At 65.1% G+C, this 44,631-nt stretch carries 35 protein-coding genes and 1 pseudogene; 18 read left to right on the top strand and 18 right to left on the bottom strand.

The window, feature by feature from the left end; genetic code table 11:
- Positions 1 to 180: 180 nt before the first annotated feature.
- The 3 genes from QRO95_RS13715 to QRO95_RS13705 are packed head-to-tail and all read right to left on the bottom strand — an operon-like array spanning position 181 to position 5,572.
- A complete protein-coding gene (locus QRO95_RS13715; RefSeq protein ID WP_285302809.1) occupies positions 181 to 1,896 on the bottom strand; it encodes an alpha-amylase family glycosyl hydrolase in 1,716 nt (571 codons plus the stop codon).
- Complete coding sequence (locus QRO95_RS13710; protein ID WP_107433653.1) at positions 1,896 to 3,383, bottom strand: MFS transporter; 1,488 nt, start codon at positions 3,381 to 3,383, stop codon at positions 1,896 to 1,898. The genes QRO95_RS13715 and QRO95_RS13710 overlap by 1 nt, the downstream gene beginning before the upstream one ends.
- Positions 3,380 to 5,572 (bottom strand): Six-hairpin glycosidase-like protein, encoded by a 2,193-nt coding sequence (locus QRO95_RS13705; RefSeq protein ID WP_285302808.1) that lies wholly within the window; start codon positions 5,570 to 5,572, stop codon positions 3,380 to 3,382. The genes QRO95_RS13710 and QRO95_RS13705 overlap by 4 nt, the downstream gene beginning before the upstream one ends.
- Before the next feature lie 237 nt (positions 5,573 to 5,809).
- Here QRO95_RS13705 and QRO95_RS13700 point away from each other — a divergent pair, with 237 nt between their 5' ends.
- Both QRO95_RS13700 and QRO95_RS13695 read left to right on the top strand, forming a co-directional pair.
- A complete protein-coding gene (locus QRO95_RS13700) occupies positions 5,810 to 7,861 on the top strand; it encodes a glycoside hydrolase family 97 protein (protein WP_285302807.1) in 2,052 nt (683 codons plus the stop codon).
- 251 nt (positions 7,862 to 8,112) lie between these two features.
- Complete coding sequence (locus tag QRO95_RS13695; protein WP_285302806.1) at positions 8,113 to 10,881, top strand: TonB-dependent receptor; 2,769 nt, start codon at positions 8,113 to 8,115, stop codon at positions 10,879 to 10,881.
- Positions 10,882 to 11,138: 257 nt separating this feature from the next.
- Here QRO95_RS13695 and QRO95_RS13690 read toward each other — a convergent pair whose 3' ends face one another.
- Entirely contained in the window at positions 11,139 to 12,752 is a 1,614-nt protein-coding gene (locus QRO95_RS13690) for an alpha-glucosidase (RefSeq protein ID WP_285302805.1), read from the bottom strand.
- 214 nt (positions 12,753 to 12,966) lie between these two features.
- On the opposite strand from QRO95_RS13690, the gene QRO95_RS13685 reads away from it, so the two are divergent.
- Positions 12,967 to 13,965, top strand: coding sequence for a polyprenyl synthetase family protein (locus QRO95_RS13685; RefSeq protein ID WP_049443874.1), 999 nt, complete (start codon positions 12,967 to 12,969; stop codon positions 13,963 to 13,965).
- Between the two features lie 168 nt (positions 13,966 to 14,133).
- Here QRO95_RS13685 and QRO95_RS13680 read toward each other — a convergent pair whose 3' ends face one another.
- Complete coding sequence (locus tag QRO95_RS13680) at positions 14,134 to 14,925, bottom strand: dienelactone hydrolase family protein (protein WP_285302804.1); 792 nt, start codon at positions 14,923 to 14,925, stop codon at positions 14,134 to 14,136.
- A gap of 133 nt (positions 14,926 to 15,058) precedes the next feature.
- Between QRO95_RS13680 and QRO95_RS13675 the strand changes: the two genes are divergently transcribed.
- On the top strand, positions 15,059 to 15,646 hold the full coding sequence (locus QRO95_RS13675) for an SMI1/KNR4 family protein (protein ID WP_285302803.1): 588 nt from the start codon (positions 15,059 to 15,061) through the stop codon (positions 15,644 to 15,646).
- Positions 15,647 to 15,706: 60 nt separating this feature from the next.
- On the opposite strand, the gene murD is transcribed toward QRO95_RS13675, so the two are convergent.
- The 3 genes from murD to QRO95_RS13660 all read right to left on the bottom strand — a co-directional run bounded on the left by murD (position 15,707) and on the right by QRO95_RS13660 (position 21,120).
- Positions 15,707 to 17,116: a UDP-N-acetylmuramoyl-L-alanine--D-glutamate ligase gene (gene murD / locus QRO95_RS13670; protein ID WP_285302802.1), complete on the bottom strand. Its 1,410-nt coding sequence runs from the start codon at positions 17,114 to 17,116 to the stop codon at positions 15,707 to 15,709.
- Positions 17,097 to 18,449: a UDP-N-acetyl-alpha-D-muramoyl-L-alanyl-L-glutamate epimerase gene (gene murL / locus QRO95_RS13665; RefSeq protein WP_049398826.1), complete on the bottom strand. Its 1,353-nt coding sequence runs from the start codon at positions 18,447 to 18,449 to the stop codon at positions 17,097 to 17,099. The genes murD and murL overlap by 20 nt, the downstream gene beginning before the upstream one ends.
- Before the next feature lie 76 nt (positions 18,450 to 18,525).
- The gene (locus QRO95_RS13660; RefSeq protein ID WP_100437481.1) at positions 18,526 to 21,120 is read right to left on the bottom strand and encodes a bifunctional aspartate kinase/diaminopimelate decarboxylase; all 2,595 of its coding nucleotides are present in this window, start codon (positions 21,118 to 21,120) and stop codon (positions 18,526 to 18,528) included.
- A 75-nt stretch (positions 21,121 to 21,195) separates the two neighbouring features.
- Between QRO95_RS13660 and QRO95_RS13655 the strand changes: the two genes are divergently transcribed.
- Both QRO95_RS13655 and QRO95_RS13650 read left to right on the top strand, forming a co-directional pair.
- On the top strand, positions 21,196 to 22,068 hold the full coding sequence (locus QRO95_RS13655) for a PhzF family phenazine biosynthesis protein (protein ID WP_285302801.1): 873 nt from the start codon (positions 21,196 to 21,198) through the stop codon (positions 22,066 to 22,068).
- A gap of 131 nt (positions 22,069 to 22,199) precedes the next feature.
- Positions 22,200 to 23,078, top strand: a complete 879-nt coding sequence (locus QRO95_RS13650) for a PhzF family phenazine biosynthesis protein (protein WP_032129231.1) — start codon at positions 22,200 to 22,202, stop codon at positions 23,076 to 23,078.
- A gap of 162 nt (positions 23,079 to 23,240) precedes the next feature.
- On the opposite strand, the gene QRO95_RS13645 is transcribed toward QRO95_RS13650, so the two are convergent.
- Entirely contained in the window at positions 23,241 to 23,672 is a 432-nt protein-coding gene (locus QRO95_RS13645) for an OsmC family protein (protein ID WP_005408443.1), read from the bottom strand.
- Positions 23,673 to 24,043: 371 nt separating this feature from the next.
- Here QRO95_RS13645 and QRO95_RS13640 point away from each other — a divergent pair, with 371 nt between their 5' ends.
- The 4 genes from QRO95_RS13640 (at position 24,044) to QRO95_RS13625 (ending at position 26,287) form a co-directional block, all read left to right on the top strand.
- Positions 24,044 to 24,442 (top strand): HU family DNA-binding protein, encoded by a 399-nt coding sequence (locus QRO95_RS13640; protein WP_010483539.1) that lies wholly within the window; start codon positions 24,044 to 24,046, stop codon positions 24,440 to 24,442.
- 254 nt (positions 24,443 to 24,696) lie between these two features.
- Positions 24,697 to 25,005, top strand: coding sequence for a DUF3861 family protein (locus tag QRO95_RS13635; RefSeq protein ID WP_032129232.1), 309 nt, complete (start codon positions 24,697 to 24,699; stop codon positions 25,003 to 25,005).
- A 55-nt stretch (positions 25,006 to 25,060) separates the two neighbouring features.
- Complete coding sequence (locus tag QRO95_RS13630; RefSeq protein ID WP_285302800.1) at positions 25,061 to 25,609, top strand: hypothetical protein; 549 nt, start codon at positions 25,061 to 25,063, stop codon at positions 25,607 to 25,609.
- 81 nt (positions 25,610 to 25,690) lie between these two features.
- Positions 25,691 to 26,287, top strand: coding sequence for a DUF1439 domain-containing protein (locus QRO95_RS13625; RefSeq protein WP_012510326.1), 597 nt, complete (start codon positions 25,691 to 25,693; stop codon positions 26,285 to 26,287).
- A 72-nt stretch (positions 26,288 to 26,359) separates the two neighbouring features.
- Here the strand turns inward: QRO95_RS13625 and QRO95_RS13620 are convergent, their stop codons facing one another.
- Positions 26,360 to 26,827: an SET domain-containing protein gene (locus QRO95_RS13620; protein ID WP_012479369.1), complete on the bottom strand. Its 468-nt coding sequence runs from the start codon at positions 26,825 to 26,827 to the stop codon at positions 26,360 to 26,362.
- Positions 26,828 to 27,036: 209 nt separating this feature from the next.
- Between QRO95_RS13620 and QRO95_RS13615 the strand changes: the two genes are divergently transcribed.
- From QRO95_RS13615 to QRO95_RS13595, 5 genes are all read left to right on the top strand, one after another.
- Positions 27,037 to 27,492 (top strand): SUF system Fe-S cluster assembly regulator, encoded by a 456-nt coding sequence (locus tag QRO95_RS13615; protein ID WP_005408436.1) that lies wholly within the window; start codon positions 27,037 to 27,039, stop codon positions 27,490 to 27,492.
- Between the two features lie 17 nt (positions 27,493 to 27,509).
- Positions 27,510 to 28,985, top strand: coding sequence for a Fe-S cluster assembly protein SufB (gene sufB / locus QRO95_RS13610; protein WP_285302799.1), 1,476 nt, complete (start codon positions 27,510 to 27,512; stop codon positions 28,983 to 28,985).
- A 74-nt stretch (positions 28,986 to 29,059) separates the two neighbouring features.
- Positions 29,060 to 29,824 (top strand): Fe-S cluster assembly ATPase SufC, encoded by a 765-nt coding sequence (sufC, locus tag QRO95_RS13605; RefSeq protein ID WP_285302798.1) that lies wholly within the window; start codon positions 29,060 to 29,062, stop codon positions 29,822 to 29,824.
- Positions 29,824 to 31,086 carry a Fe-S cluster assembly protein SufD gene (gene sufD / locus QRO95_RS13600; RefSeq protein WP_285302797.1) on the top strand — a complete coding sequence of 421 codons (1,263 nt, stop codon included), beginning with the start codon at positions 29,824 to 29,826 and terminating at the stop codon, positions 31,084 to 31,086. The genes sufC and sufD overlap by 1 nt, the downstream gene beginning before the upstream one ends.
- Positions 31,083 to 32,339, top strand: coding sequence for a cysteine desulfurase (locus QRO95_RS13595; protein WP_005408431.1), 1,257 nt, complete (start codon positions 31,083 to 31,085; stop codon positions 32,337 to 32,339). Before sufD ends, QRO95_RS13595 begins: the two co-directional genes overlap by 4 nt.
- A 177-nt stretch (positions 32,340 to 32,516) precedes the next feature.
- On the opposite strand, the gene QRO95_RS13590 is transcribed toward QRO95_RS13595, so the two are convergent.
- The 5 genes from QRO95_RS13590 to QRO95_RS13570 form a co-directional block, all read right to left on the bottom strand.
- Entirely contained in the window at positions 32,517 to 32,819 is a 303-nt protein-coding gene (locus tag QRO95_RS13590) for a hypothetical protein (protein WP_285302796.1), read from the bottom strand.
- 69 nt (positions 32,820 to 32,888) lie between these two features.
- Positions 32,889 to 33,422, bottom strand: coding sequence for a hypothetical protein (locus QRO95_RS13585; RefSeq protein ID WP_285302795.1), 534 nt, complete (start codon positions 33,420 to 33,422; stop codon positions 32,889 to 32,891).
- A 17-nt stretch (positions 33,423 to 33,439) separates the two neighbouring features.
- Positions 33,440 to 33,703, bottom strand: coding sequence for a hypothetical protein (locus QRO95_RS13580; RefSeq protein WP_285302794.1), 264 nt, complete (start codon positions 33,701 to 33,703; stop codon positions 33,440 to 33,442).
- A gap of 308 nt (positions 33,704 to 34,011) precedes the next feature.
- Positions 34,012 to 34,518 (bottom strand): hypothetical protein, encoded by a 507-nt coding sequence (locus QRO95_RS13575; RefSeq protein ID WP_285302793.1) that lies wholly within the window; start codon positions 34,516 to 34,518, stop codon positions 34,012 to 34,014.
- Positions 34,515 to 34,679, bottom strand: coding sequence for a hypothetical protein (locus QRO95_RS13570; RefSeq protein WP_285302792.1), 165 nt, complete (start codon positions 34,677 to 34,679; stop codon positions 34,515 to 34,517). The genes QRO95_RS13575 and QRO95_RS13570 overlap by 4 nt, the downstream gene beginning before the upstream one ends.
- A 1,314-nt stretch (positions 34,680 to 35,993) precedes the next feature.
- Here QRO95_RS13570 and QRO95_RS13560 point away from each other — a divergent pair.
- A pseudogene (locus QRO95_RS13560) lies at positions 35,994 to 36,238 on the top strand (aminotransferase class V-fold PLP-dependent enzyme); the annotation flags it as partial.
- A 187-nt stretch (positions 36,239 to 36,425) separates the two neighbouring features.
- Here the strand turns inward: QRO95_RS13560 and QRO95_RS13555 are convergent.
- From QRO95_RS13555 to QRO95_RS13545, 3 genes are read right to left on the bottom strand one after another with little or no spacing between them, the layout of a single operon-like run.
- Positions 36,426 to 36,794 carry a DUF4288 domain-containing protein gene (locus QRO95_RS13555; protein WP_121503986.1) on the bottom strand — a complete coding sequence of 123 codons (369 nt, stop codon included), beginning with the start codon at positions 36,792 to 36,794 and terminating at the stop codon, positions 36,426 to 36,428.
- An 8-nt stretch (positions 36,795 to 36,802) separates the two neighbouring features.
- On the bottom strand, positions 36,803 to 37,642 hold the full coding sequence (locus QRO95_RS13550) for an RHS repeat domain-containing protein (protein ID WP_285302791.1): 840 nt from the start codon (positions 37,640 to 37,642) through the stop codon (positions 36,803 to 36,805).
- Between the two features lie 3 nt (positions 37,643 to 37,645).
- Entirely contained in the window at positions 37,646 to 42,964 is a 5,319-nt protein-coding gene (locus QRO95_RS13545) for an RHS repeat domain-containing protein (protein WP_285302790.1), read from the bottom strand.
- 241 nt (positions 42,965 to 43,205) lie between these two features.
- Between QRO95_RS13545 and QRO95_RS13540 the strand changes: the two genes are divergently transcribed.
- Both QRO95_RS13540 and QRO95_RS13535 read left to right on the top strand, forming a co-directional pair.
- Positions 43,206 to 43,745 carry a GNAT family N-acetyltransferase gene (locus tag QRO95_RS13540; protein WP_285302789.1) on the top strand — a complete coding sequence of 180 codons (540 nt, stop codon included), beginning with the start codon at positions 43,206 to 43,208 and terminating at the stop codon, positions 43,743 to 43,745.
- Positions 43,742 to 44,074, top strand: coding sequence for a non-heme iron oxygenase ferredoxin subunit (locus QRO95_RS13535; RefSeq protein WP_032129243.1), 333 nt, complete (start codon positions 43,742 to 43,744; stop codon positions 44,072 to 44,074). The genes QRO95_RS13540 and QRO95_RS13535 overlap by 4 nt, the downstream gene beginning before the upstream one ends.
- Positions 44,075 to 44,631 lie beyond the last annotated feature (557 nt).

The following is a 44,631-nucleotide window of genomic DNA, read 5'->3' as shown; positions in this document are numbered from 1 at the left end:
GCTAGTATCCGCAGATGCATGCTTGACGGTCCCTCCACCCTGGCTCCTACATACCGCGTAGGAGCCGGAAGGAACATACAAGCTTGCTCGACTGCTCGAAAAGCGTGCCAACCAAGGTTGGCACCCACCAGAGCGGTAGGCAGGAGCCAGGAATCCGGGGTTGCCGGCCAGCGGCCGGCACTACCGTCCCAGACGCAGATCCCGCGCCTTCTGGTCGGCCATCGCCTTGTCCAGCTCGGCCTGCAATGCCGGTTGCTGCACGGCGGCGTCAAGCACGTACACCTTCACGCCGTGCGCGGGCACGTCGGCCTTCAGGGATGCATCCACCTGCAACGAACCGCCGTCCAGTGCATCGCGCCAGCGGCCCGCCTGCACGTAACGCGACACGGTGAGGGTCCTGGTCCGGTCGCCCTTGTTCAGCAGCACCAGCGCGGTCTGCACCACGTCGCCCTGCTGCAGCACGCGGAGGAACACCGCCTCATCGCCCTGCAGGCGTTCGTTCACCTGCAGGCCGCGCTGCAGGGCCGGGGTGGCTGCGCGCAGCCTGGCGATGCGCTGCAGCGGCGCGAAGATCGGGCTCTGCGGGGCAGCGTCCACGCGCGGCTGACCGAAGTAGGCACGATTGCCGGCATGCTCGGCGCGACCACGCATGAAGCCGGTTTCCGAGCCGTAATAGACCACCGGAATACCGCGCGCGGTGAACAGCCAGTTGTGCGCATCGATGAAGCCGTTGTCGCTGGCCTGCAGCCGCGGCATGTCGTGGTTGTCGTAGAAGCTCATCAGCTCGTACGGGTTGGCGTACGGCCCACCGCTCAGGTGCAGCGGCTCGGCCAGGGTCTCGAAGCCCTTTCCGGCGGTGCCGAAGGTCTGCTCCAGTGCGCCGCGCAGCGGGAAGTCGAGCACGCTGACATTGGCGTTGGCCGGCCAGGTGTGTTCGGCGATGCTCGCGGCGTTGTAGTCGAACGCTTCGCCGAACATGAACATGCCCGGATGCTCGGCGCGGATGCGCTTCACGAAGGCATGCCACCACGGGTGCGGCAGCCAGCCGATGGTATCGATGCGCAGCGCATCCACGCCCTGCGCGGTCCACTGCAGGTAAGCACCCACCAGATAATCCATCACCGCCGGATTGTCCTGGTTGAAGTCGGACAGCTCGGCAAGGTTGCCGTCGAAGATCGATCCGTTCTTGCCGTCGACCGGACCGATGTTGTTGTAGAACGCGTGCAGCGGGTTGTGCTTCGGATCCAGCTTCTGCGGTGGCAGGTTCTGGTGGTCGGCGATCAGCGTTCCGTCCTTGTCGAAGATCTGGCCGAACTGCGGCTGCCGCGTCGGCATGGTCCAGGCCGGCGAGCCGTGGTTGCCGACGATGTCCAGCACCACCTTCAGGCCTGCGCCATGCAGGCCCTTGGTCAACCCCGCGAAGTCCAGGTCCTTGCTGGGCAGGTGCTCATCGAGCTTGTAGAAGTTGATGCCCCAGTAGCCGTGGTAGCCGGTCTTGCCGCGATCGGTCAGCGTGCTGGTACAGCTGATCGCCTTGCTGCCGGTGAACGCCTCGTCCGGGTTGTCGATGATTGGCGTGATCCATACCGCGCCGAAGCCGAGGTTGCGGATGTACTGCGCATTGTCGAGCACGCCGCGGAAGTCGCCACCGAGGTAGCCGATATTGCCGTCCACCTTGTCCGGGCACGGCACCGGGATATCGAAGGTGCGGTGCTTGCCGCCCTGGTCGCGATGATCGTTGGACGGGTCGCCGTTGACGAAGCGGTCGGTGACCACGAAGTACACCGCATCGCTGGCGAACGGCTCGGTGGTGCCCACATAGTCCGGGCGTGGCGCGGCCGTCGCATGGCCGGCCAGCAGTACCAGAGAAACAGCAACAGACAGCGCACCACGCATCACACCACCTCCGGACGGGACGGAACCCGCAGCACGCACAGGCCGGCGACGAACAGGCTGCAGCCGCCCAGCACCAGCACATGCATCGGCTGGCCACCCAGCCAGGCGCGCAGGGCAAAGCCGAGCGCGCTGGCCGCAACCAGCTGCGGGATCACGATGAAGAAATTGAAGATGCCCATGTACACGCCCATCTTCGATGCGGGCACGCTGTCGGACAGCAGTGCGTATGGCAGCGAAAGAATGGACGCCCAGGCGAAGCCGACGCCGACCATCGACAGCAGCAGCCAGTGCGGGTCGCGGATGAACATCAGCGAGACCAGACCTGCACCGCCCAGCCAGAGGTTGACCAGGTGGCTCCAGCGCAGGCCAATCGCACGCACCATCGGCGGAATCAGTACCGCGGCCAGCGCAGCGAAGCCGTTGTAGGCACCAAACAGCACGCCCACCCAGTTGGCGCCCTCGTTGTAGGCCGCTGACTGCGGATCGGTCGAGCCGAAGTGGATACCCGCCACCGCGGCGGTGGTGTAAATCCACATCGCAAACAGCGCGAACCACGAGAAGAACTGCACCCACGCCAAACGACGCATGGTCACCGGCATCGCGCGCAGGTCACCGACGATGGCGGCCAGCATATGCGTGGCAGGCAACGCACGCGCGGCCGCCAGCAGCAGGCCGTAGCCGGCGCACAGTCCTGCCAGCACATACAGCATCCTGTCGCCCTGCCGCCAGGCGATCAACAGCGCCAGCACCACGCCGAGCCCCAGCCACAGCGCCACCTGCGTCCACGGTGCGGGGCCACTGATCGCAGCCCCTGCGTGGTGCGCCGGCGGCTCGGCATCGTCAAACCCGGCCAGCTCCGCCGGCGAGTACTCGCGGGTGCTGACCACCGTCCAGGTGATCGCCGCCAGCAGCACCACCGCGCCGAAGTAGAACGCATAGCGCACGGTATCGGGCACTTCTCCGGCAGCTGCGGTATTGGCAACACCGAAGTGGGCCAGGATGAACGGCAGGAAGCTGGCGACGATGGCGCCCACACCGATGAAGAAGCTCTGCATGGCATAGCCGGCCGGACGCTGGCGCGGCGCCAGCTGATCGCCGACGAAGGCGCGGAACGGTTCCATCGACACGTTGATCGAGGCGTCCAGCACCCACAAGGTACCGGCGGCGATCCACAGCGTCGGCGAATTCGGCATCACCAGCAGCGCCAGCGTGGTCAGCACCGCACCGATCATGAAGAACGGGCGGCGGCGGCCCCAGCGCGTCCAGGTGCGATCGGACAGGTAACCGATCACCGGCTGCACCAGCAGGCCAGTCAGTGGCGCCGCGATCCACAGCCCGGGCACCGCATCCATGTCCGCGCCCAGTGTCTCGAAGATGCGGCTGGCGTTGGCGTTCTGCAGGGCGAATCCGAACTGGATGCCGAGGAAGCCGAAACACATGTTCCAGATCTGCCAGAACGACAGCTGCGGTTTGGCGGGACGACTCATCGTGCACCCTCTTCCATCGCCACCGGCGCCACCTTCAGCGCCTGCACCTGGGCCTGGTTGAGCACGCCATCACGCCCGCCCTTGCCGCCCGTGTAGTGCGCGAAGTGCTGCAGCGCGCTCATGTTGAAGCCCTCTTCAAGCGCGACCGTGCACTGCCCCTTTGGCACCGTGAATGTCGCCGAGGTCGAGTCCTGCATCGCCACGCTGTGTGGCAGAGTGACCGTATGCCGCTGCAATGGCTGGCCCGGGCACTGCAGCACCAGCTGCTTGACCGCAGCGGTGACGCCGGTGTTGATCGGCCCGTTCGGGTTGCGGTACTGCAGGCGCAGGCGCACCTGCCCGGCCTTGACCGAGGTGAACTGCCAGCGTTTCTCGCCCTTCAGCACCTGCTGCGGACCGACGCAGAGCGTCGGGCTGTGCAGTGATTCCAATGCACCCTCGCGCCGGGTCAGGCTGAGGCAGTGCTGCAGGCCATCGTCGCTGATGTGCACCTGGCCATTGCTGGCGACGAGGGCCCTGCCGTCCTTCCACAGAACCTGCTCGGCTTGCACCGGAACGTTCCAGCCCGTGCCCATGCGCAGGGCCTGCGGTGCCGCCGGTGTTGCGGGCGCACGCGCGTTGGCATCCGCAGTCGTGGCAGAAAAACCGGTTGCGGCCGGGGCAGCGACCAGCTGCACCGTGGTAGTCGTGCCACGTGTGATGGTGCTGCCGGCCACCAGCAGGCCATCGCCCACGTTCTGCGGGCGCTCCAGCACATAGCGCCTGCCGTTGGCTTCCAGCGTGATGCGGGGGTGCGTGCCGAACAGCTCCGGCACCAGCACCGCCGGCAGTTTGGGCTGCATGCGGCCATCGTCCTGCACACCGAACACGCCTTCGACCACCATCGACAGATACCCGGCCACCGACCACAGCTGGCGTTCGGAGTTGACCACCGGGCCGCTCAGCGCACCTTCCTCGACATGCACGGCCTGGCTGACCAGTTCGTAGTTTTCCATGTTGGAACCGGCCAGCGCAGCGCCCTGCATCAGCGAACGGATCTCAGCGGCGATGCGCGGCGCATCGTCCAGCTGCCGCGCCGCACGCAGAAAGTACGCGCTGACAAACGGCCAGATCGCGCGGTTGTGGTAGATCGGCTGCTGCGACTCCTGCGGCCACACCACCGGACTGCCGGCCGGCCCCATCGGGTAGGCGGCCAGCGCACGGCGCGCACGCTCGGCCGGCAGCACCTCGGCGAGGATGCCCAGCGACAGCCCGAGCAGATCGACCTTGGCGTACGGCACCGGGTGCGCGGCTTCGCCGATGTAGCTCATGTACTGGCCCATGTCCTCGCGCCAGAAGCGTGCATCGATCTGCTGCGCCAGCGCATCGGCCCACACCTTGTACTCGGCCGCGCGGGCGTCGCCGTGCTGGCCGGCCAGGCGTTCGGCCAGGCGCAGTGCCTGGTAGTGCAGCACGTTGGTGGACAGTGCGTAGGAATCACCGATGAAGCGCACGTCCTCGCGGGTCCAGTCCGGATAGGTCTGCTCGCGCCAGTCCAGGAACGAGGTCTCACCACGGTACAGGCCCACCTGCGCGTCGAACACCATCGCGCGGTCCTGCGCCAGCGTGCCCTGCAGCGCCTGCCAGACCTGGTCGGCAAACGCGCGATCGTCCAGCAGGTGGCGTGCCGCCAGGAACCACACCACCCGGTCGCTGCTGATCGGCCAGCTGCCGCCGGAACCGGTGTCCTGCGCGACGAACAGGCCGGGCGTATGGCCATCGCGCGCTGCCGAGAGCTTGAACTGCAGCGACTGCCGGGTGCGCTGCGGGTCCAGCCGCGCCAGCGCCAGGTCGGCGGCGAAGCTGACATCGCGGGTCCACACGTAGGGCCAGCGCGCGCCGGTCTGGAAGCACTCGCATGGCACCGGCCGGCCTTCGTCGAACGCGGGATCGCGGATCGCATCCACGCGGTCCTGGTCCATCTCCTGCTGGGCCAGCGCGAACAGTGCATCGAACATCACGCTGCCGGTCTGGCTGCGCATCGGCATGGGCGCGATACGCACCTCAGCCTTCGGCGCATGCAGCACGTAGCTGCCCTTGGCAGCGGCTTCGGCGCGCGCATGGCGGCCGTCGAATTGCAGGTCGGCCGCCTGCGCGGTCGATCCCAGCGCTGCCCCCAGGGCAGCGGTCAGGCAAATGATCTTCAGCATCGAAGCGGCGGACCGGCTTGCGCCCGTCGGCCTCCCTCCCTCTCTGCACGCGTTGTAGGTCCGCACCGTCGTTGCCGGCGGGCGGGCGCGGCCCCTCCCTCAAGGTGCCTTGGCCCCATGGTAGACGCGGTGCTGTCGGCTGCGTCCAGCTGCATACGTATTCATGGCACCACACGGTAGCGCGCCTGCCGTGCTGGCTTATGGTCCGGGTCTGCCAACGGCGCCTTGGGAGGGGAAATGCCGATGTCACCCACTGCTGTACGCGCGGTGTTCGCGCACCTGCTCGGTCTGGCTCTGCTGGGCCTGGCCACGCTGGCGCAGGCCGCGCCGCAGGTGGCCAGCGTCGAATCACCGGGAAAGGTGCTCAAGGTCAGCCTGGTGCTGGACGGTGGCACCGCGCGCTATCGCGTCGAGCGTTTCGGCGAGACCGTGGTGGAAGATTCGAAGCTGGGCTTTGCCTTGCGCGATGGGCGCCTGGACCGGGATTTCGCCCTGCTCGGCCAACAGCAACGCAGCGTCGATGACAACTGGGAACAGCCCTGGGGCGAACGCCGGCTCACCCGCAACCACTTCAACGAACTGACCGTGCAGCTGGCCGAGACCACCGGCAGCAAGCGCCGGCTGGATGTGGTGTTCCGCGTGTACGACGATGGCCTCGGCTTCCGCTACGTATTCCCCGAGCAGCCGAACCTGCGCGAAGCCATCATCGATGACGAGCTGACCGAGTTCGCCATCGCTCAGGATTCCACCGCGTGGTGGATCCCTGCCGGCGAACCGATCCACTACGAGTACCTGTACCAGCGCACGCCGCTGCGCGAGGTTCCGCTGGTGCATACGCCGATGACCCTGCGCAGCCGCGATGGCCTGCACGTGGCGATCCACGAGGCCGCGCTGGTGGACTATGCCGGCATGTGGCTGCGGCGAACCGAGGGCCAGCGCCTGCGCGCGCAGCTGTCGCCCTCGGCCGAAGGCTGGAAGGTGCGCCGTGCCCTGCCCTTCGCCACGCCGTGGCGCACGCTGCAGATTGCCGACCGTGCCGGCGGCCTGGTCGAATCGGACCTGATCCTCAACCTCAACGAACCCAATGCGCTGGGTGATGTGAGCTGGGTGAAGCCGGCCAAGTACCTGGGGGTGTGGTGGTCGATGCACCTGGACAACGAGAGCTGGGCGACCGGGCCGAAGCATGCGGCCACCACCGCCAAGACGAAGAAGGTGATCGACTTCGCCGCCGCGCACGGCTTCCGTGGCGTGCTGGTGGAAGGCTGGAATCCGGGCTGGGACGGCATGTGGGTGGGCAATGGCTACGACTTCGATTTCACCCGTGCCACGCCCGATTTCGACATTGAAGCGCTGTCGGCGTATGGCCTGAACAAGGGCGTGCACCTGATCGGCCACCATGAAACCGGCTGCGCCATCGAGCACTACGAGGAGCAGCTGGACGCTGCGCTGGACCTGTACGCGCGGCTGGGCGTGGACCAGTTCAAGACCGGCTACGTCTGTGACGACGGCCAGGTCGACCGCCGCAATCCCTCGGGCGGCCCGCGGTGGCGCGAGTGGCACGACGGTCAGTTCATGGCCCGCCACCATCTGACGGTGGTGCAGGAAGCAGCGCGCCGCCATCTGTCGGTGAACCCGCATGAGCCGATCAAGGACACCGGCCTGCGCCGCACCTATCCCAACTGGATCTCGCGCGAAGGCGCACGTGGCATGGAGTACAACGCCTGGGGCCAGCCGCCGAACCCGCCGGAACATGAGGTCAACCTGGTGTTCACCCGCATGCTGGCCGGGCCGATGGATTACACCCCCGGCATCCTCAGCCTGAAGGGCCGCCACGGCCAGGCCATTCCCAGCACGCTGGCACGCCAGCTGGCGCTGTACGTGGTGCTGTACAGCCCGATCCAGATGGCCGCCGACCTGCCCGAGCACTACCTGCAGCATCGCCAGGCATTCCGCTTCATCGAAGACGTCGCGGTGGACTGGGAGCAGAGCCGCGTGCTCGATGGCGAAGTGGGCGACTACGTGACGATCGTGCGCCGCGACCGCAACAGCCGCGACTGGTTCCTCGGCAGCATCACCGACGAGCACGGCCGTGTGCTGCCGGTGTCGCTGGGCTTCCTGGAACCGGGCGTGCGCTACCGCGCCGAGATCTACCGCGATGGCGAGGGCGCGGATTTCCGCAGCAATCCCTTCGCATTCGCGCGCGAAACCCGAGAGGTGACCAGCGCCGACGCACTGACGCTGGTGCTTGCGCCGGGTGGCGGGCAGGCCATCCGTTTCACGCCGCTTTGAATGCCCCGGTAGTGCCGGCCGCTGGCCGGCAACCCGGTGATCGTGATTGCCGGCCAGCGGCCGGCACTACCGCACGAGGTACCTGAAAGCGATTACACCCCTGCAAACGCCATTGAATACGTATGCAGGGTGATTCCCGCGAAGAACGCGCTGCCTACCATAGCGGCGACGACAGCGGCCACCGCGTCGCACGTCCACGGTCACTCCGGGACGTTCACGAATCGATCTGCAACATTGCCTGGGAGGGGAAAATGTTGAACCACAAGCGCAGCGCGCTGAGCATCGCGCTGGCCGTTGTCCTGGCGCCGACGCTGGCGTCGGCACAGTCCACGCAGAGCACCACCACGCCGGCCGCCACCGCCGCCACCAACCTGGATACGGTGCAGGTCACCGGCATCCGCCGCGGCATCGAGAACGCAATCGCGATCAAGCAGGACGCCACCTCGGTGGTCGAAGCGATCTCCGCCGAAGACATCGGCAAACTGCCCGACGTCAGCATCGCCGAATCCATCTCGCGCCTGCCCGGCCTGGCTGCCCAGCGCGTGGCCGGCCGTGCGCAGGTGATCAGTGTGCGTGGCCTGTCGCCCGACTTCGCCACCACCCTGCTCAATGGCCGTGAAGTGGTCAGCACCGGCGACAACCGCGGCGTCGAATTCGACCAGTACCCGTCCGAGCTGGTCAACGGCGTGACCGTGTACAAGACCCCGGACGCGGCGCTGGTCGGGCAGGGCCTGTCGGGCACCATCGACATGCAGACCGCACGCCCGCTCAGCTTCGGCGAGCGCGTGATCGCGGTCAGCGGCCGCTACCAGAAGAGCTCCCTGGGCCGCGCTGCCAACATCGACCCGTATGGCAACCGTTTCAGCGCCAGCTACATCGACCAGTTCTTCGACAACACCCTGGGCATCGCCATTGGTTATGCGCACAGCGACATGCCGATCCAGGAGAACCAGGTCGGCCTGTACGAGCCCTGGACCACCGAACACACCGACAAGGGCGAGCGTCGCGGAATCGCACCTGGCACCTACTTCACCGATGGCATCAAGGCCCTGCGTCGCACCGGCAACAACAAGCGCGACGGCGTGATGGCAACGATCCAGTTCCGCCCCAGCAACAGCTGGACCAGCACCTTCGATGCGTTCCACACCGAAGCCGAGCAGATCGACACCGCCAACCAGTTCGAGCTGAGCCTCAGCGGCAACGGCGAGGACAGCAACAACCCCAACGCGATCCTGCCGGTGTTCAGCAATGTCGGCCGCAATGCCGATGGCAGCTTCACCGGCGGCACGATCAACAATGCATACCCGCTGGTGCGCGGCATGTACAACAAGCGCAAGGACAAGATCGATGCGTTCGGCTGGAACAACGAGTTCAACGTCGGTGGCGTGAAGCTGGTCGCCGACCTGAACTACTCCAAGGCGACCCGCCGCGAGATCAACCTGGAAAACAACCTGCAGCTGGTGCCGCGCCCGCAGTTCGACACGATCGGGCTGGTGGTGAACAACAACAGCTTCTCGCAGATCACGCCGGGGCGCGACTATTCCAATCCGGACAGCCTGTTCCTGACCAACACGATCTATGGTTCCGGCTACGGCAAGGTGCCAGAGGTCGAAGACCGCTTGAAGGGCGCCAAGCTGGCGGCGACGCTGCCGGTTCCCGAGGCCATGTCCAGCTGGTTCTCGGATGTGGACGTGGGCGTGAACTATGCCGACCGTCGCAAGCAGAAGGCCCAGGCCGAAGGCAACATCCTGCTCGGCGCCCAAGGCGAATCCACCATCGCACCGGACCTGCAGTACCGCCCGGTCAACCTCGGTTTCGCCGGCATCGGCTACATCCCGTCGTGGAATGTGCCGGCAGCCGTCGGTCGTTACATGACCTTCAACCCGGTCGACAACCTGGACTACCTGATTCCCAAGTCGTGGACGGTCGAGGAGAAGATCACCACGGCGTGGGCACGCCTGAACATCAATACCGACATCGGCGTGGTCGGCGTGCGCGGCAACATCGGCGTGCAGATGCAGCACACCGACCAGAGCTCGGACTCGCGCTACTGGGACAGCTCGCAGCCGGCGGGCAGCAACATCCAGCCCTTCTCTGCCGGCAAGACCTACAAGGATTGGCTGCCGAGCTTGAACCTGGTGTTCATGTTCCCGCACCAGCAGACGCTGCGCTTCGCCGCCGCCAAGCAGGTCGCGCGCCCGCGCGTGGACCAGATGCGTGCCGGCCTGGAATTCGGCGTGGATACCAACAACGGCCGCCCCGGTGGCAGCGGTGGCAATCCGCTGCTGGATCCGTGGCGCGCCACCGCGCTGGATCTGTCCTATGAGAAGTACTTCGGCGAGAAGGCCTACGTGGCTGCGGCGATCTTCTACAAGGACCTGAAGAGCTACGTCTACACGCAGTCGATGGACAACTACGACTTCAGCGGCCTGCTCGGCAACTACGTGCCACCGCCGGGCATGACCGCACCGGTGCTGACCACCGGCACCTTCTCCACGCCGCAGAACGGCAAGGGCGGCACGTTGAAGGGGCTGGAGCTGACCGGGTCGTTCCCGCTGGAGATGCTGACCGACAGCCTGCGCGGCTTCGGCGTGCAGGCCAGCGCGACCTTCAACAAGAGCGACATCACCATCCTGGATCCGGAGAGCGCCTCCAGTGTGGGCACCGACCCGATCAGCCTGCCGGGACTGTCCAAGCGCGTGTACAACTTCACCGCCTACTACGAGCGCAGCGGCTTTGAAGCACGTGTGAGCCAGCGCCGCCGTTCGGACTTCATCGGTGAGATCGGCAACTTCAACGGCAATCGCACGCTGCGCTACGTGGTGGGCGAGAACGTGACCGATGCACAGGTCAGCTACACCTTCAGCGACAGCAGCAGCCTGCGCGGGCTGACCCTGCTGCTGCAGGGCAGCAACCTGACCAACGAGCCGTACCGCACCTACGCCGGCAGCAAGGACCGCCCGCTGGAATACATCGAGTGGGGCCGCACCTACATGCTGGGCGTGAACTACAAGTTCTGACCACGACCGGGTAGTGCCGGCCGCTGGCCGGCAGCACAAGGGGAGCAGGACCGGAAACCCGCTACGCAGGCAGCGGGTTTTCTTTTGCGCGCATGCCGGCCGTTGGTCGGCGAGGCCCATCCACGCATGGCGTGGATAAGGGCCATCCCCAGTAGATCCACGCCATGCGTGGATGCCCTTCACCGGAAGCCCACCCACAAAAAAGGGACGGGGCGCTTCGGCCCCGTCCCCGCAAGTACCGCCACCGGAGAAAACGGTCAGCTGCGTCGGGCGCAATACACCGCGCGCGGCGGCAGCCGGAGTTCATTGCCCTGCACCGTGCCCGCATCCGGGCCCGGCACCGCCACCTGCTGCCAGTTGCCCGGCGGCAGCGGATGGTTCACCGCCTCGGCCGACAGGTTGAAGGCCAGCAGGAGGGTTTCATCTGCAAGCATACGCTCGAACAGCAGCACTGGCTCGGCGCTTTCGATGAATCGGATGCTGCCATGCAGGAGTGCCGGCTGGCTATGCCGCCAGGCCAGGAACCCGCGGAACGCAGCCAGGACCGAGTCCGGGTCGCGCTCCTGCACCGCCACGGCCGCGGCGCGGTGCTCGGGCGGAATCGGCAGCCACGGCTGGCCGGCGGTGAAACCGGCCAGCGGCGCGTCGGTCCACGGCAGTGGGGTCCGGCAGCCATCGCGGCCCTTGAAGTTGGGCCAGAAGGTGATGCCATAGGGGTCCTGCAGGGCCTCGAACGGCACCTCGGCCTCGGCCAGGCCCAGTTCCTCGCCCTGGTACAGGCAGACCGAGCCGCGCAGCGAGCACAGCATCGCCACCAGCATCCTCGCCAGGCGCGGGTCAGCCGGGTGGCCGCCCCAGCGGCTGACCGCCCGCTCCACGTCGTGATTCGAAACCGCCCAGCACGGCCAGCCTTCGATCATCGCCGCTTCCAGCCGCGAGACCGTGTCGCGGATATAGGCCGCGCTGTAGTCGTCCACCAGCAGCTCGAAGCTGTAGCCCATGTGCAGACGACCATCCCGGGTGTACTCGGCGGTGGTGGCCAGCGAGTCCTCCGAGGAGATCTCGCCCAGGCTGACCGCCCCCGGATACTCGTCCAGCAGCGCGCGCAGCCTCTCCAGGAACGGCAGGTTCTCCGGCTGGGTGTTGTTGTAATAGTGGTACTGGTAGGCGTACGGGTTGTCCGGGCTGAAGCCGCGACCGAAGCGCTTCTCCGCCGGCTTGGCCGGGTTGTCGCGCAGCTGCGCGTCATGGAAGCAGAAGTTGATCGCATCCAGGCGGAAGCCATCCACGCCGCGGTCCAGCCAGAAGCGCACGTTGTCCAGGGTGGCCTGCTGCACGTCCGGGTGATGGAAGTTCAGGTCCGGCTGGTCGACCAGGAAGTTGTGCAGGTAGTACTGCTCTCGGCGCGGCTCCCACTGCCAGGCGCCGCCGCCGAACAGCGACAGCCAGTTGTTGGGCGGCGTGCCGTCCTCGCGCGGGTCCGCCCACACGTACCAGTCGGCCTTGGGGTTGGTCCGGTCCTGGCGGCTCTCGCGGAACCAGGCGTGCTCGATCGAGGTATGGCTCAGCACCTGGTCGATCATCACCTTCAGGCCCAGACCGTGCGCCTTGGCCAGCAGGCGGTCGAAGTCGTCCAGGCTGCCGAACAGCGGGTCGACGTCGCGGTAGTCGGCGATGTCGTAGCCGAAGTCGGCCATCGGCGATTTGAAGAACGGCGAGATCCAGATCGCGTCCACGCCCAGCGTTGCGATGTGGTCCAGGCGCTGGATGATGCCCGGCAGGTCGCCTACCCCGTCGCCGTTGGCGTCAAGGAAACTGCGCGGGTAGATCTGGTAGATGACGGCTCCGCGCCACCATGGATAGTGCGACATCGACAGCCCCCCTCCGGGCGTGCGGGACCCGCCGGGAGCGGGCCGAAATCCTGATGCCGCAAGCTTAGCGGTGGCCTCACGGGCATGGCGCAACCTGCATACGTATTCACGCAGGCGGCATCCGTGGCCGGGCCGCAGACGCCGGCCTGCCCGGTTTGCGCCCGAATTCACAGGCAACGCCTATAATCAGCGATGAGCCTGAAAGCCTGATCGCATGACCATCACCGAAGACACCCGTCCCGCCCTGGGCCTGCCCCAGATCCAGTCGCTTGCCGCGGCCGACATGGCCGCCGTCGACGCCCTGATCCGGCGCCGCCTGTCCTCGGACGTCGTGCTGATCAACCAGATCGCCGATCACATCATTTCCGCCGGCGGCAAACGCCTGCGCCCGATGCTGGTGATGCTGGCCGGCCATGCGGTCGGCCAGGCCGGCCCGGACCACCACCAGCTGGCGGCGATCATCGAGTTCATCCACACCTCCACCCTGCTGCACGACGACGTGGTGGACGAATCCAGCCTGCGCCGTGGCCGCAGCACCGCCAACGCCCTGTGGGGCAACGCGCCCAGCGTGCTGGTCGGCGACTTCCTGTACTCGCGCAGCTTCCAGCTGATGGTCGAGCTGGAGCGCATGTCGGTGATGCAGATCCTGGCCGATGCCACCAACCGCATCGCCGAGGGTGAAGTGCTGCAGCTGCTGCACGTGCACAACCCGGATACCGACGAAGCCGCCTACCTGCGCGTGATCGAGCGCAAGACCGCGGTGCTGTTCGCCGCCGGCACCCGCCTGGGCGCGCTGGCCAGCGGCGTGGATGAAGCCACCCAGCAGGCCCTGTTCGACTACGGCATGCACCTGGGCTACGCGTTCCAGATTGCCGACGACGTGCTGGACTATTCGGCCAATGCCGAGGAGCTGGGCAAGAACCTGGGTGACGACCTCGCCGAGGGCAAGGCCACGCTGCCCCTGATCCACGCGATGGCGCACTCCGACGACGCCACCCGCGAGCGCCTGCGCACCATCGTGCAGGACGGCGACGCCTCGGCGATGCCGGAAGTGCTGGCCGCGATCCGCGCTACCGGCGGGCTGGAGTACAGCCGCGCGCGTGCCGAGGAATATGCCGAAGCCGCCGAGCGCGCGCTCGATGGCCTGGCCGACAATGATGCCGTGGCTGCCCTGCGCGGCCTGGCCCGCTACGCGGTGCAGCGCTCGCATTGATGGGTTGAGGCGTGCCGACCAACGGTCGGCACCCACTAAACCGGCATTCCGGTGGGTGCCGACCGATCGCGTTTACCGCATTGTAGTGCCGGCCGCTGGCCGGCAACCTCATGATGCTGCGGATGTCACGGGAATGCCGGCCAGCGGCCGGCACTACCGCTGCACGGTTCAACGTTTCTCGAAGCGCTCCTCGAAGAACTCATCCAGCGCCTTCCACGCACGCTTCGCCGCGCGCTCGTTGTACTGGCAGCCCGGCGGGCTGTTGGCATCGCGCTCGGCAAAGCAGTGCACCGCGCCGCTGTAGTTGGTGAATTCCCAATCGACCTTGGCCGCGTTCATTTCTTTCTGGAAGCTGCCGATGTCCTCGGCGGTCACGCTGGTGTCGTCGGCGCCATTGAGCACCAGCACCGACGGGTGGCTGCCACCAGCCTGCGCCGGCAGCGGCGAACCCAGCCCGCCGTGCAGGCTGACCACCCCTGCCAGCGGCGCGCCGGCACGGGCCAGTTCCAGCACCGTGGTGCCGCCGAAACAGAAGCCGACCGCACCGATCCGACGGGTATCCAGCGGCACCTTGCCAGCCTGAGCCTTGAGCACGTTCACCGCCTCCAGCGCGCGCGCACGCAGCAGCGGCCGGTCGTTGCGCAGCTTACTGGCCACCGGTCCGGCCTCGGCGTCGGTCTTCGGCCGCACGCCCTTGCCGTACACATCGGCCACCAGCACCACGTAGTCATCGCCGGCCAGCTGCTTGGCCTTCTCGATGGCCGACTCGTTCACGCCTTTCCAGTTCGGCACCATCACCAGCCCGGGGCGCTTATCGTTGTCGCCGTCGTCATAGACCAGCACGCCGCTGAAAGTCGTGCCCTGGTGCTTCCACTCCACCGGCTGCGTCTTCATCGCCGCCCACGCCGGCATCGCCGCCAGCCCCAGAACCACCGCCACACCGCATCGCCAACGATTCATGCGCCTGCTCCGCAAGAAAAAGGGGACGGAGGGGATTAAGCCGTATTCGCCCCTCCCGCGTCGCATTCTGCATTGGCGACGTGACGCAGGTGTGGTTGGATACGACTTAATCCCCTCCGTCCCCTTTTTTCGCATGAATCTTGTTGATCGCTTCCTGTCTGGCCTTGTTCCGCGTCTGCCTGCCGACGATGCCGCCCAGTGGGCTTGGGTCCAGGGCGCCAGCGCCGAAGACCTGCAGCGCCTGCGTGCGCAGTGGCCGCAGGTGCCGGACAGCCTGGCGGAACTGTTGTCCCGCGTGGATGGCACCCATTTCCGCGAGTACCCCGGCGGCGAGGTCTGCGTGCTGATGCTGGGTTCAGATGTGGGCGATTACCCCTACTACCTGCGCTCGGTCGCGCAGATCTTCGAGGACCAGCAGCAGTGGGACGACAGCATCCGTTCCATCTACGAAGAGTGGCTGGATGACGAGCCGGAGATCCTGGGTGAGGGCATCGACGCCGATCTGCCGATGAACCGCCGCCTGTGCTTCTCGCACTGCATGAACAACGGCGGCACCTCGATGCTGTACCTGGATTTTGATCCCGCGCCGGGCGGCGCGGTCGGCCAGGTGGTGCGCTACCTGCACGATCCGGACAGCTATGCGGTGATCGCGCCCAGCTTCGATGCGTACCTGCAGCAGCTGATCGAAGGCGGCTACGCGTTCATCGATGAGGAGCAGTAGATCCACGCCATGCGTGGATGAATTTCTCCGGAGGTTGCCGGCCAGCGGCCGGCACTACCTTCAAGCGATACCCAGCCCGGGAATCGCGCTGATGCTCTCCGGGTCAAACCCAGCCAGCTCAGCGAAATGGCGGCCACGCGCCACGTAGTCACGGTAGGCGCCGAAACTAGGCGCGCCCGGCGACAGCAATACCACCCCGCCCTCAGAACCCAGCGCGGCACGTGCCAGCGCCATTGCCTCGGGCAGATCCGCCGCCGCGTGCAGACCGAAGCGACCGGCATCGGCCAGCGGCTGCAGCATCGCGTGGATGCGCGGGCCGTTGCTGCCCATCGTCACGATCTCCACCGGCGGCACGTCGTGCGCCATGTGCTGCATGAAATCGGTCCAGTCCAGGCCACGGTCATGCCCGCCCACCAGCAGCGCGATGCGCTGGCCGGCGAAGCACTCCAGCGCGGCCAGGCTGGCATGCGGCGTGGTGCTGATCGAATCGTTGACGTAGGTCAGGCCATCGGCCGCGCCGATGCGCTGCAGGCGATTCGGCAGCGGACGGAAATCCTGCACCGCCGGTGCCAGCGCCACGGCGTCCAGCCCCAGCGCTTCCAGCGCCGCCAGTACCGCACAAAGGTTGCCGCGGTTGTGGCGACCCGGCAGCGGCGTGTTGCGGGTATCGAACACGGCCTGCTCGCCGCGATGCACGATGTCACCGCGCATATGCCAGCCCTGCGGCTGGTTGAACCAGACCACTTCGCTATCGGGCAGCGACAGCGCAGCCAGATGCGGATCGGCGGCATTGAGCACGGCGATGCGCGGTGCGGCTTCAGTCACCAGCCGCAGCTTGTCCTCGATGTAACGCTGCTCGCTGCCGTGCCAATCCAGGTGCTCCGGGAACAGGTTCAGCACCACCGCCACCTGCGGATGGGCGCCACTGCGCGCCACTTCGCCGGTCTGGTAGCTGGACAGTTCCACCGCCCAGTACGCGGGTGCGGGCTGCGGGTCCAGCACTTCCAGCAGCGGCAGGCCGATGTTGCCGACCAGGCCGGTGCGGTGGCCGGCCGCGCGCAACAGGTGCGCGACCAGCGCGGTGGTGGTGCTCTTGCCTTTGGTACCGGTCACACACACGGTGTCGTGCACGATGCCATCGGCACCCGCATGCTCGGCGAACCACAGCGCAGTGCCACCGATGAAAGTGGTGCCCTGCGCCGCCGCGGCCAGCGCGATCGGCTGGTACGGGCTGATGCCGGGCGATTTGATCACCACATCGAACGCGGCCAGCGCTTCAGCGGAAGGCTCGCCACGCACGTCCAGCACGCCCTGTGTTTCCGCATGCGCGGCCTCCACTTCGGCCGCAGGGCAGAACAGGCTCAGCGGCAGCGTGGGCAGGCGCTCGCGCAGCACCGCAAACGCGGCGCGGCCCTCACGGCCCCAGCCCCACAGCGCGACGCGCTTTCCTTCAAGCTTCGAAATCTTCACGCACCCGTTCCCACAGCGCAGCCGGAACGCGGTGCTCGCCCTGCAGCTGCAGCAGCGGTGCCAGTTCCAGTTCGGCGGCATCCAGCTGCGGCTGGATCTCATTGCAGAAGCGCTTCACCAGCACGTCTTCCTTCCACTCCGGGCGCTGCGCCAGGGTCGCCATCGCCGCACGCGATTCGCGGCCTTCGCCCACGCACTCGAACGGCTTGTGGTCCTGGAATTCCAGCAGCGCGTCGAAGCCGCCGGCCTGCTCGGCATCGTCCAGCAGGTTGCGGCCGAAGATGCGCACCAGGCGCGTCTTCGGCATGAACGGGGCCAGCGCCAGGAACACGAAATGGCACTTCGGGCAGACGCCGCACCAGCGGTTCACCGGGCGCTCGCCGAGGATGTGGAAGTTGCGGTTGCAGCTGGAGAAATGCGCGTCGTAGAAATCGGTCTTGGCGAACTGGCGGGCCACTGCCAGCTCCGACATCGGGCGCAGCAGCGAGTAGTACTGCAGGTCCGCCGCTACGTGCGTCTGCACATGGCTGCCGAACGCCTGCTCGAATGCCCAGCCCTTGGACCACTGGTGGTTCACTTCGCCGGTGCCCGGAATCTGGCTGCCGTAGCTGGCCGAACGTTCGTTGGAGAACACCACCTGGTCCACGCCCTGCAGCAGCGCGGCCAGCACCATGATCGCCGAGTTCACCGCAGTGACCGGGATATGCCCGTTCCACGCACCCTGACGGTTGAGCTCGAACAGTTCCGGCGCCAGCGCGCGGCCCAGGTTCAGCGTCGGCAGGCCGGTGCGTTCGGCGCAGGCACGGATCAGCTGCGAGCCACCGATCCAGGTCACCGTCTCGTCCACGCCGGCACGGCGCAGCGCTTCGATGCTGACCAGCGAATCCTTGCCGCCACCGATCGCCACCAGCGCGTGCGGCTGCAGGCCCAGCACCGGCGCCTGCACTGCCTCGCCCTGCACCGGCAGGCGGAAGCGCCCGCGCAGGTTCAGGCCGTTGCGGTAGGCAAATTCACCCAGGCCATTGAGGTAGACCGTCTCCACCAGCGCAGCGGTATCGGCATCGATGGCGTAGCTGTCGATGCTGACCGTCTCCGGCACGCCCGCCTTGTAGTAGCTGACACCGGCGATCAGGTGCAGCAGCTGCAGCGCGCGCTGCACAGCGGCGGTACGCGCTTCGTCCAGCACGAACGGGGCGCCCGGCACGGTGATGGTTTCCACCATCTCCGGGCCATCATCAAAGGCGTAGACCAGCTTGGCCACGCCGGTGTCCGCGGCGAATTCGCAGCGGACGAAGCGGAAGCGGGAAACCTGGTGTTTGTCGAAAGCAGTCATGGTGTATCCGGTCAGGCACGGGCCCGCGCGATGGCGCGGGGCGTGTCGGTGGGCGGGTGCAGGGCGCGCGCGGTGGTCATTCGATCACGTCTTCGCGCGGCAGCATCCGCTGGTTGTAGGTGTTGGCCATCGAATAGCCGTAGGCGCCGGCATCGGCGATCAGCATCACGTCGTCCGGTGCGGTCGACACCGGCAGCTTGCGGCGCTTGCCGAACACATCGCTGGATTCGCAGATCGGGCCGACCACGTCGAATGCCGCTTCGGCATAACCGCCCTGGCGGCTGAGGTTCTCGATGTCGTGCCAGGCGTCGTACAGGGCCGGGCGCATCAGTGCGTTCATGCCGGCATCCAGGCCAACACGGCGCACGCCGTCCTTCTCCACCACCTGGGTGACATGGGTCAGCAGCACGCCGGACTCGGCCACCAGGTAGCGGCCCGGCTCGATCGCCAGGCGGAATGCCGGATGCAGCGCCTTGACCTCGGCCAGACCCTCGGCCCAGGCGTCCAGGTCGAACGGCTCGTCTTCGTCGCTGTACGGAATCGGCAGGCCACCGCCGATATCGATGGTGTGTACGCTGCCGATGCGACGGGCGAAACCGGCCAGCTCATCGCACATCAGGCGCCAGTGCTGTGCGGTTTCCACGCCGCTGCCCAGATGCGCATGCAGGCCGACCACGCGGCTGCCCAGATCGGTGGCCGCGCGCACGAACTCATCGACGCGGGCGATCGGCAGGCCGAACTTGGAGTCCTTGCCGCCGGTACGGACCTTGGCATGGTGGCCTTCGCCACGGCCCAGATCGACGCGCAGCCACAGCTCACGATTGCGGAACAGGTCCGGCCAGCGCTGCAGCGCTTCGACGTTGTCGACGGTAACGGTCACGCCCAGCGCGAACGCGGCTTCGTACTCGCTGCGCGGGCAGAAGCTGGGGGTGAACAGCACACGCTTGGGCGACAGTTCCGGCAGGTGCTGGAACACGTGCTTCAGTTCGCCGTGCGATACACACTCAAGGCCGAAGCCCTCGGCCTCCAGCAGCTGCAGGATGGCCGGGTGGCTGTTGGCCTTGATCGCATAGTAGCGCTGGTCGATCGGCTTGATCGCGGCCAGCGCGCGGGCACGGGCGCGCACCGTCGGCAGGTGGTAGACGTAGCGCGGCGTACCGGCATCGGCCAGCTGCAGCAGGTGCGCCCGCTGGCCCCGCCACCACGGCGTGCCACGCGGGCGCACGGTGCCGGCGATCTCGCGCCAGCGCGGGCCGAACACTTCGGTCTCTTCCACCGGCATCGCACCGCTGTCGATCAGCTCGGCGTGCAGGATCGGCAGCAGGCCATCGGCATCGGCTTCGTCGATGACGAAGGTCAGGTTCAGGTCGTTGGACGACTGCGAGATCATGTGCACGCGCTCGCGGCCGAACGTGGCCCACACGTCCGACAGCTTGTGCAGCAGCGAGCGCATGCCGCGACCAACCAGGGTGATCGCCGCGCACGGCACGATCACCTTCACCTTGCAGATCTGCGACAGGTCGGCCGACAGCGCGGCCAGCACATCGGTGTTGACCAGGTTCTCGGACGGATCCAGCGATACGGTGACGTTGGTTTCGGCCGAACCGATCAGGTCCACCGACAGGCCATGCTTCTTGAACAGGTTGAACACATCGGCCAGGAAGCCGACCTGCTGCCACATGCCGATGCCTTCCATCGACACCAGCACGATGCCGTTGCGGCGGCTGATCGCCTTCACGCCCGGCACCGGTGCAGCGCTGCCATCGATGCTGGTGCCCGGCAGTTCCGGGCGCTCGGTATCGAGGATGGCCATCGGCACGCCGGCATCGCGGCACGGCTTGATCGAGCGCGGGTGCAACACCTTGGCGCCAGTGGTGGCGATTTCCTGCGCCTCGTAATAGTCCAGGCGGGTCAGCAGGCGCGCGTCCGGCACGTCCTTCGGGTTGGCACTGAACATGCCCGGCACATCGGTCCAGATCTCCACGCGGCTGGCACCGAGCAGCGCACCGAAGTACGCCGCCGAGGTATCCGAGCCACCACGGCCGAGGATGGCGGTACCACCATCGGCATGCCGCGAAATGAAGCCCTGGGTGATCAGCAGGCGGGTCGGCTGCGCGCGGAAGCGCTGCATCCACTCCGCATCGGCACGCCACTGGCAGTTCACCGACAGCCGCTGCGACCAGTCGCTCTGGTTCGGCTGCGGCGGCATCGCGTCCAGCCACTGGCGGGCATCCATCCAGCCCATGTCCAGGCCCGAAGCGTGCAGATAAGCCGCGCCCAGGGTGGAGGACAGCAGTTCGCCCTGGCCCAGCACTTCGGCCTGCCACTGCAGCGGCCGGGTGGCCGCGCGCGCGTCGTCGAGCAGCCCCTGCAGCGCCGCCAGGCGCTCGGCCAGCACCTCGCGGCCCAGGCCGAGTTCAACCAGGAAGGCCTCGTGGCGTTCGACCAGCGCCGCCACGCGATCACGGCTGTCCGGCGCGCCATCGGCGATCGCGGTCAGTTCGTTGGTGACCCCGGACAGCGCCGAAACCACCACCAGCACGCGCGAGCCGGTCTCTTCCGCACGTTTTTTCGCCAGCTTCCCGATCGTGTCCCAGCGATGACGACGCGACACCGAGGTGCCGCCGAACTTCAGTACGATCCAACGATCGACAAGGGGGGAAGCTGACATGGATTGGCTATGTAGAATGTGGGGAAGCCGCCCTCGGGGGCGGAACCTTTGATTCTAAGCGCAATATCCCCGTAGATGGCCGTCCTCCGTTACCTGCAGCTCGATGTCTTCGCCCCCCGCCCCGGCACCGGCAACCCACTGGGCGTCATCCTGGACGCCGACGAGCTCTCCAGCAGCCAGATGCAGGCCCTGGCCGCCTGGCTGAACCTGTCCGAGACGGTGTTCTTCCTGCGCCCCAGTGCGCCGGGCGCCGACTACCACATCCGCATCTTCACTCCGACCCGCGAGCTGGCATTTGCCGGCCACCCCAGCGTCGGCGCCGCCTGGGCGGCGGTGACCTGCGGCCTGGCGCAACCACGCGACGGTGCCCTGCTGCAGCAATGCGCGGCGGGGTTGCTGCCGGTACGGGTGAGCGGCCCGGCCGAGGCACTGCAGATCCAACTGGCCAGCCCACCGGCGCAGCAACTGGACACAGCGGCGGACGGAGCGCCGGAAACGCTGCTGGCGCTGGCTGCCAGCGGGCACGTACCCGAACTATGGGACAACGGCGCTCGCTGGTGGCTGCTGCCGCTGCGCGACGCCTCCGCAGTACGCAACCTGGTGCCGGACATGGCCGCACTGGCCGACTGGAGCCTCGCCACTGATGCCACCGGCCTGGCCGTGTTCGCCGACGAAGCTGGCACCGACCACACCCGGGTGGTGCGCGCCTTCTGCCCCGCTGATGCGGCCGCCGTACCCGAGGACCCGGTGACCGGCAGCGCCAATGCCCTGATCGGTGCGTGGCTGCGGCAGCGCAACGCCCTGCCCGGCCGCGAGGGCCACTACGTGGCCAGCCAGGGCCGCGAAGTCGGCCGCGATGGCCGCGTGCAGGTGCAGGTCGATGCGCAGGGCACGGTCTGGATCGGCGGCCAGGTGCAGGCGGTCATCGACGGCCACATCCGCTGGTAGCCCACGGAAAAAAGGGGACGGAGGGAATTAAGTCGCTTATGGCACATGGGGCAAAAGCGACTTAATTCCCTCCGTCCCCTTTTGGGTGCCCCGCGCTACGCTATGCGGCCTGTTTACTGGAGTGCCGCCTGATGTCCACCCGCCGTTTCCTGCAGCTGGATGTGTTTTCCCCGCGCGCCGGCGCCGGCAATCCGCTGGCCGTGGTGCTCGATGCCGAGGGCCTGGACGACGCCAGCATGCAGGCCATCGCGCGCTGGACGCGCCTGCCCGAGACCACCTTCGTGTTCCCGCCGCAGGTCGCCGGTGCCAGTTACCGGCTGCGCATGTTCAGCCCGCAGAAGGAAGTTCCGTTTGCCGGCCACCCCAGCGTCGGCACCGCGCATGCGGTGCTGCAGGCCGGCCTGGCCGCAGCGGTTGATGGTGTGCTGGTGCAGGACGGCATTGCCGGTGCCCTGCCGCTGCGCGTCAGCGGTGAGGGTGTGCAGCAGCGCATCGCCATCCGCACGCCGCGCGCGCAGCTGGCCGAGACTGCCGAGGCGACCGATCCACGCCTGCAGGCCGCACTGAAGGACTGGCCGCTGGGCACGCTGCCGCCGGCGCGGATGCAGGGCGGACGCAGCTGGTGGGTGGTGCAGGTGGCCGATGAGGCCGCATTGCGCGCATTGCAGCCGGACTGGGATGCGGTGGCCGCACTGGCCGAGTCCACCGACAGCATGGGCGTGTTTGCCTATGCCTTCAGCGATGGCGGTGAGGGCTTCGATCTGGCGGTACGTGCCTTCGTCGGCAATGGACGCCGCTTCGAGGACGCCGCCTCCGGTGCCGCCAATGCGGTGCTGGCCGCATGGCTGGACCTGCGCGATGCGCTGCCCCGTGGTCGCGCACCGTTCGAAGTCAGCCAGGGCCGCGAAGTCGGCCACGACGCGCGCCTGACCCTTTTCGTCGATGAAGACGGGGAAGTCTGGTCCGGTGGCCAGGTGCAGACGGTGATTACCGGCACCCTTGATTGGTGATTGTGATGGGGGATGGTAGAGCCGAAGGCAGCGGCAGGAGCCGCTGCCAACGTCGGACGCGACGGCCCGGAGGGTGGCGGCCAGGAAGGCCGCCATAACGCTGGCCGGTTGTTACCTGGACCTCGACATCATGCGGTTGCCGGCCAGCGGCCGGCACTACCCTCAGCCCAGCTCGGCTTCCAGGCTGATCGGCACTGCGCTCAGCGCCTTGGATACCGGGCAGTTCTGCTTGGCGTCATCGGCAATCGCACGGAACTGCGTCGCGTCGATGCCCGGCACCACCGCCTTCACCTTCAGCCGGATCTGCGACAGCTGCGGGCCGCCTTCCAATGACAGATCGACCTTGGCTTCGGTATCCAGCGAAGTCGGGGTGAAGCCGGCCTCGCCGAGCTTGGCCGACAGCGCCATGGTGAAACAGCCGGCGTGCGCGGCAGCGATCAGCTCTTCCGGATTGGTGCCCTTTTCGTCGCCGAAGCGGCTGTTGAAGCCGTAGCGGGTCTTGTCCAGCAGCCCACTCTGCGGCGTGCTCAACTGCCCCTTGCCCGACTTCAGATCGCCTTCCCAGTGCGCGGTGGCGTGTCGCGAGATTCCCATGTGCTGCTCCTGCGTGACGGTGATGAACGGTCACCCTCGCACGGGAGGCGTTAGCCCTGCGTCGCTCCGCCACACGCCACAGGTCCACCGGAAACCGGACAACTGGTCACTTCTTCGCCAGACCGGCGCGCATTTTTCCCTTGTTTTCAGTGGTTTCGCGCATTCCTCCGACGGGCGGGCGCGGGCTATCGCGCGCGCTGCCACACCCCCTTCCCCCACTGCCGGCCATGTACTGAATCGGCCTGGATATGAAAAAACATGCACTTTCCGCGCTTCGGGCTATTGGCGGCGCCCGAGAGTTGCCCTACATTGCGCTTGCCGACGGGGTTCGGCGCCGACCAAACAACCAACCGTTCACGGAACAGGAAACCATGGCAAAGACCGCTAAGAAGGCTGCCCCGAAGAAGGCAGTGAAGAAAGTCGCGACGAAGGCAGCCGCCAAGCCGGCCGCTCCGAAGCCGATCAAGGAAGTGCTGACCAAGTCCGGCCTGGTTGCACACATCGCTGAAGCCTCCGGCGTCATCGCCAAGGACGTCCGCGCTGTGCTGGCCTCGCTTGAAAGCGCCGTCGCCTCCTCGGTGCACAAGAAGGGCGCTGGCTCCTTCACCCTGCCGGGCCTGCTGAAGATCACCACCGTCAATGTGCCGGCCAAGCCGAAGCGCAAGGGCATCAACCCGTTCACCAAGGAAGAGCAGTGGTTCGCCGCCAAGCCGGCCACCACCAAGCTGAAGGTGCGTCCGCTGAAGAAGCTGAAGGACGCCGCGCTGTAAGCGCGCGCCCCAACGCGGATTCCGACGGGACGGCTCTGGCCGTCCCGTTTTTTTTGTCCCAACCACAGCCCGCAACACAGCGTTGCCGCATCCCCGGGAATGCGCGTACAGGCCCGTCGCCATTGGCTGGGCGTGGTCCGTTGCGGCCCCGGAACGTACCGGGTGGAACACTGCGTGCAGCCCCGGCCATCGCCGCCGGGCACGGCCTTGCCTAAGGTGGGCACATCCTCCACAGCTACGGCGAGCACACCCTCATGGCCAGCCCCTCCACCCGCTACCGGATCTCGGTGACCCCCATCGAAAAGGACGGGTTGCAGTGCACCGGGCGCTGCACCATCGAACTGGAACATCGCGCAAGCCGCGACCTGATGCGCCTGCTGGAAGCGGCGCCGCGCACCGCTGGTATCAGCGGCGACGAGCGCGCGACCCTGGTGATCGCCACCCAGCTGCTGCGCGACATCGTGCAGCGCCACGCCGACACCGAAGGGCATGCCCTGGCCGCCATCGCCACGCAGGTGCTGCCGGCGCTGGATGCACTGGAACAGCTGCCCTCCTCCCGCTGATCGCGGAACAGCCGATACACTGCCTCCTTCCGTTCGCCTCGGGGAGGAGGCAGACATGCGCAGGTTCCTGATACTGTTCGCACCGCTGGTGCTGCTGGCCTGTTCCCGGCCGACATCGCAACCTCATCCGGCGGATGCCACACCGTCGGCCACGGCCGAGGCGGCTGCCCGCACGAAGTCACAGACCGCCGCAGAAGGCGATGCACCGGCCGTGCAGGCCATCGATGTCGATCCCCTGTTTGCCGCCGTCGCGGCCGAGGCCGAGCTGCCGGCGGGAATGCTCAATGCCTATGTCATGGCCCTGCTCAATCGCGATCGCAAGGCCGTCGACGCCGCGTGGACATTCCCGCCCAGCGATGCACGACGCGCCGACGATGCCGCATTGCGCCAGCTCACGGACGTGCGAAGCCTGCGCCTGACCAGCGAACTACCGATCGCGCGCGACGGTCACCAGCCGCCGCAGCTGCTGGAGGTTCCGGTACAGATCCGCGCAGTGACCCCTGAGGGCACCTTCCGCTTCGGTGGCTGGTACCGGGTGCAACCCCGTGCCGATGGCCGCGCCTGGCAGATCCAGTCGGCGCAACTGCGCCCATCGCTGGACTGAACCGTTGCAGCGGCATGCACGCGCGATTCAGCCGCCACGGCTACTCTTTGATTCGTCCATTCATATCCACCGGTCACCGCCATGCGCCTGCGTTCCCTGATGACCCGCCTCGCCGCCTCCACCGTACTGATCGCCGCTGCGATCGGCGCCCAGGCCGCCCCTTCCATTTCCGGCCGCGAACTGTCGGTCGGCGCCAGTGACGTGCAGCAGTACCTCGATGGCAGCTTCCCGCGCACCCAGGACGCCCTCGGCGGCCTGATCGCCCTGACCATGAGTCACCCGCAACTGAGCCTTCCGGCCGGCGAACGGTTGAACCTGGGCATGGATGTGGCACTGGCCACCGCCGGTGGCAACCCGGCCAAGCTGGGCACGGTGAAGCTCAGCAGTGGCCTGCGCTACGACGCGCAGACCCAGGGCTTCCACCTGCAGCAGCCGAGCGTGGATGACTTCACCCCGGCCAACCAGGGCGGTCGCCTCGATTCGCGCACCCGCGGCCTGCTCAATGCCTGGCTGAGCGACTACGCCCAGCGCGAACCGATCTACAAGCTGGACCCGGCCGTGGCCGGCCTGCTCGGCGCCCTGCAGGTGCAGTCGGCGCAGGTGAAGAACGGCAAGCTGGTGGTCACCTTCAACCAGAACCTGGGCAATCTGGTGCCAGCAGGCGTGCTGGGTAAGTAAGGTAGTGCCGGCCGCTGGCCGGCACGCTTTTCACATGTGTGCCGGCCAGCGGCCGGCACTACCCGCTGCGGGTCAGCGCTTGGGCTGCAGCATGGTGCCGGTGCACTTGGGCGAGCCGCAGCGGCACTCCCAGATCTTCTTCAGCTTGGCGGTGTGACGCTCGGCCAGGGTGATGCCGTAGTTGTAGGTCAACTCTTCGCCGGCCTTGATATCGCGCAGCGCCTCGATGAACACCTTGTCGCCGCGGCTGTCGCCGTCCTCGTCTTCCTCGATCACCGCCTCGCAGTTCGGGTCGCAGCTGTGGTTGATCCAGCGCGCGTCATTGCCCTTGTAGTTGGCATCGATCACCCAGTCGTCGTTGAGGGTGAACAGGAAGGTATGGCCACTTTCGACGTCGCCGCTGTCATCGGCATCAACGTCGCCGTGGCTGCGCAGCAGGCCCTTGTACTGGATCACGCGCTCGCCCTGCTTGATCGGGGCCACGGCGAACACGCCGTTGCCATGGATGGCGGACTTGCGGGCTTGGATCTTCTTCGGCATCGGCACGGGCTGTTTGCAGCGAATGGAACAGGGATTCTCGCCCATTCCGGGTGATTGCGAAAATCACCCCGTTGGCGCAGCATTGCGCCCTGGCAACGGCCCCGGTGTGTCCTCCCGGCCCGGCCCCAGCGCCGGCTGAATGCCCGGGTTGGATGGCGGCGAATAAAAGCGTACAATTTCAGTCCGCTTTAAGAACCACTCGCATCCCCATGTTGCGCGTCACCAAACTCACCGATTACGCCACCGTCGTGCTGACCGTGCTCGCCGCCCGTCCGGGCGAGGTGCTCAGTGCCACCGAGCTGGCCGAATTCACCGGTCTGGAGCCGCCCACCGTCAGCAAGGTGCTCAAGCCGCTGGCCCAGGCCGGCCTGGTTGAAGGCCTGCGCGGCGTGCGTGGCGGCTACCGCCTGACCCGCCCGGCCATCGAGATCTCGCTGTTCGAAGTGGTCGAAGCGATGGAAGGGCCACTGGCCCTGACCGAATGCAGCCACGACCACCACCAGTGCGGCATGGCGCCCAAGTGCGGCGCGCGCAGCAGCTGGCGGCTGATCAACGACGTGGTCTCCGAGGCCCTGCGCGATGTCACCCTTGCGCAGATCCTGCCCCCTCTCCCCCTTGCCGATGACGAACAGCGCCGCACCATCGCTGTCGACGTCGTCTCCTGATCCGTAGGCAGCCCCCCATGGCCACCGAAACCATCGAAAACGTCGCCCACGACGACACCCCCAACCGCGAGATCCACGAGCAGCTCGGCCGCAAGTATTCGGCCGGCTTCATCACCGAGATCGAATCGGACTCCCTGCCGCCGGGCCTGGACGAGGACACCATCCGTGCCCTGTCGGCCAAGAAGGAAGAGCCGGAGTGGATGACGCAGTGGCGCCTGGACGCCTACCGCCACTTCCTGACCATGCCGATGCCGGACTGGGCCAAGCTGGAGATCGCGCCGATCGACCTGCAGGCGCTCAGCTACTACTCCGCGCCGAAGGGCCCGAAGTACGCCTCGCTGGATGACGTGCCGAAGGAACTGCTCGACACCTACGACAAGCTGGGCGTGCCGCTGCACGAGCGTGCCAAGCTGGCCGGCGTGGCGGTGGACGCGGTGTTCGACTCGGTGTCCGTCGGCACCACGTTCCGCAAGGAACTGGCCGAGAAGGGCATCATTTTCTGCTCGATGTCCGAGGCCATCAAGGAACACCCGGAACTGGTCCGCCAGTACCTGGGCACCGTGGTGCCGGTGGGCGACAACTACTTCGCCGCGCTCAATTCTGCGGTGTTCTCCGATGGCAGCTTCGTGTTCATTCCCAAGGGCGTGCGTTGCCCGATGGAGCTGAGCACCTATTTCCGCATCAACGCCGGCCACACCGGCCAGTTCGAGCGCACGCTGATCATCTGCGAGGACAAGGCCTACGTGTCCTACCTGGAAGGCTGCACCGCGCCGATGCGCGACGAGAACCAGCTGCACGCCGCAGTGGTCGAGCTGGTCGCGCTGGAAGATGCGGAGATCAAGTACTCCACCGTGCAGAACTGGTACCCGGGCGACGAGAACGGCGTCGGCGGCATCTACAACTTCGTCACCAAGCGTGCCGAGTGCCGTGGTGCGCGCAGCAAGGTCACCTGGACCCAGGTCGAAACCGGCTCGGCGATCACCTGGAAGTACCCGTCCTGCGTGCTGCTGGGCGACGACTCGGTCGGTGAGTTCCACTCCGTGGCGCTGACCCATCACCGCCAGCAGGCTGACACCGGCACCAAGATGATCCACGTCGGCAAGCGCACCAAGAGCAAGATCGTCAGCAAGGGCATCAGCGCCGGCCGCGGCCAGAACACCTACCGCGGCCTGGTGCGGGTGGACCGCAATGCCGATGGCGCGCGCAACTACACCCAGTGCGATTCGCTGCTGATCGGCAAGCAGTGTGGCGCGCACACCTTCCCCTACATCGAGGTGAAGAACCCGGGCGCCACCGTCGAGCACGAGGCCACCACTTCCAAGATCTCCGACGACCAGCTGTTCTACTGCCGCGCCCGTGGCATCAGCCAGGAAGACGCGGTGTCGATGATCGTCGACGGCTTCTGCAAGCAGGTGTTCCGCGAACTGCCGATGGAGTTCGCGGTGGAAGCCAAGAAGCTGCTGGAAGTCTCGCTGGAAGGTTCGGTGGGCTGACCGCCCGCCCCTGCCCCTCGCAAACGCATTCTCTTTACCGGCGGGCCGCGGCCCGCCCCACGGAAACCCCCACCATGCTGAAGATCGAAAACCTCCACGCCCGCATCGGCGACAAGGAAATCCTCAAGGGCCTGTCGCTGGACGTCCAGCCCGGCCAGGTGCACGCCATCATGGGCCCGAACGGCGCCGGCAAGTCCACCCTGGGCAATGTCCTGGCCGGCCGCGACGGCTACGAAGTGACCGAAGGCAGCGTGCAGTTCGACGGCGTCGACCTGCTGGAGCAGGCCCCGGAAGCGCGCGCCGCTGCCGGCCTGTTCCTGGCGTTCCAGTACCCGGTGGAAATCCCGGGCGTGAACAACACCTACTTCCTGCGCGCGGCACTGAACGCCCAGCGCAAGGCGCGCGGTGAGGAAGAACTCGATTCCATGCAGTTCCTCAAGCTGGTGCGCCAGAAGCTGGCCGTGCTGCACCTGAAGGACGAACTGCTGCACCGTGGCGTCAACGAAGGCTTCTCCGGTGGCGAGAAGAAGCGCAACGAGATCTTCCAGCTGGCCGTGCTGGAACCGAAGCTGGCGATCCTGGACGAAACCGACTCGGGCCTGGACATCGATGCGCTGAAGAGCGTGGCCGATGGTGTCAACGCACTGCGCGCCGCCGATCGCTCGTTCCTGGTCATCACCCACTACCAGCGCCTGCTGGACTACATCAAGCCGGACGTGGTGCACGTGCTGGCCGATGGCCGCATCGTCAAGAGTGGCGGCCCGGAGCTGGCACTGGAACTGGAAGCGCACGGCTATGATTTCCTGAAGGACCGGGTCGTGCCCGAGGCGGCGGTCTGATGAGCGCCCTGCTTGATTCGATGGCCCAGGCCTTCTGCGGCAGCGATGCGCGCCGCGAAGTGCTGGATGCGGCCCTGCGCGACGGCCTGCCGGCCGCCCGCAACGAAGCCTGGAAGTACACCTCGCTGCGCCAGCTTGAACGCCGTGCGTTCGCTGCGGCACCGCTGCAGGGCCCGGCGCTGGACGCCACGCTGCTGGACGACATCCCGGCGCCGCGCCTGGTGTTCGTCAATGGTCGCCTGGATGCCGCGCTGAGCGACGTGCAGGCCCTGCCGTCCGGCGTGCAGCTGCAGCCGCTGTCGGCCGCACTGGCCTCCGGCGAAGACGCCGTGCGTTTCCTTGGCCGCCGCTACGAGCGCAGCGAAGAGATCTTCGCCCGCCTCAACGCTGCGCTTGCCGATGAAGGCGTGGTGCTGCGCGTGGATGAAGGCGTACAGGTCGACGTGCCGCTGCAGCTGGTGTTCGCCAGCGTCGCCGGCGACACCGACCTGGCCTGGCACCACCGTCACCTGATCGAACTGCGTGCCGGCGCCAGCCTGGGCGTGGTCGAGCACCGCTTCAGCGTGGGTGACTCCGCCCACCTGGACAACACCGTGCTGCATGCCCACGTCGCCCGTGATGCCGTGCTCAAGCACGCCCGCGTGCAGGCCGGCAGCGCGCGCCAGACCAGCTTCCTGCGCACCGACGCGGTGCTGGCCCGCGACGCGCAGTACCACCGCGTCGACCTGGAACTGGGCGCCGCGCTCAGCCGCCATGAACTGAACGTGCGCCTGGAAGGCGACAATGCCCAGCTGACCGCCAACGGCGTGCTGCTTGGCAATGGCCGCCGCCACGTCGAAACCCGCCTGGGCATCGACCACATCGCACGCGATACCGCCTGCGAACTGCTGTGGCGCGGCGTCGCCGCCAACCGCAGCCGCGTGGTGTTCCATGGTGGCATCCAGATCCGCGAAGGCGCCGATGGCACCGACGCGAACCTGTCCAACAAGAACCTGCTGCTGTCGTGCGATGCCGAGATCGACACCCAGCCGACGCTGGTGATCGACGCCGATGAGGTGAAGGCCGCGCACGGCGCGACCGTCGGCCAGCTCGATGCCAATGCGCTGTTCTACCTGCGCTCGCGCGGCCTGCCGCAGGCCCAGGCGCAGGCACTGCTGAGCGCTGCGTTCTGCCATGAACCGCTGAAGATCCTGCCCGATGCGCTGCGTGCGCAGCTGGCACGCCGCCTGGACAAGGCGCTGGCCGAGGCGGGTGTCGCATGAACCTGTCCACGCCGCGACCGATCGAAGAACGCACCGGCGCCCCCGACTGGGACCGCGTCCGTCTCGACTTCCCGCTGCTGATGCGTGAAGTGCACGGCAAGCCGCTGGTCTATTTCGACAACGCCAACACCGGCCAGAAGCCGGTGCAGGTGATCGGCGCGGTGGACGAGTTCTACCGCCGCTACAACGCCAACGTCAGCCGCGCGGTGCATGCACTGGGCAGCGAAGCCACCGATGCCTACGAAGGCGCACGCAACAAGCTGGCGCGCTTCCTCAACGTGCGCCCCAGCGACCTGGTGCTGTGCAGTGGCACCACCTTCGCCATCAACCTGGTGGCCTACTCGTGGGCGCTGCCACGGCTGAAGGCCGGTGACGTGATCCTGATCACGCGCATGGAGCACCACGCCAACATCGTGCCGTGGCAGCTGGTCGCACAGCGTACCGGCGCCACCATCCGCGTGGCCGAGATCACGCCTGACGGCGCACTCGATCTGGATGCGCTGCGCGCGGCAATGACCCCGGAGGTCAAGCTGCTGGCGGTCACCCACGTCTCGAACGTGCTGGGCACGGTCAACCCGGTGCGCGAGATCTGCCGCGAAGCGCGCAAGCGCGGCATCATCACCGTGGTCGATGGCTCGCAGGCGGTACCGCACCGCAAAGTCGATGTCGCCGCGATCGGCTGCGATTTCTACGCCATTACCGGCCACAAGATGTGCGGCCCGACCGGCACCGGTGCGCTGTGGGCCCGTCGCGAGCACTTGGACGCGATGCCGCCGTTCCTCGGCGGCGGCGAGATGATCAAGGAAGTCAGCTTCGACGGCACCGTGTTCAACGATGCCCCGCACAAGTTCGAAGCCGGCACCCCGAACATCGCCGGTTTCATCGGCCTGGGTGTGGCTGCCGACTACTTGCAGCAGCTTGGCCAGGAGAACGTGGAAGCACGCGAAGCCGAACTGCTGGCGCACTTCACCGAAGAGCTGCGCCGCGTCGACGGCCTGCGCATCATCGGCGAAGCGCCGGAGAAGGCCGCCGTGGTCTCGTTCCTGATCGACGGCGCGCATGCCCACGATCTGGCCACCCTTCTGGATCTGGAAGGCGTGGCCGTGCGCTCGGGCCAGCACTGCGCGCATCCGCTGCTGCAGTACTTTGGCGTTGCCGCGACCTGCCGTGCCTCGCTGGCGTTCTACAACACGCACGCCGAGATCGAGCGGTTCATGACCGCGCTGACCAAGGTGCGCAAGCTGCTGGGCTGAGGATTCGCCAGAATCGGGGAAGTATGAGAACGCCGCAGGAAACTGCGGCGTTTTTTTATTGCGCGCTGGACGCAAGCAAGCAGAGGCGTGACCGGGAAACACCGAGTGATGCCAGGAACGGGCAATCTCACCGTAATGCCGATCCATCCACCATCAACGGCCTTGAGGCGCCGCCCCCTACATGCCGACAAGCATGGATACCCCGGAGGCAATCAGGAAGACGTACATCACCACGACGCCCCTCAACACCCACCGTTCCCCCTGATGGAGCGTCTGCCCTTTGGAAGTAAGGGCAAGCACTGCAATACCGCGCAAGCACCTAAGCCACCAATCAACCTTGATGATTCCGACTGCAGCAAGTACTTCCGGCCGTTCACGCTCGATTCTCAGCAACATCCTGTGAGCCGCAAATGCGTTTATCCACATGGCACCTAGAATAATGGAAGCCAAAATGGGGAAGCTTTCAACAAACCCTGGCACTCAGCTCCTCCTTTTGAGGCTACTCCATCACATAGCACCTGCACACCCAATCTTCTACGCAGCAATCAGCTATGGAGTCGATGCGTTCAATGGCGCAAGAAGACCCTTGACGTATCCACCGAGGCCAACTACGTCCTCAGCTGTACCAATCAGGTCCCGTCGCATCATCTTCTCGACATGCTCTACACCACCAAGTCGCGCGACAACATCCGCAAGGAAAGTGACATCTCCCGCAAACAACGTCACGTCCTGATCCAGCTTTACAACCCAGCGACTATTACGCGAGAACAAAAAATGATCACGCATGAAGTTCCCATCTGCCAGCCAGTAGGAGCGCAGGCCATCCAGACCTCGCTCAATTTCCACGGGGCTCCCCCCGTCGGAGCACTCTGAACATGGAACCGCGCACATCGCGATATCTGCAAAGTGCTCCGAAAGTACTTTCAGCCACGCCACCCAAACATCATTCGGAGCAAAATCCTCATACAGGTTGCGATCAAACGCCATCCCCGCCCAGTCTTCCCGGAGAAGAGGGAGATCCGGAGGGGTAGCATCCGAGAGGGATGCCGCAATGAAGTCTGGCAAGCAACATTTATTGCTCATGGCTTCTCTGACTGCACTCAAGCCCACTCATCAATACTCTGCCTAACGGCCAACACCTGTGCTTCGGCATAGCGGGGATCGCGAATACGGATATCGGCGTCATCAAGATAGTGCCATATCACGTGAGGAACCCCGATTTCATACGAAATTGACCGAAGCACGTCCTTGATAAATTCCGCCCTCTGGTACCAGCCAGACGCCTGTTCCACGGAAGCAGGCTCGGATTCCAACAGTCTCCGCAGACAGGCTAAAACGAGATTCTTTTCATCGACAGCGCTCAATTCGAAACCTCATATTCATCAACCAAGGGGAAATTCCCCCAAAGCCTATCGACGTGATCGATCAGTTCGCAATGACACAGACGCAACCGCGCAACTTGGAGAACTGAACAGCCCAGGAGTGCTATGACCTACCGTGACATCTGCGACTCTGCAAGCCATCGAGATTGTGCCCGAGCCCCTTTGTGACAAGTGTCAACCCTAACATGGGGACCATGCGATCACATGTTTGGCGCACCTGTGGATCATCCCGCCTTTCTGCCACGGAGGCAGAAATGAAAGCACATAACGCCATTTCCACAACCTATCACTCACTTCAGATCTTCAAGATTGACGAGCACATCTCCAAATCTCGCACGTGGCACGGGACCAGGGATTCGTAGGGAGCGAACTTCAAGGGGGGCGTGAATTTCGCCAAGCAGCAGGTCACCTGTCGAATTGTCACTCTCTCTTGTCCTGAACACCCCAATTATCGAAACCCATGAATACGCGTATTCGTCAAATACGCTTTGCTGCAGATCTATTGGCCCTCTAATTCGAACTTGGGTCTCCTCAGTCACTCCGGCCTCAAACAGCTCCTTGCTTGAATTCAGTACAAAAAGCTCCCGGCTCACCCCGAGATAGCCCTCCATCCGCACCAACTTTCCATCGAATAGCCGGGGCGTAGCAGCTAGTTCCCGGAAGCTGACTCGGCAAGCGGAGCTGCCCTCGACCCCACAGGTCTTTCCAGACGGTGCGCCCCCACCTTCTTGATACCTGCAACCAGCCCCATAGAAAATAAAAACAATAACCATGAAAAACCGGAAATTAAAATTCATGCCCACACCTCCGCGTCGCCATCCAGCGCCATGGATACCCGCTCACTTTCTTCGCTCCACACCCACAAATCCAAGCCCCCCCTGTCAGCCGAAAAATTCACTGAATCATTGATAGCCAAGCTCATCAACAAAAGCCCTGCACTTGGAATCCCAATCGACATGAAATGACTTCAGCTCATCGGACTGCAGTTTCCCATTGCCCGAACGATTCATTACTGCATATCCGCGCCGCCCTCTCACTGCCCCTCAGTAGCGGTGCCGTATACATCCCATCCGACCGCCGCGACGCCTTATACGGGCCACGCGCACCAATACCGCGAGTGCCGTCCGAATCAGTGGGGAGCCAGCCCTTTTTCCAGCCGACAGCTCACCCTCGACCTCTCGGCAATAGTCATCACGCACTCATTCATAGGAAGCCCACAGGTGTCCGCCGACCTGACGACACCTTGATGATCGGCCAAGACGAAATATACCCTCACCCTTTCGCTTCCAGCCTGATCAAATGATTTCCTGACATCAATTAAATGTACCCTGCATATTTGCGCTTCTGGCACGCTCCCGGAAGAACTAAAAACTGACTCGAGCGCAAGTGCGTAGTTATTAGCCGCTGCGTTTCCCGGCTCATGATTTATGACCACACCCAAACCTTCATCTCTTCCGCCACAGGCTGTAAGCCCTAACAAGCAAAGCGCCGCTACAATAATATCGACCAGCCGCCCAAAGCGATCAAGCACTTGGGAATTTTTCACTGAAATACCTCCCAAAACTTAGCGCACCCGCAATCTACATCCTTTCACAGAACCCGATCATTCGCTTCAAAATGACCGAGGCACACTGGTCTTCGTCAATACCGCAAGTCCCCGCAGTCAAGAACTTCCCGCCGCCATCAGTCAATACATAGAAGATCCTTCTATTTCTCTGACCCTCCCGAGAGAGTTCGAGCTGCGATACCACCAACTCTGCATTCACTTCCCGCGCCCCATCCACAGGGCGCGAATGTATTACCTCATCCATATCAGCATGAATCTTCTGAGATGAGGAGCTGTCGTGGTCTTGGTTGGCCACCCGAAGAAGACAACCGCGGTTCTGCACACAGGAGGCAAGAAGCGGCATCGATAAGGCAGCAGATAGGAAAATTATGATCTTCATCGAAACCGAACCCAGTCAATTCCCCGAGAGTTGCTTATCAAGACGCTTTGCGTCAAGTCGCCCTTCGACCCTGAAGAACCCCTTGAAATTGCTAAGTCGATGCCGAGACGTCATATCGTTGTTCAGCATCGCATCGGCGAAGCGCTGGAGAAGGCTGCCGTAGTCTCGTTCCTGAACGATGGCGCGCTTGCGCAAGACCTAGCCACCCCGCTCGACTTGGCACGCCGAGATCGAGCGATTCATGACCGCATTGACCACGGTGCGTAAGTTGCTTGGATGAAGATTCACCAGAGTCAAGCACGTGCGAGAACCCCACGGGAAACCTCGGCGAAGCGCCGGAGAAGGCCACAGTGGTGTTGTTCCTGATCGATGGCGCGCTTGCCCACGACCTCGCAACCCTGCCCGACCTGACAGAATGAAAGCGCGCTCGGGCCCGAACTACGCGTGGCCGCTGCTGCAGTACTTCGGCGTCGCGGCTACCTGCCATGCCTCGCTGGCGTTCTACAACACGCACGTCGAGATCGAGCGGCTCATGACCGCGCCGACCAAGGTGCGGAAGTTGCCAGGGTGATATTCCGGAAGAAGCACGGGATAGATGCAAACACCGCAGGGAACTACGGCGTTTCTTGTTGGCCGATGGGCACATCATAGAAAGCAGCACCCCGGCAAACCACAGCCCCCACTTCCATCACGGAAAACCAATCAATGGATAAAAAAACCGAGCCCCCTGGCATAGAAGCAAAAACTGGAAACACACATCACTCAATGTAGTTAACAGCAACTAATTCACCGCGAGCAATTCTCTCAACGTCGAGAATACTCCCAACCTCCATCACAGAGTAAGTGAGCTCCACCCCAGAGCAAATTGCAGAAGAATCTGCAACATCGGAATCAACCTGAACAGAAATCAGCTTCCTAATTCCCGAGAATTTGTATTCTGCCCTTTTCCCATCACATTCAAGATAGCTATCCACACCAATTTGCTCATACTCAAGGGCGATCGACTTCGCCTTAAACATAGCCTTTTCTTCGTCTTCCGCACCAATCAAGTACACATTCTCGTGCACGACAAATGAATCCTGCCCTTCATATTGATAGAAAAATACCGCATGAGCACAGTACCACATTCTAGACCTCACCCATTCTCTTCACGTTTTGTTTTATTCCTAAGACCTCTAGCCTTTTCCTCTGTCTGATATCGCCGCTTCTCCTTGCCAGAAATTCCTGGCTGTCGAGCACGCCTACTTACTTCTTCATCCGTTAGGTCACGAAGCCCCGAGTCGCGGACGTTCTCTTTTCCCTTTGAGTACTGAGCCAACTCGCCACAGGGGGGGCCACCGGGCATCTCGCATGGAGACGCCCCCATTTCGTTAGGCGTTAGCAACAATACAGGCAACAAGACCACACGCGGGACAACAAATCCACCCAGCGCTGGCAAAGAAATGCGCGGAAGGGGGGGCGGCGTTGCCCTCACTGGCGCGACAGGCATCGGCATTGGCGGAGCGATCGCGTTGACAGTTGGCAGCGTGGTCGGCTCTGGGGGCGGCTCAACCTTGTCAGTTGGAGCTCGCCCGTCCGAATCGAGGTACCTTTGCGGATTTCCACGCGCGTACCAGTAGCGGTTGAAATGTTCATGCTGTTGATCATGCGGCGTCACCTCGTCAACTGAGATAAACATCCCAAGTTGTGCGTCGTAGTACCGCTGCTGCATGTAACTCAGCCCGGTCCCCGAGTCCGTCACATGCCCCGTATATCCCGGTCCATCTTTCAACGGCCGATTCACCACCGCCCCATACGGCTCATACACCGTACGCTCGATGACGTTTCCGCTGGCATCGGTGATCGCCACCGGTGAACCCAGTGCATCAGTGTGGATGTACTCGACCACTTCCTGGGCAACTGCCGGCGCCACACAGGCCACCAGCACCCCCACCGCGAGTACCGCCCGAATCAATAGCAAAGAGAGTCCATTCATGGCTTAGTCCCAGCTCAGTACGCCGCGGGTGACGGGGAAGTCTGCGGACCATGCCGAACAGCCACCGGCGTTGCAGGCCCTGACAATGTAGAGACTGGCGCAGTAGGTCCCGCCGTTCGACTGCACGTAGGTATTGGGGCCGGTGTACAGGCGCCGTCCAGCTCCGGAAGGCTCCAGCTGATATTCCGTTGCCCCCGGAACCGCACGCCAGCCGACGCTGCACTGCACCTGATAGGGCGCCTTGCGCGTGCTTAGCCACTCCGCCACGTAGATCTGAGTGGCCGCGGGAGGAAGCACGACGGAGACACTGGCGATGCCCGAGTAGGGGCTGCACCCCGCGAAATTGCATGCCCTCACCCGGTAGGCATAGCTGCCATTGCCACGGCTGGCACCAAAGCTGTTCCCGCCGCCGTTATGCACCACCGTCCAGCCACCACCGTTGGCACTCTCCTCCAGCACGAAGCTCTCGCTGTTGGCCGGCACCGACCAGCTCAGGCTGTACTGCGGCACGTTCACCAGGCCCGGCGCGCTGATCACCGGCTCGATCGTCGGCGGCCCGATCACCGCTACCGTCGACGTGGCCGACCACGGCCCGCAGCCTGCGCCATTGCAGGCGGCAACCCGATAGCCATAGCTGCCCACACCACGCACAGCGGTGGCATAGGAACCCGCGTTGCCGTCGAACAGCGTGACCCATCCGCCACCATTGCTACTCTCCTGCAAGGTGTAACGCGTGGCACCAGCCACCCCGTTCCAGCCAATACCAATACTGCCCGGCGCAGCGCGTGCCGGCGCAGAGAGTCCGGGCGCAGTGGCAGGCGGATATACGACCGTCACCGCAGCCGTGGCGCTGTATCCCGTGCACCCCACCGGGTTACATGCGCGAACCCGGTAGTTGTAGCTTCCCGCTGCCTTGCCACTGAAGGCCTTGGACTGACCGATGGCGTTATGCACCTGGACCCAGGCGCCACCATTGGCGCTTTCCTCCAGCTCATAGCGCTCGGCACCGGATGCCGCAGACCATGCCACGCTGTAACTGCCATTGAAGGCTGTGGCAGGCACGTTCAAAGTCGGTACGGTGGACGGCGCCAGTGCCACGGCCACTGACGCGACATTGCTCCATCCGCCGCACACCGCACGACAGCCGCGCACGCGGAACTGATAGGTCCCCGTGACCAGGCCGGTGCTGGTGAACGATTGCGCCGCGCCATCGAAGACCGTGCTCCAGGTGCCCGCAAGGGCACGCTGCAACTCATAGCGGTTGGCACCACCGGCCGGGCTCCAGGTCAGGTTCACGCTGCCCTGGGTAATGTAGCCCGGCGCACTCAGCGCGGGAACGCTGGGGGCGGCTTCACCATGCACCTGGGAAACCAGGCTGCCTGACAGGTAGAGATAGTCGGTCTGCTTGCCGGTACGTTCGTTGCGCTGGAATCGCAGCACGCCGCCGTTGTCGTAGAACGAGTAGATTGCCCCCTTGCCACTGGCACCAGCCTTCACCCGGCGCCCGTGGGCGTCGTACTCGTAGCTCTCTGCTGTACCCGCCGCACGCAGCCGGTTGCCGTAGTCAAACGTGAAAGCCTGGCCATTGCGCACCGAAAGATTGCCCTGCACGTCATAGCCAAGACCGGTCACGGTTGCCCCGGTTCCGGTTTCGATCACGTTGACCAGTCGATTGGTCGGATCGAAGTAGTGCGTACGATCGCGGCTGCCGACCTTGGCACGGCGCAGGTTGTCCAGCGCGTCATACTCATACAAGGCGTTGCCGAAGCCCGGCGCAGTGACCGTCCGCAACCGGTCCAGGCCGTCATAGGTCATGTCCCGGTTGCCGGGCGCCCCGGGCAGACCATCGGAAATGGCCATCACGTTGCCGCCAGCATCGTAGTCATAGCTGTCATCCAGCACTGCGGCCGCTGCAGTGGCATCGCGGCTGCGGTCGGGCAGCCCGCGGGCATTCTGGGTCAACGTGTGCACGATCCCATTGCCATATACGAAGCGGGCCAACGCGCCGTTGGCGAAGTAACTGGCCTCCTTCGCATAGCCGCCGACGGTCGTCGCCCGACCCAATGCGTCCGGCGTATAGCTGACGACACGCCCACCCGGGTAGGTATTGCTGGCCAGTGTGCCGTTGGCATCGTAGCCATAGGCCAGGCTCAGGCTTCCCAGATCCGGATGCTGCAGGGTTTCGCCGCTGAGCAGGCGGCGGCGGTTGTACTGGTAGCGGTTGACGACCATCGGCCGGGTCGGATCGTTCTGCGTACTGATCTCGGCCGGCAGACCATCAGGCGCGTAGGACCAGTTCTGATTTCCGCGCCCATCCGGGAAGATCAGGGTCGACAAGCGGTTGGCGGCGTCGTAACTACGCTTCACCGCGCGGCCGCTGGCCAGGGCTTCACTGCGGTTGCAGTCGGTGGTGCTGGTCAAACCCGTGCCGGCCGCCGACCACAGCACGTTGCCTGCCGCGTCGTAGTCCTGCACGGTCGCACCGGTTTCCGGCTCGATGGTCTTGCACAGCTGCTGGTAGCCGTCATAGACGTAGCGGCGGGTCAGCGACTGGCTGCCGTCTGCACTGCGGCGGGTGATCGCCAGCGGCTTGCCCAGCGTGTCTCGCTGGATCTCGGTCACCAAGCCTTCGGGGTGCTGCAGCGTCAGCGGCATCTCGTAGCTGGGCTGGTCGTAGGCGAGGTGGCGTGTCGTCGTGGCCTGGCCTCGCGGGTTGGTCACTTTCACCGACAGATTGCCCACGTACTCGGTGCGGGTAACCAGTGCCCCCAGCTCGGACGATTGACTGACCACGGTGGGGCGGCCCAACGCGTCGTACTGCGTCGTGGTGCCGGTCAGGGTGGCATTGATATCGGAGAACTGCCGCGTGGGATACGAGGCAAACACGGTCTTGCCGCTGGTGTCGTAGCGGGTCACCACGGCGCTGTCCAGCACGTTGTTGGCGTTTTCGGTCACCAGCACCGGGCGGAACATCGCATCCAGGTAGGTGTCCGTGCGCCGTCCGCCCTGCGTGCGGGAGTGCTTCCACGCACCGGCGGGCACCCCCAGCTGCGCGCCACCCAGCCGCTGCAGGTCCATGGTTACGCCATTCCAGTTCACGCTGTCGCCGCCAGGGAACTGCTGGCTGCGCAGCCTGCCCATGCTGTCGTAGCTGAAGCTGGTGGTTGCGCCGGTTTCGTCGGTCAGCGAGGTGATCCAACCGTTGTCGTCGACGGCAACCGTGCGCACCGCACCATTGGGCGCTTCGGGCGTGGCCGACATGCGGAGCTGCTGCGGAACACCACGCTTCCATCCCGATAGATGGCTGGTATTTCCACGGCCATCGGCCACCGAGGCAACCGTGCCGTCGGCTGCATAGGTCACCTGCTGCGCCAGGCGGCCAAATGCGTAGGCGCGCAGCGGCAGTGCTTTGGCCGTATCGAATTCGGTGCGGGACTGTTCGATGCCATTGAGCACACTGCGCGCTGTCTGGCCGTTCACCCATAGCGCGGGATTGTCGTAGTAGCTGGTGCTGGTGGTGCGACTCTGGCCTGCGGAATTCGCTTCAACGACGGTGACTTCGCGCGCAAATGCATCAAAGGCCTGCACGGTGCGGGTGAACTGCACGCCATCCTGTTCCACCACAGTGGATTGGACGGGGCGATTGTAATGGGCCTTGAGATCGCTCGCACCGTACTTGAAGTCCTTGCCGGCCTCTTTCGGGAAGGGCGCCGCATCCAGCTGGGCATCTGGATAGTAGTTATTGCGGTCAACGCGCACGACCGAGCCGCCCGATCGCGTTGTCGTGGACAGCAACAGGCCGTCGTTGTAGGCAACTTCCTTGCCGAACTCGTAGACGCGAACGACACCATCGGGCAACGTCTCGGTGGTGATCTTCGGCTCTGCCTGGCCTACGGGGATTACTGGACCGCCCAGGTCCTGGGCGAAAGCACCATTGAGATTGGTGTATTGATAGGTCCACTGTGCAGTGGGCATGCCCGGACCGCTGATGGTCTTGGTCACCAGCGACATTGCGTCACGGTAGACCGGCGTGTAGTTCCAGCCATCGGCAAACAGGTGATTGTCGCCAGAGGTCTGGCAATTCAGCTTCACATTCTTGCGCCCATGGCGGAACGGCCGGAACAGGAACGTCCCCAGCGCACCCGACGGATGCTGGATGCTCAGGGTGATCTCGCTGGGCACGATCTTGTTGACGCGCGAACATGTGGCCGGGTAGTCCATGTACTCCCAGATGCTCTGCCCGTTATAGTCGGCATACTTGTGGGTGACTGACAGCGGCGGCAGGTTGTAGACCCATTGGGTTCCGTCCGGCAGCGTCACTGTCCGCAGGATATCGGCCTCCGTGTACCCGTAAGTCCAGGTACGCCCAGCAGCGGTTGCGGATGCGATCAGTCCTTTCGCGTTGTAGCCCAGGCTGATCTCGCGGCCATCGTTGGCAACCATGCGCAACAGCCGGTCGCCACTCCACTCGTAGCGCACCCAGTTGCCGAAGCGATCCACAACCTGCGATGGGTACAGGAACACACGCTTTCGATTCAGCAGTGCATTGCTTTCTGGCCCGTAGGGTTGCAGCGTTGCACCGTTGTGAGGCTTGGCGACCATCCAGTCGAAGTAGTACTTGGTACCGTCCGGCGCATGACCAAGGAAGCCTTGTCCCGGCTGTCCGCTCTTCAGGGCGGTCAGGCAACTGAACGTCCAGCCGCCCTTGGTATTCCAAGGCGCCGGTTCGCCAAACTGTGGCTGCGGCTGGCGCGCATCTCCGCTGCCTCCCAGCACCGGCTCACTGCCACCACCCGGTAGAGAGAGTCGCACGCCATCCCAGAATGTAGTGGGACTGAAATTGACGGTCTGGGTTTTGCGACGGTTCCAGACCTCTAATGACGGAGGCGCCGCCACCGTACTGCAGCGCGCGGCAGGCGCCCAATAGCCGACAGACGCGGTCTCCGGCAGATCACCATAGACGCCGGACATGGACGGGATATCCAGGCCCCAATTCGAGAATGAGTTCTCTCCGCCGCCATCGTCATCGCTGTAGCTGCGGCCCAAGGTCATCGTCAGACCGCCATTGCCTGGAATCGAAATATCCGTGGCCTTGAAGCTGATCGAGCCGTCATAGAGGTTGACCTGCTCGCCGAAGATCTCGCCCTTCAGCGGTTCGACAAGGTCCCCGTACTTCAGTCGCTTGTCGTACTCCTGGCGCCACGTGGGAACGATCTGGGCTGAAACGCCGACCGGTGCCAGCACACACAGGGCAATGAAACCGAGAAACAGACCCTTGGCAGCCGTTGCGGCGCGCGGATGAGAAATGAGGCCAGACTGCATGAAGATCCTCCCTGGATCGACGTCCCTGTGTGCCCCACCTGCGCCGAACGGCAGTTGGCCTTCGACCAGGCGGCACCCACTCCGGCAGACAGCCACGCGTTGCTTCACGGTGGGCGGGTGCTGACCATGGATATGAACGAATAATGAAGATGGCGTCAACCCCGCGTATTGGCCACATTCGGCAAAGTTGGCCCAATCGACAGCCTCCCGCGCCCTTCCCCGCTCCACCTAGAATGTCCCCATGAGCACCCTGACCTTCCGCGCCGCCACGTCGGCCGACATCCCCGCCCTCATTGCCCTCGTCACCTCGGCCTACCGCGGCGACGCCAGCCGCGTCGGCTGGACCACCGAAGCCGACCTGCTGGACGGCGCCCGCATCGATGCCGAAGGCATCCAGGCCGACCTGGACCGCCCGCGCTCCACCATCCTGCTGGCCGAACGCGACGGCCAGCTGGTGGCCTGCGCCCACGTCGCCGATGTCGACGGCAAGGGCTACTTCGGCATGTTCTCGGTCGACCCGGCCCAGCAGGGTGGCGGCGTCGGCAAGCAGCTGATGGACGCCGCCGAAGCGCTCGCCGCACGCGAATGGAAGGTGCCGGTGATGCAGATGACGGTGATCGACGTGCGCGGCGAGCTGATCGCCTTCTACGAGCGCCGCGGCTATCTGCGCACCGGCATCAAGAAGCCGTTCCCGTACGGCGACGAGCGTTTCGGCATTCCCAAGCGCGACGACCTGCGCTTCGAGATCCTGGAAAAGCCGCTGGCCGGAGCCGCCGCGTGAGCGATACCTGGACCTTCGTCTGTGCCGGCACCGAGCTGCTGCCGGGTGAAATGAAGAGCGTGTTCGACGAGGTAACCGGCACGCCGATCGTGGTGTTCAACCTCGACGGTGAGTTGTACGCGCTGGAAGACCAGTGCACACATGAAGAGTTCGAGCTGTCCTCGGGCGAGTTCAACACCATCGAGGGCAGCGTGGAGTGCGTGCTGCACGGCGCGCGCTTCGACGTGCGTGACGGCCGCGCCCTGTGTGCCCCGGCCTACAGCCCTGTACCCAAGTTTCCGGTGAAGCGCGAGCACGACGCCGTCTGGACCCGCGACGACCGGGATTGAGGCGGCGCTCGGCCCAGAGAGCCCCCCAGAGGGCGCCCCGCGGGAGAGCATCCACCATGGGGTGGATCTACCGGAAGGCCATGAGGGCGCCCCCAGGCCGCTCCGGGGCGGCCCCAGCGGCCCGTCACGCCCCGCAGATGCGAATCATTATCGTTGATGTTATTCTACGTAACATCTTCGTAACGACTCCGCCCCCGCGCCATGGCTTCGCCCGCGCCCACCGCCACGCTGTGCCAGCTTGCCCGTCAAGGGTGGCCGCTGCTCGTGGCCGTGCTGCTGACGCTGGTGTTGGGCTGGTCTGCGTTGCATGAAGGCAGGCACACGGCGACCGCCGATGCGCCGACTCTGTATGCTCATGATGTGTCGCCCGCGTCCCCGCCACACGTGCTGCCGCACGAACAGGCGATGCACCCCGCTGAATCCGAACCCGATGGCAGTCGCGGTGACCAACCTCGTGCCCTGCGGCGACTCTGCCTGCAGCACCCTGACAATGCACCTGCAGACGCTCCGGCGCCGGTGACACCGACCCCTCCGGCGCTCGCACCGGGCCGGCGCCA

The sequence above is a fragment of the Stenotrophomonas maltophilia group sp. Smal13 genome, assembly GCF_030236855.1.
GTDB lineage: Bacteria > Pseudomonadota > Gammaproteobacteria > Xanthomonadales > Xanthomonadaceae > Stenotrophomonas > Stenotrophomonas maltophilia_A.
This window is presented reverse-complemented; position numbering and strand designations above follow the sequence as displayed.

What these genes read in the sequence shown, in the direction of transcription:
- QRO95_RS13690 (WP_285302805.1), bottom strand. Translation starts at nt 12,752, where the DNA reads ATGTCGCACTATCCATGGTGGCGCGGAGCCGTCATCTACCAGATCTAC.
- QRO95_RS13630 (WP_285302800.1), top strand. Translation starts at nt 25,061, where the DNA reads ATGCGCAGGTTCCTGATACTGTTCGCACCGCTGGTGCTGCTGGCCTGT.
- QRO95_RS13585 (WP_285302795.1), bottom strand. Translation starts at nt 33,422, where the DNA reads ATGAGCAATAAATGTTGCTTGCCAGACTTCATTGCGGCATCCCTCTCG.
- QRO95_RS13695 (WP_285302806.1), top strand. Translation starts at nt 8,113, where the DNA reads ATGTTGAACCACAAGCGCAGCGCGCTGAGCATCGCGCTGGCCGTTGTC.
- QRO95_RS13705 (WP_285302808.1), bottom strand. Translation starts at nt 5,572, where the DNA reads ATGCTGAAGATCATTTGCCTGACCGCTGCCCTGGGGGCAGCGCTGGGA.
- murL (WP_049398826.1), bottom strand. Translation starts at nt 18,449, where the DNA reads ATGACTGCTTTCGACAAACACCAGGTTTCCCGCTTCCGCTTCGTCCGC.
- QRO95_RS13710 (WP_107433653.1), bottom strand. Translation starts at nt 3,383, where the DNA reads ATGAGTCGTCCCGCCAAACCGCAGCTGTCGTTCTGGCAGATCTGGAAC.
- QRO95_RS13545 (WP_285302790.1), bottom strand. Translation starts at nt 42,964, where the DNA reads ATGCAGTCTGGCCTCATTTCTCATCCGCGCGCCGCAACGGCTGCCAAG.
- QRO95_RS13595 (WP_005408431.1), top strand. Translation starts at nt 31,083, where the DNA reads ATGAACCTGTCCACGCCGCGACCGATCGAAGAACGCACCGGCGCCCCC.
- QRO95_RS13660 (WP_100437481.1), bottom strand. Translation starts at nt 21,120, where the DNA reads ATGTCAGCTTCCCCCCTTGTCGATCGTTGGATCGTACTGAAGTTCGGC.
- sufB (WP_285302799.1), top strand. Translation starts at nt 27,510, where the DNA reads ATGGCCACCGAAACCATCGAAAACGTCGCCCACGACGACACCCCCAAC.
- QRO95_RS13635 (WP_032129232.1), top strand. Translation starts at nt 24,697, where the DNA reads ATGGCCAGCCCCTCCACCCGCTACCGGATCTCGGTGACCCCCATCGAA.
- QRO95_RS13650 (WP_032129231.1), top strand. Translation starts at nt 22,200, where the DNA reads ATGTCCACCCGCCGTTTCCTGCAGCTGGATGTGTTTTCCCCGCGCGCC.
- QRO95_RS13620 (WP_012479369.1), bottom strand. Translation starts at nt 26,827, where the DNA reads ATGCCGAAGAAGATCCAAGCCCGCAAGTCCGCCATCCATGGCAACGGC.
- QRO95_RS13575 (WP_285302793.1), bottom strand. Translation starts at nt 34,518, where the DNA reads ATGAATTTTAATTTCCGGTTTTTCATGGTTATTGTTTTTATTTTCTAT.
- sufC (WP_285302798.1), top strand. Translation starts at nt 29,060, where the DNA reads ATGCTGAAGATCGAAAACCTCCACGCCCGCATCGGCGACAAGGAAATC.
- QRO95_RS13700 (WP_285302807.1), top strand. Translation starts at nt 5,810, where the DNA reads ATGCCGATGTCACCCACTGCTGTACGCGCGGTGTTCGCGCACCTGCTC.
- QRO95_RS13625 (WP_012510326.1), top strand. Translation starts at nt 25,691, where the DNA reads ATGCGCCTGCGTTCCCTGATGACCCGCCTCGCCGCCTCCACCGTACTG.
- QRO95_RS13640 (WP_010483539.1), top strand. Translation starts at nt 24,044, where the DNA reads ATGGCAAAGACCGCTAAGAAGGCTGCCCCGAAGAAGGCAGTGAAGAAA.
- QRO95_RS13645 (WP_005408443.1), bottom strand. Translation starts at nt 23,672, where the DNA reads ATGGGAATCTCGCGACACGCCACCGCGCACTGGGAAGGCGATCTGAAG.
- sufD (WP_285302797.1), top strand. Translation starts at nt 29,824, where the DNA reads ATGAGCGCCCTGCTTGATTCGATGGCCCAGGCCTTCTGCGGCAGCGAT.
- QRO95_RS13685 (WP_049443874.1), top strand. Translation starts at nt 12,967, where the DNA reads ATGACCATCACCGAAGACACCCGTCCCGCCCTGGGCCTGCCCCAGATC.
- QRO95_RS13615 (WP_005408436.1), top strand. Translation starts at nt 27,037, where the DNA reads ATGTTGCGCGTCACCAAACTCACCGATTACGCCACCGTCGTGCTGACC.
- QRO95_RS13540 (WP_285302789.1), top strand. Translation starts at nt 43,206, where the DNA reads ATGAGCACCCTGACCTTCCGCGCCGCCACGTCGGCCGACATCCCCGCC.
- QRO95_RS13570 (WP_285302792.1), bottom strand. Translation starts at nt 34,679, where the DNA reads ATGTCGATTGGGATTCCAAGTGCAGGGCTTTTGTTGATGAGCTTGGCT.
- QRO95_RS13680 (WP_285302804.1), bottom strand. Translation starts at nt 14,925, where the DNA reads ATGAATCGTTGGCGATGCGGTGTGGCGGTGGTTCTGGGGCTGGCGGCG.
- QRO95_RS13655 (WP_285302801.1), top strand. Translation starts at nt 21,196, where the DNA reads ATGGCCGTCCTCCGTTACCTGCAGCTCGATGTCTTCGCCCCCCGCCCC.
- QRO95_RS13715 (WP_285302809.1), bottom strand. Translation starts at nt 1,896, where the DNA reads ATGCGTGGTGCGCTGTCTGTTGCTGTTTCTCTGGTACTGCTGGCCGGC.
- QRO95_RS13675 (WP_285302803.1), top strand. Translation starts at nt 15,059, where the DNA reads ATGAATCTTGTTGATCGCTTCCTGTCTGGCCTTGTTCCGCGTCTGCCT.
- QRO95_RS13550 (WP_285302791.1), bottom strand. Translation starts at nt 37,642, where the DNA reads ATGAATGGACTCTCTTTGCTATTGATTCGGGCGGTACTCGCGGTGGGG.
- QRO95_RS13555 (WP_121503986.1), bottom strand. Translation starts at nt 36,794, where the DNA reads ATGTGGTACTGTGCTCATGCGGTATTTTTCTATCAATATGAAGGGCAG.